This window comes from Affinundibacterium danionis (assembly GCF_042432465.1).
Lineage (GTDB): Bacteria > Pseudomonadota > Gammaproteobacteria > Burkholderiales > Burkholderiaceae_D > Undibacterium > Undibacterium danionis.
Genome location: NZ_JBHLXJ010000018.1, coordinates 288,357 through 346,027, shown reverse-complemented (window position 1 = coordinate 346,027; position 57,671 = coordinate 288,357). Strand labels below are relative to the sequence as shown.

The window sequence follows — 57,671 nt, the reverse complement described above, 5'->3', positions numbered from 1 at the left end:
AGCATAAGAAGAGTTTGCTTTTTGGAGTCGAATAGGAATGAATAGTAATGCCACGACAGGCTTGATACTAACTGGTGGCGGCGCCCGTGCCGCCTACCAAGTCGGTGTTCTCAAAGCTATCTCCGATATCTTGTTGGAGCAAGGCTGGGACCCTAAAAAAAATCCTTTTGGAATTGTTTGCGGCACCTCTGCTGGCGCCATTAATGCAACTGCGCTTGCTTCGCGTATTGATCATTTTAAAGAGTCGGTCGATAGCATCATGCACGTTTGGAGTAACTTTGAGGCGGCTCAAGTTTACCGGGCAGATTCTTTAGGCGTGATACGTTCTGGTGCGCGCTGGCTGTCAATTATGTCTTTTGGCTGGCTGTTGAATAAATGGCGTAAGTCGCCACCCACTTCCTTGCTAGATAATTCTCCACTAGCTGGTTTGCTACATCGTATGTTGGATATGGAACGCTTGGATAAAGCGTTTGAAACGGGCGACTTACAAGCTCTAGCCGTAACAGCATCATCCTACACCACTGGACACCACTTAACTTTTTATCAGACTTTACGTGATATAGAGCCATGGGTTCGTAGTCAGCGTTTATCACAACGTGATTTTATCGGCGTGCAACATTTGCTGGCCTCATCCGCCATTCCGTTTATTTTTCCGTCCATACCCTTAAACTGGGGCGGACATTTGGAATATTGCGGTGATGGTTCTATGCGTCAGCTGGCACCGATTTCTCCCGCGATTCATCTTGGTGCAAACAAGGTATTGATTGTTGGCGCAGGACGTTTGTCTGAACCGCCGCGTCAGAATTTTGATTTGGCCACTTATCCTAGTCTGGCTCAAATTGCTGGTCATGCGATGTCGAGTATTTTCTTAGATAGCTTGGCGGTTGATATTGAGCGCCTGACGCGTATCAATAAAACTTTATCGATGTTGCCGCCTGATTTGTTGGAAAAAACACCGTTGAAGCCAGTCGATTTGCTCGTCATCGCCCCGTCTGAGCGCTTAGATGAAATCGCCAGTCGCCATACCCAAAGTTTGCCCTTGCCAGTGCGTACGATGCTGGGAGGTATCGGCGCTACCGATGTTCGAGGTTCGGCACTAGCGTCCTACTTGCTATTCGAAGCGAGCTATACTCAGGAATTAATTGCCTTGGGTATAAAAGATACTTTGGCCATGAAAGGGGAGGTCTGTCGTTTTTTTCAGGCGCAAAACATGGCGAAGCATCCTGAGCCTGAAGAGGAAACGGTCTTGGCTTAAAACGCTATTTGACTGGCGAGTGCCAGACGTGCGATTATACTTTTTGATCTTAATTTCAAATTGCTTTTACTCTAGGCTGCTTGCTAAGCCAAAGTTAACTTCATGCGTATTTATTTCCGACAATTATTGCTAGTTTTCGCGCTGTATTTGAGCGTCAGTTTGTCCGCATTGGCGGGTAACGTGGGGCAGATCAGCACACGTGATCTACCTCCAGAAGCAAGGCAGACTTTGCGTTTAATTCAGCAGGGAGGTCCTTTCCCCTACGATAAAGACGGTTCTGTGTTTGGTAATTATGAGCGTCAATTACCCAAACGCGCCCGTGGTTATTACCATGAATACACAGTCAAAACACCGTACGCAAGAAATCGTGGTGCCAAACGTATTATTACCGGTGGCGAGCGCCCACCTTATTACGAGTATTACTATACCGATGATCATTACGCTAGTTTTAAGCTGATAAAAGATTAAAGTTAAGATTAAAACTAAGATTAAAATTCGGGTTTTCGGTATAAATTTGCAATTGCTATTGTTAATCACCTATTGAGGATGAAATGAGTTTGTTAAGCACGGTTAGCCCTAATGCAGTGCAGTCGATCAGAGCTTTTCGTAGTCCGGATTTGCAGGCGGAAGCGGTGGCTACAGGGCAGCATTTTTTGTATGCGTATTGTGCTCATACTTTGAATAAGCAAGAGGTGCTGAATACGATTGCCGACTCATTTGGTTTTCCTAGTCATTTTGGTCATAATTTCGATGCCCTGTATGACTGTTTGACTGATTCTGTCCATAAAGCGGGGGCGCAAAACGGCTTTGTTGTCGTTATCGAGCATCTGCCAAATACCGAACACTTCGATAAGGAGTTGCGAGAAACCTTGTTGGACGTGTTTCGTGATGCGGCCGATTATTGGGCCAAAAAGAAAATCCCATTTAGGGTATTTTATTCATTCGAATAATTAATTTAAATGCATTGAACAAGCCTGAATTTAGCCGAATTCAGGCTTTTTACTTGGGCTTAGACTGCTACAGAGGTACAATGCCGCAATGAAAAAAATCGTCATCCTTATTTCTGGACGCGGTAGCAATATGCAAGCCATCGTCCAAGCCTCACAATCCCAACAATGGCCAGCACAAATCGCCGCAGTGATCAGTAATAGACCTGATGCGGCTGGGTTGGCGTATGCCGCTAGTCAAGGTATTGCCACGATGGTGGTGGAAAGCAAAGCCTTCCCGAATCGAGAAAGTTTTGATACCGCATTACAGCAAGCTATAGATAGTTTTCAAGCTGATTTAGTAGTACTGGCTGGTTTCATGCGGATTTTGACGCCGCAGTTCGTTCAGCATTATGAAAACCGCATTATGAATATTCACCCATCCTTGTTGCCTAGCTTTGTTGGATTGCACACGCACCAGCAGGCTTTGGATGCCGGTGTCAAATTTCATGGCGCAACTGTGCATTTTGTGACGGCAGAACTAGATCATGGCCCGATTATTGATCAAGCGTGCGTCCGTATTGAGCAAGGTGACACTGAAGATAGTTTGGCGCAGAAACTACTCGTCAAAGAACATCAAATTTATCCACGCGCCGTGCGTTTATTCGTTGAAGGCAAATTAGTGGTTGAAGGCAATCGCGTGATTGTTAATGGATCTGAAGCAGATAGCTGCGCGATCTAATCGTATTTACAGAGGAAGAACATGAGATTACCACCAGCCATGATAGGCCACACCGAAGCCGTGTTGCGCGAAGTATTGCGTTTTACTGGTCCTGCCGACGGGACTTTGTCGCGTTATTTTAGAGAAAATCCCCGCCTTGGTGGACGCGAGCGTGGTGTGATAGCTGAAGCGATTTACGGCTTGTTGCGCAATAAAAGTGTGTACACCAGTTTTTCTGAATCTGGCACGGGTTCTGCAATGCGTCGTATTACCTTGCTTGGCTTGGCTGATGCGGTTGGTATCGACGCTTTAGGTGGCTTAAGCGAAGAAGAAGATGTTTGGTTGCGCCGCGTGATGGAAATTGATCGCAGTCATTTGCCATTGGTGTTGAAATCCAATATGCCTGAATGGTTGTGGCAAAAATTGTCGACTAAATTTGGCGATGACGAAGCGATGAAATTGGCGAGCGCGTTAAATACGCCAGCATCTTTGGATTTGCGTGTGAATGCCCTGAAATCGAATCGTGAAGACGTTATCGCGTCGTTGGCACAGGCACCGATTCTGGCCGAAGCGACACCTTATTCTGCGCAGGGTTTGCGTATCATCAAAAAACCATCTATACAAAATTTGCCTTTGTTTAAAGATGGCACGATAGAAGTACAAGATGAGGGCAGCCAAGTATTGGCGCAATTGCTCGGTGCTAAACGTGGTGAAATGGTGGCGGATTTCTGTGCGGGTGCTGGCGGTAAGACCTTAGCGCTTGGCGCTGCGATGCGTAATACTGGGCGTTTATATGCTTTCGATATTTCCGAAAAACGTTTAGCAAAATTAAAACCACGCTTGGCACGTAGTGGTTTGTCGAATGTGCATCCGGTGGTGATCGCGCATGAACGTGATGCCAAGATTAAACGCTTGGCGGGTAAATTGGATCGTGTTTTAGTGGATGCACCCTGTAGTGGTTTGGGCACTTTGCGTCGCAATCCGGATGTGAAATGGCGCCAGACGCAAGCAGGTGTTGCCGAGCTCAATGTCAAGCAGGCGTCTATTTTAGATAGCGCAGCGCGTCTGGTTAAGGCGGGTGGACGCTTGGTGTATGCGACTTGCAGTATTTTGGATGAAGAGAACGAAGGCATCGTCGAACAATTTTTGGCGACTCATCCCGACTTCACTTTACTGCCCGCGTCTCAAGTTTTGGAAGAGCAAAAAATCCAATTGGAGATGGGCGATTATTTGAAACTTTATCCGCATCTACATAATACGGATGGCTTCTTTGCTGCGGTGTTCCAACGTAATAAGTTGGCGGCAAAAACGGTCGTTGTTGCAGACGCAGATGTCGAAGCTGATGCGGACACCGATATTAAATAATTCTTTAGTTTTAGATTCAGACTCAGATTTAAATTTCAATTCAGGTTGCTCGTTTTGTTTAAAGTTTTAACGCAAGTCTCCTCAATGCAAATTATGGAAACACAATCGCTGACGCGTCTTATCGCCGAAATATCTGCCGACTTGGGTAATCCCAGTTTGCTGTTTCAATTATTGGCCTTATTGACCTGTTTTTCCTTAGCGTGGTTGATGTCGCGTAGTATTCAGCGGTTTTTTGCGACGGTGGATCATACGTCGGGCGTACTTAAAATTGGGGTGGAAAGTTTTTCTCGGGTGTTGTGGCCATTGTTGGCGCTAGTATTTTTATTTATCGCGAAGTTGGTGATCGGTAAATTTCAACACACAGGCTTATTGAAGCTATTCTTTCCTATCCTGAGCTCGTTTGCCTTAATACGCTTTAGTTTCTATGTATTCCGACGTGCTTTTGTACGCGATGGCACCGTTGGCAATGCCTTGTTGATTTTTGAGAAGGTGTTTGCAGGTTTAGTTTGGTTAGGATTGGTGCTGCACTTTACGGGCATGTGGGAAGAGATTTTTGTGGCCTTGGAAGAAGTTGTTCTGCCACTGGGAAAAAGCAAGGTCTCATTATTAGCGATTTTGCAAGGCATCGCGTCGGTCGCGTTGACTGTCGTGTTAGCCCTCTGGCTTAGTGCCATGATAGAAGCTAGATTGATGCTCATCCCAAGCATGCATTCCTCCTTAAAGGTGGTGTTATCCCGCCTGGGACGTGCGATTTTTATTTTGATCGCAATTTTAGTGAGTTTGTCCTTGGTTGGTATCGATCTAACCGTGTTATCCGTATTTGGTGGTGCGTTAGGGGTTGGCTTAGGTTTGGGCTTGCAAAGAATTACCAGCAGTTATGTGTCGGGATTTATCATCTTGTTTGATCGCAGTTTATCAATTGGCGATATGATTACCGTGGATAAATTCAGCGGCCGTGTCACACAAATTAACACTCGGTATACGGTTTTAAAAGGACTAGATGGCGTAGAGTCAATCATTCCGAACGAGATGCTAGTTTCCAATCCAGTACAAAATCTTTCGTTGACGGATCGCTCGGTGGTGGTGACGACCGATTTTACCGTTGCGTATGACACTGATCTGGATGGTTTGCTGCCAGCGCTGATTGAAGCGGTAAAACAAGTGCCACGGGTTTCTCCCACTATTACGCCATCTGCCTATCTGGTGCGTTTTGGTGCAGATGGGTTTGAAATACGTGTCGGGTTTTGGATTGATGATCCTGAGAATGGCCGTACTAATATTACCTCAGAAGTGAATCGTACTATTTGGTCTTTATTGCAAGAACGCGGTGTGCAGTTGCCTTTCCCACAGCGTGAAGTTCGTGTTTTTCAAGTCCCCGCAAAGCCATAAATGCTTAAATCGGCGTAGAATAATGATGTTCTTAGGAAATTTTTTTGCGAGCTCGTGTTAAATTTGCTTTCTGCTGTTTCGAGTTCGTTTTTATCTGGAGTGGTATATATTTTGAGTAACTTCATCGAGTTAGCTTTAGATTTTTTTAGCAATGGTGTAACGCATGCCAGTGGCTGGCAAGTATTTATTTTTACGATGGTGGTAACGCACATTACGATCGCCAGCGTGACCATTTTCTTGCATCGTTGTCAGGCACATCGAGCTTTGGAGTTGCATGCGATACCTAGTCATTTTTTCCGTTTTTGGTTGTGGTTGACGACCGGTCAAGTAACCAAGGAATGGGCTGCCGTTCATCGTAAGCATCATGCCAAATGCGAAACCGAGGAAGATCCGCATAGTCCTGTAACCCGCGGTATCAAGAAGGTCTTATTAGAAGGCGCCGAGTTATACCGTATTGAATCGAAGAATTTAGAAACGATTAGTAAATACGGCCACGGTACTCCAGATGACTGGATGGAGCGCAACATCTACACACGTTTTAGTTGGCAAGGTGTGGCGCTGATGTTGATCATCGACTTCATTTTGTTCGGTGTGATCGGCATCACGGTGTGGGCGGTACAGATGTTGTGGATTCCTATTACGGCGGCGGGCATTATCAATGGTATCGGTCACTATTGGGGTTATCGTAATTACGAATGCGCCGATGCAGCAACAAATATTATGCCTTGGGGTATTTTGATCGGTGGTGAAGAACTACACAATAATCACCATACTTTCGGTACTTCTGCGAAGCTGTCATCAAAATGGTATGAGTTTGACATAGGTTGGCTTTATATTCGTGTTCTCGAAACCGTTAAGTTAGCCAAGGTAAAGAAAGTCGCACCGCAACCTAAGTTTGATGCGGCCAAAATGGTGGTGGATGTAGAGACCTTGCAGGCAGTGATCGCGAATCGTTATGATGTGATGGCGAAATACGCTAAATCATTGAAAAAGACTTGGCGGACTGAGTTAGAACAACTGCGTGATCAAGCTAAGCTGGAAAAAAGTTTTCTGAAGGCAGTGAAGAAAAATTTACAGCGTGAGCCTGCTAAATTAGAAGCGCCACAACAACAGCAATTGGTTGAATTATTTAATCACAGTGCTGCGCTTAAAACTATGCACGATATGCGTTTGGAGTTGAATGCTATTTGGGAGCGCTCTAGCGCGACTCGTGAGCAGTTGGTAGCTCAACTGCAAGATTGGTGTCAACGCGCGGAAGCATCGGGTATTAAGACCTTACAGGAATTTTCTATGCGTTTAAGAAGTTATGCGTAGTCTTATTTGTGTTTAAAAAAATGGCGCTTAAAGCGCCATTTTTTATGCCTGAGTGATTTTGTATTCGAATTCGTTGGCATTGATAGGCGTCTTTTTGTACCGTTTTGAATTGATAAGTATTGCAGATTAGAATATAAGTCAGGTCGTAAGTCGGGCGTAAATAAGCCAAGGTAGCGGCTGCTGCATGCGAAAAAAAACCTGCGAGATTCGCAGGTTTTTTAGACATTCTATAAGAACAAATATTAAGTAATGATTACTTAATTTTGGTTTCTTTGTAGATAACGTGTTTACGTGCCTTTGGATCAAATTTCATGATCTCCATTTTTTCAGGCATCGTACGTTTGTTTTTTGATGTCGTGTAGAAGTGACCCGTGCCTGCAGTCGATTCTAATTTGATTTTGTCGCGACCAGTTTTAGCCATGATATTTTCCTAACAATGAGTTCTGTACTAAGCAGAATCTGCTTAAACTTTTTCGCCGCGAGCACGTAAGTCAACCAAAACAGCATCGATGCCGATTTTGTCAACTACACGCAAACCTGCGTTAGACAAACGCAAGGAAACCCAGCGATTCTCTGATTCTACGAAAAAGCGGCGATTTTGCAGGTTAGGCAAAAAACGACGTTTAGTTTTGTTGTTCGCATGGGAAACGTTGTTGCCAACCATTGGCCCCTTCCCAGTAACTTGGCATACACGCGCCATGTTTAGCTCCTTAATGATTTCCGAAATTGGAAAAAATGAGAGTATAGCCAAAAAACTTTGAAATATCAACGACTTGTGAAAAACAATTGTGTCTTTATTGAATTCGTAAATTTAACAATTTGAATTTCTCCTATGAAGCAAGCTGTGTCGCTTTAGATTTGCCCATGCTCTGCGAACGAATGTACTGAGTTACTGGCAACGATAAAATGATCTAAAACTCGGATATCAACCAGTGCGAGCGCTGATTTTAGGGTTTGTGTCAGACTTAAATCGGCTTGGCTAGGCTCTGGCGAGCCAGAAGGGTGATTGTGAGCCAGAATGATGCTGGCTGCATTCTGTGCTAATGCACTTTTAACCACCTCGCGAGGATATACGCTGGCATGGCTGAGGCTGCCACGGAATAATTCTTGTGCGGTGATCAAGCGATTTTTTACGTCAAGAAATAAGACTGTAAATGATTCATATTGTTTATTGCCGATTTGCAGTTGCAAATATTGTTTGACTGCTTGAGGCGAGGAAAGCGAGGAATTGGTTTCGAGTTCTTCTGAGATGGAGCGTTTTGCTAATTCTAGTACCGCTTGTAATTGTGCATATTTGGCGCTTCCAAGCCCGTGCACTTGGCCGAATTCTTTTAAGTTGGCGGCAAATAGAGCACGTAATGAGCCAAATTGCAGCAACATGTCACGTCCCAAATCGACGGCGCTTTTGCCTTTCACGCCAACCCGGAGAAAGACTGATAGTAATTCTGCGTCTGATAAAGCAGGGGCGCCATGTTTGATTAAACGCTCGCGCGGGCGTTGATCTTCTGGCCAATGATTGATTCCCATCGTATTTCTTCGCTTTTCAAAAAGGGGGGGGCGGAGATTTTCTAGTTCGACTGACTTACAATAGCGGCTTAGCGTTAAAACTAATCAAAACCAAGTTGAAACAGAGTCACAAAATAAGCTGAAAGTGAATTATGTCTGAAAAGTCTTTACTTGTCGTTAACAATGGTGCTTACTTAACTTTGCACTATCGCCTTGCAACACTCGATGGTGAGGATATTATTTCTACCTTCCATGAAAGTCCTGCGACCCTGTTGCTTGGTCAGGGGCAATTGTCTCCGGGCTTAGAAGCAGCTTTATTAGGATTGCAGGAGGGATCGCACACAACGCAAGAACTAGCACCCGAGCAGGCATTTGGATTACGTAATCCCGATCTGATTCAGCGCGTCTCCTTGAAAACCTTGCGTGAGAATTCGGCGTTCGGTGAAGAATTTAAAGTGGGAGATCTGATCGACTTTTCTGCGCCATCAGGCGGTAAATTTGCTGGCGTGATCCAAGAGTTGGATAAAGATTCTGCTTTGTTTGATTTTAATCATCCTTTGGCAGGGCAGCGGGTTTTGTTTGAAACCAAAATTATCGGCATATTGTGAGTGAGATTGTGAGTAAGATGATGAGTGACTTGAACCAAGAAATTTTACTAGCCCAGCCGCGTGGATTTTGTGCTGGAGTAGATCGCGCTATCGATATCGTAGAGCTCGCTCTGGCACAGTTTGGTGCACCGATTTATGTGCGGCATGAGATCGTCCACAATGCTTATGTGGTGAATGACCTACGTGAAAAGGGCGCTATTTTTATTGAAGAGCTTGATGATGTGCCAACCGGCAGTACTTTAATTTTCTCAGCACATGGCGTGTCTCAATTAATACGGGAAGAGGCGGATAAGCGTGGCTTAAAAATTTTTGATGCAACCTGCCCGCTAGTAACGAAAGTACACATCGAAGTATCAAAAATGCGCAAAGAGGGGCGCGAAATTATTATGATAGGTCATCAAGGCCACCCAGAAGTGGAAGGTACGATGGGACAGAGTGATGGTGGAATGTATCTGGTAGAGACGGTAGATGACGTGGCTAATTTGCAGGTTGCAGATCCTGCGTTGTTGGCTTATGTGTCGCAAACGACTTTATCAGTCGACGATACGGCAGACATTATTGCCGCGTTGAAGGAAAAGTTTCCTTTAATTGCAGAGCCCAAAAAAGGTGATATCTGCTACGCCACGACGAACCGTCAGGCTGCCGTGAAATTTATGGCACCACAAGTCGATTTGGTGATCGTGGTTGGTAGTAAAAATAGTTCGAACTCCAATCGCTTACGTGAAGTGGCGCAGAAGATGGGAACGGTTTCTTACATGGTCGATAAGGCGGCTGACATCGATCCTAAGTGGTTAGATAATTGCCGACGTGTAGGGGTTACTGCGGGGGCATCGGCACCGGAGATATTAGTTAATCAAGTGATTGATCAATTAAAATTATTGGGGGCAAAAAGTGTGCGTACCTTGGACGGAGAGGAAGAAAATGTGACTTTCCCTTTGCCTAAAGGTTTGGTAAATCCAGTTAAACAATGAATGCGGTATTGAACTATTAATGCAAACAAGAGGCCTCGGGATCAGCGTCACGAGGCCTCTTGCATTAAAAAGAAGCTTGCAGTGCGCTCTTCAGCTGTTGGTTGTCGCAGCGTGTAATCCTTACCTGAGGCGTTCGATGCCAGTCTGCAAATGCGTGAAAAGTTTTTGCTAAATCTTTGCTTAGCGCCTCACTAAATTTAATCCCATCTTCAAGGTGTAAAGCCTTAATTTCCATAACCCCTTCTTTTCTATGCGCTTTTGCATCGACTCGGCCTATGATTTTGCCGCGTCGTAAAATAGGTAAGGTGAAGTAGCCAAATTGACGTTTTGCCTCTGGCGTGTAGCACTCTATTCGATAGTCAAAATCAAAAAATTCTAAGGCGCGTTTCCTATCCCACACCACGGGATCGAATGGCGATAGCAAGCAGGTGTGGGTCGCACTTAATTTGCCGCTTAGCGCACTATCAATTAGTGCTTGTTGATCGGGATGAAAATAGGCCGCTTCTTGCCAGCCATCTACCTCAATTTTTTGCAATAGACCTTGTTGATATAAGGTTTCAGCTTGAATCGCTGGCGCTAGTTTTTTCATCCTGAAATAGTCAGCTATCCAGCTTGCTTTGCAAATACCTAAAGCTCTGACTGCATCTAAGACTTGATCGCGATGATCGTCTTGCACAGTACGTAAATCGCGTTGATCATCCCAGTTGGGGTGCACGCGTTCGGTTAGGTCATAGACTCGATGAAATTTTTGGCGACGCGCCACCATCACTTTGCCCGTTGTGAATAAAACCTCGAGGGCGCGTTTTTCAGGCTTCCATTCCCACCAGCCACCTGCTTTGCCATCCGTTCGCTCAAAATCAGCCGAACGACATGCGCCAAATTCCTTGATGTGTTTCAAGATCTTTTTGACTTGATTGGCGTTTTCTTGCAGCCAGGTTTGATTGAATTTCCAACCCATTGCCTCGGGATTAAGCATCTGGTGGCGGTAGCGGCCAAAACTTTCTATTGGGAGAAAGCAGGCCTCGTGCGACCAATATTCAAACAAACGGCCCTCTTCTAAATGCTGTTCTAGCCATTCAGCTTGGTAATCGCCAAGACGACTCCACAACACCAAATAAGGACTACGCGCGACCACACTAATGGTGTCAATTTGCAGCACACCCATGTTGCGAATAGCGGCAAGCACCGCGTCTTTATCGGCACGGCGTTTTGGTGCGGTCAACAAGCCTTGAGCTGCTAGATGAATATTGCGGGCGGCGGTTAGGCTAAGTGGCATATTGCAGTGTGGAGAAAAAATAAAATCATAAAACCTCTCAACACGGAGGCATTGAGACGAAGAGAAACAGAGAAAAGGCAGGCAAACTCACTTGCTAGCATCGCCATCTGTTTTTGAATTCTCCTGTTTTTCCTCTGCGCCTCTGTGTCTCTATGGTGAGTGGTTTTGTACTTCGCTATTAAATTTAAATCAAAAATGCTTCAAACCAATCGCTGCCTTCACCTCGTCATTGGTTTTGGCGGCCACTTCACGCGCACGATAGGTGCCTTCTTTGAGTAATTGCAAAACATGGCCGCGATCTTTTTCATATAGTTGGCGACGTTCACGAATCGGACGCAGCATGTCTTGTAACACAGCTTCTAAACGCGCTTTTACTTTGCTGTCTCCAAGGCCGCCACGCACATAATGGTCTTTCATCGCTTGCAGTGCTTCTTTATCGGTATCGAAGGCATCGAGATAGGTGAACGCGACGTTGCCTTCTAGATGGCCTGGATCTTCTACTTTTAAATGCAGTGGATCGGTGTAGACATTACGTACCGCTTGTTTGATTTCTGCTTCAGTAGCACCGAGGTTAATTACATTGCCTAAAGATTTACTCATCTTCGCTTTGCCATCGATACCCGGTAAGCGGCCGATTTCTGGTACCAAAGCTTCGCACTCAACCAAGATATCTTTTTTTGCTAAACGATTGAAGCGACGCACGATTTCATTGGTTTGTTCAATCATAGGAATTTGGTCGTCGCCGACTGGCACCAAGGTCGCTTTGAATGCGGTGATGTCAGCAGCTTGGCTGACCGGATAGGTGAAAAAGCCCGCCGGAATGTCGCGCTCAAAATTACGCAAGATGATTTCTTGTTTAATGGTGGGATTACGTTCCAAACGTGAAATTGTGACCAAGTTCATGTAGTAGAAAGTGAGCTCGGTCAACTCTGGGATTTGTGATTGAATGAAGATCGTCGATTTGCTGGGATCGATACCTACAGCCAAATAATCCAGAGCAACTTCGATGACGTTGTTATGGACTTTGGCAGGGTCATCCATATTGTCGGTCAAGGCTTGCGCATCGGCGATCATGATGTATTGTTTGTATTGATCTTGGTAAGTCACGCGATTGCGCAAACTACCGACGAAATGGCCTAAGTGCAAAGGACCTGTCGGACGATCACCCGTCAGAATTAAATGATGTTTGTTTGCGGAGGGTTGGGATGACGCGGAAGATTCGGTCGTGACTTCTGCTGGGTTTGCTACTTGCTCGCTCATGAGGTGTCCAAAAATGGTGGGAATAAGAATCTGTGTAAAAAAGAAATTGGAAAATAAAAAAGCCGCGCTTCTTATTTCAAGAAGGGCGGCATTGGTAATTTTGTATTTGTCGCAGTCGAAATCGGGCGCCGCCCTTAAGTTAAGGTGCTACGCCAATAGCCATTGCTGTATGTGAATGTCGATTTCATGCAGGCATAATGCCGTTTTTCACTGTTTTTTGTCAAGATTTGTCTATCTGCACATGGTAAAATCGCGCGCTTGACTTAATTGGGGTGAGAGTGTTTTCTTGCCTTTTTGAATAAAAAAATAGAAAGCCTTTGACGTGAACTCAGCGCCATCCAAACTTATCATCGCCTCTCGCGAAAGCCGCCTCGCTATGTGGCAGGCCGAACATGTTCGTGACCGTTTACAAGCTTTATACCCTAGTTGTGATGTGCAAATTTTGGGGATGACCACGCGCGGCGATCAGATTTTGGATAGGGCTTTGTCAAAAGTGGGCGGTAAAGGCTTGTTCGTCAAAGAGTTAGAAGTGGCAATGGAAGAAGGGCGTGCCGATCTGGCCGTGCATTCTTTGAAAGATGTGCCTATGGAATTACCCGAAGGTTTTTCATTGGCCGCTATCTTGGAGCGAGAGGATCCGCGCGACGCCTTTGTGTCGAATCAATATGCGTCTTTAGCCGAATTGCCTGTGGGAGCCGTGGTTGGTACTAGTAGTTTACGCCGTCAAGCCTTGATCTCAGCGCGTTTTCCACATTTAGTGATTAAACCTTTACGCGGCAATTTGGATACGCGTTTGCGTAAGCTAGACGAGGGCGAATATTCAGCGATTATTTTGGCGGCGGCAGGATTGAAGCGTTTAGGATTGCCTGAGCGTATTAAGGCATTCTTGGAACCTGTGGAAAGCTTACCTGCTGCAGGGCAGGGGGCAATGGCGATAGAGATTTTATCGACGCGTCTAGATTTGATGCAGGCTTTGGCACCACTTAATCATTTGATCAGTTCGCAAGCAGTATTGGCGGAACGCACGGTTTCTATGGCTTTTGGTGGTAGTTGCCAGATCCCTTTGGCGGCTTTTGCCGAAATCGATAACGGCACTATGCATTTACGTGCGATGGTGGCAACGCCTGATGGAACTCAGTCAGCCAAAGCAGAAGTGCATGGTCAAGCGGAAACTTATCAGGCATTAGGCATGCAGGTCGTGGCTGCCTTACGTGCGCAAAATGCGGACGCCATCTTGGCCGTGTGTCGTGAAACCGAACATCTTTGAATTGTGAGTCAGGTGCCGACTGTTATCATTACGCGCCCATCACACCAGGCGCAGAATTTAGCGCAAGGTTTGGCGCAGTTGGGTCGTCAGTCGCTCGTTTACCCTTTATTTGAGATTGAGGCAATACGCGATAATCCTGAGTTGGATTTGGCCCTGCAAAATCTAGCGGCGTTTGCCTTGGTGGTATTTGTAAGCCCTAATGCAATCGATGCGCTATTTACGCGTGCACCTACATTGGCATCGAACTGGCCTAGCGCGCTTACGATAGGCGTCGTGGGCGCTGCCAGCCGTCAAGCCTTGTTGAGGCACGGCGTTGATGCAAACAAAGTGAAGATTATCAGCCCCAGCCATGAGGAGCGTACTGATTCTGAGACTTTGTTGGTGGAGTTAGATCTGCCAGCATTGGCTGGGCGTAAGGCTTTAATTGTACGAGCTGATTCTGGCCGTGATTTTTTGACAGAGGCCTTACGTGCCGCGAATGTTGAGGTGCAAGCCGTGACCGCCTATAAACGTGTAACTCCGCCTTTTGATGAGAATAGACGGGCACAATTAATCGATTTTTTGCAAGGACAATATGATTGGGTCATTACCAGTTCGGCGGCGCTGAGAACCCTATTGGATTGGTGCTCTCAACTCGATAGAGAAAATGCAGTCGCCAAAATGCAACAACAACATCTGTTTGTCCCTCATTTTCGTATTGCTGAGGTGGCAGCAGAGCTAGGATTTAAACATGTTAGCCTAAGCGCTTCAGGCGACGAAAAGCTCTTACTCGCGTTACAATCACACCTATGACTGATCAAACTCCCTCTACTGAAGCTATGTCGACCAATAACACGACTGACTCGACGAATTCTGCCAATTCGGCAAACACGGCTGAAGCGAGCGCTACTACCGCGCTGGCGACGCCAGTGCTGGTGGCTACAGCTGCGCCTGATGACAGCAATAAGCCTCAACCGTCTTGGATGAACACACCTTATTTGATTTCTGGCGCTTTGGCGATCTTGCTTGCGGTACATTGGTATTCCTCGCAAAATCAAATGACAGCGCTACGCGAAGAAGTCGCACGTCGTTTGCAAAATGCGGATATCACCAATAGCGAAATTAAAGGTATAGCGAAAAACGTTCAGGATGCCTCGAAAGAAACGCAAGCCAAGGTCAGTATTTTGGAAGCCAGACAAACCGAAGCGCAGGGGCAGCAAGTGGCACTGGAACAGCTTTATCAAGATTTGTCTAAAAATCGCGATGAATGGGCTCTGGCAGAAATCGAGCAAGTGCTAGCAACGGCCAGTCAACAATTACAACTTGCTGGGAACGTGCAAGGTGCTTTGATTGCCTTGCAAAATTCCGATGCGCGTTTGGCAAAAGCCGAGAAAACGCAATTTATCTTGGTGCGTCGCGCTATCGCCAAAGACATAGAAAAATTAAAAGCCTTGCCGCAAATTGATTTGACTGGTTTGGTGTTGCGTTTGGACAGTGTGATTGCCCAAGTCGATAATATTCCTTTGTGGGCCGATGAGAAACCACCCGTCGTGGCCACCCCACCGAAAGCGCCGTTGCGTGTTTTGCCGCGCGGTGCAAAGGCCAATGCAGCGAAGCCAGACGCAGCAGAGGAAAGTACATTCACCTCACAATTGCAAGATCGCTGGCAGAGTTTTTCTAGTGAAATGTGGACGGAAGTAAAGCAACTGGTGCGCATTCGTAATGTGGAATCGCCAGACGCACTATTGTTGTCGCCGACTCAGGCTTACTTCGCCAAAGAGAATTTGAAATTACGCTTATTGAATGCACGTTTGGCTTTGTTATCGCGTAATGAAGGTGCGTTCCGCAGCGATATGATTTCCGCACAAGACTTAATCACTAAATATTTTGACGTGCGCTCTAAGCAAGCGCAAACCGCACAAGCCTTACTCAAGCAAATTCAAAGTAATAATTTGTCGATAGAGATGCCAGCGTTGACTGAAAGTCTGAACTCTGTTCGCAACTTCAAAATGAAACCCTAAGCATGCGTATTTTTATTCGAATCTTAATTTTATTTGCCTTGGCGGCAGGCTTGGCTATTGGTGGGCGTTTCAATACCGGTAACGTAGTCTTGTTCTATCCTCCCTTGCGCGTTGATGTTTCACTGAATTTCTTTTTGGTGCTCTTGGCTTTGCTGTTCTTTCTTGTCTACATCGTGGTCAGGACCATCGTAGCAACAGCCGAAATGCCACAAAAGGTGAGTGAGTATCGTCAAAGCAAGCGTGAGCGTGAAAGTAATCGTTCTTTACGCGAAGCCTTAAAAGCATTGTTTGAAGGACGTTTTGGCCATGCAGAAAAATCAGCGCTGAAAGCCTTAGATTTGCCTGAAAATAAAGCGATCGCAGCCTTAATTGGTGCGCGCGCGGCGCATCATATGAGCCAGTTTGAGCGTCGCAATGCTTGGTTTGCCCGGATTGAGGATGACAATGCTTTTAAAACTGCCCGCTTGGTGACGATGACGGAGTTGTACGTCGATCAGCATAAGGCTGAGCAAGCTTTGGATGCGGTACGCGAGTTAAATGCGCGTGGTAAACGTCATATACAAGTATTACGCTGGGCCTTAAAAGCGAATCAACAAGCCAAAAATTGGTCAGAAGTGGTGAAGTTGGTGCGTATTTTGGAAAAAAATCATGCGATTCACCCAGCCTTAGCAGGACGTTTGCGTGAAATGTCTTATGACGCACTATTGAAAGAGCATGGACACGATGCTGAATCTTTGCGTCGCGTGTGGAGTGAAGTGCCATCGGCTGAACGTAAAAATCGCTACATCGCGGTGAGTGCTGCCACCGCATTTACCAAATGCCAAGTGCTAGACGAAGCCAGAAGCATAGTAGAAAAATCCTTGAATGAAGAATGGGATAATCGTCTATTGCGTAGTTATCGCGAAGCAGCTGCGGCAGAAGGTTCGGTGGCCTTGCGTTCACAAATAGAAAATTGTGAAGCGTGGCTACAAAAGCAAGCCAAGAATCCCGAATTGGAACTGACCTTAGGTGTACTATGTTTTAATCAAAAATTGTGGGGTAAGGCTCAGGTGCACATGGAAGATGCCTTGGATCATGCGCAAGAGCCACGCACCATACGTGAAGCAAATTTGAGTTTGGCTAAATTACACGAGGCTATAGGCCAGACTGCAGAAGCGACTAAATATTATCGCCAGTGTGCTATCGCCACTACGCTGTAAATCATTTTGGCTCGCGAGGTTGCTGCTGAATTTGTGCTGCGTTGCACCAAATTACTTTAAAAATCGCTATAATCTATTAATTGTGTTTGATTTACTTTGAAAGTGTCATATGAGTTTAAATAAAGTAGCCGCTGGCCGTGATTTGCCTAACGATTTTAATGTCATCATCGAGATCCCTATGAATGCGGATCCGATCAAGTACGAAGTAGATAAAGAAAGTGGTGCAATTTTTGTAGATCGCTTTATGGGTACTTCGATGCACTATCCATGCAATTATGGTTATGTGCCAAACACGATTTCTGGTGATGGCGATCCAGTTGACGTATTAGTGATCACACCATTCCCATTGATCCCAGGTGTAGTGGTGCGTTGCCGTCCTATTGGTATCTTGAACATGCATGACGAAGCAGGCGCTGATGGTAAAGTATTGGCGGTACCGATCGATAAAATTCTGCCTATCTATCAACACTGGCAAAAACCAGAAGATTTAAACATCTTACGTTTAAATCAAATCCAGCATTTCTTTGAACATTACAAAGATTTAGAGCCAGGTAAATGGGTCAAGATCGATGGATGGGGCGGCACCGATGACGCTCGTGCAGAGATTTTGAATGGTGTGGAAAATTACAATAAGTCTTTGGCGTAAGCACTGATGAATCCATGAAAAATGGCCCACTCGTTTTACGGGTGGGCTATTTTTATTGTTTGATGAAAGTGTGATTGACAACTTGATCGAACTTATTTGCAATTTTGCCTTGGTGTCTGTTGAACTAGCATCGAAGCTAGTAGCGATCTAGTATTGAGTAAAACCGGCCTGTTTTATTTCGACGTAAATGCTAAAAAGGCCAATGCTCCTGCGATGAGGAAACTGGTCCAGCCTAGCCAGAATAAAGTGCCTTTTTCTTTCCACTCTATTGCGCCTCCACTTCTTGATGTATCGCCTTTGGCAGATTGGCGGCGGGCGCGTTTTTCGCCTGCTAAAAATTTGTTTAAGGCCAGCGCCATTTCAGCTGCGCTGTCGTAGCGACGATTGGTTTTTTTCTGCATCGCTTTCATCACGATGTGCGCTAATTTTTCTGGCACGTTGGGATTAATAAGCTCAGGTGACTTCGGTGTTTTATGCGTGATGTTATACAGTAGCTTGTCAAAATCCGAGGCAGAAAACGGTTTTTGTCCAGTCAATAATTCATATAAAACCGCACCTAAAGAATAGACATCAGTTAAGGGCGTAACAGGTAGACTTGATGCTTGTTCTGGGGACATGTAATTGGGCGTCCCCATGATGTTGCCTTTAAAGAGCGTCTGCGGTTGACCGCTTTCATCAAGTACTCGATTGGGAACGCGGGCGATACCAAAATCCACTACTTTAGGCTGATTATTTTCTACGATGAAAATATTAGCGGGTTTGATGTCTCGGTGGATCACACCTTGACTGTGCGCGAAGGCTAAGGCATTCGCGATTTTGTAGGCGATACCAGCCGCATCGATCACGTCAAAGCGTTTGCCGCCTGCCATTAGTTCTCGCAAGTCTTTTCCTTGCAAAAATTCCATCGCAATGAAGGTCGTTCCACCTTCAGTCGAGGCATCATAAATGGTGACGATATTGGGGTGGGATAGTCTGCCAGCCGCACGTGCTTCATTAATAAATTGTTGTTCGCGCTGCTTTTTGTCCGTGGCACCTACCGGATTATTCAAGATTTTAATGGCGACGGCTCGATCGATGATGGGATCGTGGCCCAATAAGACGTTACCGTTAGAGCCACTGCCGAGCTTGTCGGTCACAGTAAAACGGCCGATTCTACGCATAGGCATTTTGGTCGATGCGCTTGGGCTGTTTAAATGTGCGGTTTGATTCATACTCGTTACAACCTTGAATTAAATATTTTTAACCATCTGTTGATCATATAGGTGATGGATTTTTTTACATGCGCACATTCTAATTGATTTGACCACGATCAATGATAAACAGATGTGCATTCTGTGTAAATTTGTTGCAAATCCAGCGTCATTTATTTGCTGGTTTTCATATGTATTTTTTAATACCACTTTTTGTATTTCTTAATTTTTTAGACCACTTGCCTATTTAAATGGCGTATGTTCGTGAAGTTCATCGATGTAATTATCAATACCACCTTGTTCTCGTTGCAAAAAATGAGCAACCGCATCTGCGAACGCTGGTTCGTTCAAATAATGTGCTGAATAGGTTTTTTGTGGCAAAAAGCCTCGTGCCATTTTGTGCTCGCCTTGCGCACCACCTTCAAATACTTGAATTTTTTCTTCTATGCAAAATTCTAAAGCTTGGTAATAGGCAGTTTCAAAATGCAGGCAGGGCAGGTGTTGCAGACTACCCCAATAGCGACCATAGATAGTCGTTTTGTTATGAATAAACAGAGCCGCCGCGATTCTTTCATGATTTAAGATGGCGATAATCAGCAGAATATTCTCCGGCATGCTCGTACCTATGCGCTGGAAGAAATCCAGATTCAAATAGGGGCTGGAGTGATGCTCGGCATAGGTACGGTCATAGCATTGTTTAAAAAAATACCAGTCGGCTTCCTCGATGTCTTTTCCACGTAAGCGTAGAAACTGAACGCCAGCTTCTTGTACTTTGCGTCGCTCGGCACGTATGTTTTTTCGCTTCTTTTGTTCTAGGCTAGTTAAAAAATGCTCAAAGTCATGAAATCCTTGATTCTGCCAATGAAACTGCACCCCTTGTCGTTGCATAAATCCGTGTTGTTGCAGTGTCTGCATTTCGACTGTGGTGGGAAACAAAATATGACAAGACGAGTAGCGCTCGCTGCGGATTAAATTTCCCAAATGCGCCAATAAAACTTGCTTAGCCAAAGGCGTGCGACTGAGTAAACGATTACCTTGTACCGGGGTAAAGGGGATCGCCGAGAGTAATTTGGGGTAATAATGCAAGCCATGTTGCTGATAAGCATTGGCCCAAGCCCAATCAAACACGTATTCGCCATACGAGTGTAATTTTTCATACAAGGGCATGGCGGCGACCAAGGTGTCTTGATCCCAAATACTGATAAAGCGCGGAATCCAGCCGGTTTGTGCGGAAGCCGAGCCGGATTCATGCAAAGCATGTAAAAAGGCATAGGATAAGAAGGGGTTGGGGTTTTCTTGCGATTGCAGCAAACTGTCCCAATTCGCTTGCCCAATCTCCGATAGAGAATCGACCAAGCGCATGCGATAATGTGAAACTTCAGAATTCATAGCTAATTGCGTTAATCCATATGACTGTAAAAGTTGCTATTGCTCAGATGAACAGTGTGGTCGGTGATCTCGCTGGTAATGCTCAACAAATTCATGACTATGTCGCACGGGCGGCCGCTCAGGCTGCCGACATCGTGGTCACGCCCGAGCTTTCGCTGGTTGGTTATCCTCCCGAAGATCTATTACTGCGTGCTGCGTTTTATCAGCAAACCGACCATGCCTTGCAAAAACTGAGCGCCGATCTACGACAATTTAAAGACGTCCATGTTTTGGTAGGTTACCCTTTGGCGCGAGATGGACATCACTATAACGCGGTTTCGGTCTTGGTGAATGGCGATATCACTCACACCTATTTAAAACACGCGTTGCCAAATGACGCCGTGTTTGATGAAAAGCGTTATTTTGAGACCGGAAATGAGGCGGTGGTATTTGACGTTAAAGGTACAAAATTCGGCATCAATATCTGTGAAGATGTGTGGAATGGTGACGCCCCGCAACTAGCGCGTGCGGTTGGTGCGCAAGTGTTGTTGGCGCCCAATGCCTCACCATTTCACATGAACAAAAATGACTTTCGAATTGAAGTCATGCGCAAGAATATCAGTGCATTAGGCATGAGCTTGGTTTATGCGAATTTGTTGGGCGGTCAAGATGAATTGATTTTTGATGGCAATTCTTTTGTGCTTGATCACGCAGGACAAGTTTGCGCGCAGTTGAAACATTGTGAAGCCGACTTGCAGATCGTCGATTTTATTGATGGCGTACCGCAAGCGGGTCAGATTGTAGAGACTGTCTCAGTCGAAGCACAGATTTATCGCGCCTTGGTTTTAGGCGTGCGCGACTATGTGACTAAGAACGGTTTTCCTAGCGTTTTGATAGGCTTTTCGGGTGGAGTTGATTCCGCCTTGACTTTAGCCATTGCTGTGGACGCGCTAGGTGCTGATAAAGTACGCGCCGTGATGATGCCTTCACCGTATACCGCCGATATTTCCTGGTTAGATTCGCGTGATATGGTGAAACGTATAGGCGTGCGATATGACGAGATCTCGATCAACGACTGTTTTAGCGCCTTCAAAAACACCTTGAGCCAAGAATTCGCGGGTCTCAAAGAAGATACCACCGAAGAAAATATTCAAGCGCGTATCCGTGGCACCATCTTGATGGCGCTGTCGAATAAATATGGCTCTATCGTGCTCACCACTGGCAATAAGAGCGAAATGGCGGTGGGTTATTGCACGCTGTATGGCGATATGGCAGGTGGTTTTGCGGTGATCAAAGATGTGGCAAAAACCATGGTGTATCGTCTCTGTGCTTATAGAAATTCACTAAGTGACGTGATCCCAGAGCGTATTATTACGCGTCCACCTTCGGCTGAATTACGTCCCGATCAAAAGGATCAAGACTCTTTGCCGCCGTACGATATTCTCGACGGTATCATGCAGCGCTACATGGAAGAAAATCAGTCACGAGCTGACATCATTGCGGCTGGTTACAGCGAAGCCGATGTGGAGCGTATCACGCGCCTAATCAAAATTAATGAATACAAACGCCGTCAAGCGCCAGTAGGCATCCGCATCACGCACCGCGCTTTTGGTCGTGACTGGCGCTATCCGATTACCTCGAAATTCCGCGACTAGGTTATTGCCTAAGAATTTACGAATTTGAATTCTAATAAATCATTGAGGACAACATGAAACAAATTACCGCTATCATCAAACCATTCAAATTAGACGAAGTACGCGAAGGTCTTGCCGAGGTCGGCGTCACTGGTTTGACAGTCACCGAAGTCAAAGGCTTTGGTCGCCAAAAAGGCCACACTGAGCTGTATCGTGGTGCCGAATACGTGGTCGATTTTTTACCCAAGATTAAAGTCGAAGTCGTAGTCGATGACAAAGTCTGCGACAACGTCGTCGATGCGATTATTAAAGCTGCGCATACGGGCAAGATCGGTGATGGTAAGATTTTTGTGCAGAATGTGGAACAGGTTATTCGTATTCGTACGGGTGAGACTGGGCCTGAGGCGGTGTGATGCGTTAAATTCTACGATGCCCGCAACAACACAATCAAAGCCCCAGAGCCGCCGTCTGCTGCGGTGGCTTGGCTGAAGGCTATCACTTCATCTTTCTGTATCAGCCAATTACGCACCTTATTTTTTAGCACGGGTTCTTTGTTGATGGAACCCAAACCTTTACCGTGAATGATACGAACACAGCGAAATCCGCTGCGTATGCACTTACGTAAAAATTCGCCGAGATTATCGCGTGCTTGGTCGCGGCGCATACCGTGCAGGTCGAGTTGGGCTTGTATGACCCATGCGCCCTGCCGCAATTTTTTGGCTACGTCTATGCCAACGCCTGGACGTGTGTAACTGAGGTTTTCGTCTGACTCAAGTAAAGTGCCTGCATCAAATTCATCCGACAGCGATTCTTGCAAAGCCTTTTGTTCGTCTTCGATATGTTTAAAGGGGATTGGCTTTGGTTTTTGGGGTATTGGATGGAATTTTTCTTGTTGTTTTAAGATTTGAACATCGCCTATGCTGCTGCGAAAGATATTGGCTTCTATCGCCGCCTGTTTTTCACGTGCAATGCGTTCGGCCTCGGCTTTTTCGCGCTGGGCTTGTTGTTCTTTGAGTTGTTTGCCAACTTGTTGGAGGTCAGCAAAAGATTTCATTGATGAGGCCATGATGAGGTTTGCTGATGAGATGGGAAGCTAGGACGAAAAATCAAAAAAATACCGAAGAGGTGCAGAGATCGCAGAGTTTTTTTGAATGTCTCTGCGATCTCAGCAACTCTGCGGTTCACATTTTATTCTTCTAAAAAGCGTTGTGCATCTAAGGCAGCCATACAACCTGTACCTGCACTGGTAATCGCTTGACGATAGATATGATCTTGCACATCACCTGCAGCAAACACACCGGGAATATTGGTGGCAGTTGCCATGCCTTCATTACCCATCTTGGTGACGATGTAGCCATTTTTCATTTCTAACTGGCCTTCGAAAATACTGGTGTTAGGCTTGTGACCGATGGCGATGAAGACGCCATGTAGAGGAACCGAGCTGATTACGCCTTCTGCCGATTTAATATTGATACCGGTCACGCCAGAGTCGTCACCTGTGACTTCATCCAAAGTGTGATTCCATTTGACTTCGATCTTGCCTTCGGCGACTTTAGCCATTAAGCGGTCAATCAAAATTGCTTCTGCACGGAATTTGTCACGACGGTGAATGACGGTGACTTTGCTAGCGATATTTGACAGATATAAAGCTTCCTCTACTGCGGTATTGCCGCCGCCGACAACGGCGACTTCTTTGCCACGATAGAAAAAGCCGTCGCAAGTGGCGCAGGCAGAAACACCTTTGCCCATGAAGGATTCTTCAGAAGGCAGTCCTAAGTATTGGGCGGATGCGCCAGTTGCAATAATCAATGAGTCGCAAGTGTATTCGCCTTGATCACCGATCAGGCGGATAGGTTTTTCTGTCAGCTTGGCCGTATGTATATAATCAAAAATGATTTCAGTATTGAAGCGTTCTGCGTGTTCCAAAAAGCGCTGCATCAATTCTGGGCCTTGCACGCCGTTCGGATCAGCTGGCCAGTTTTCCACGTCGGTTGTCGTCATTAGCTGACCACCTTGTTCCACGCCAGTAATCAAGACAGGTTTGAGATTAGCGCGTGCCGCGTACACGGCAGCAGAGTAACCAGCTGGCCCAGAGCCGAGAATCAAAACATGGGCGTGTTTGGTTGATTTAGGTGTAGACATAGTGGTTCCGATGTAAAAGGTCGACGAAAATACGAATTGAAGGCAAATAGTGTTAAACGAATATTATTTTTGCTGCAAATCCATGTGCTGATCTGCGAAGTGGCACATTATCCCAGATTTGGGAGAACTTGACTTTATTCAAGTCAAGGAATGCTTATTTATCAAATGCATTGTGTTGATTTTAACTTTGTCTTAATTGTCGTTTTTTAAGTGCAGGTTTTTTAGTGCCATTTTATAAGGCAATGATTGTGTGACAGCAATGCTGAGCTGGAAAACTAAGAAATAATATGTAAAGAGAGCCTTGTATAGCCTACAGGTTGGCTTTTGCCCTACAATCATGTTTGCTTGTTTTCTCAAAGATTTATGACCAATTCTAACGAAGTTTATCAACGCAGTCGCAATGCGCCGCTCAGCGCGCCTTTGCCGAATCGCATGGTCGTTTTGTTGACCGAGGTTCGATGGTTGTTGTTTGCTGCGATCAGTGTTTATATGATGCTGATATTTGCAACGTATTCTCCACTCGATCCTGGTTGGTCACGCGCCACCGAGGTCAGTCGTTACCACAATTTAGGTGGTCGAGTTGGCGCCTATATTTCGGATTTGTTTTTCTTTATTTTTGGTTTTTCCGCTTGGTGGTTTTGCTTAGCGATTCTACGTATGGTGTGGGTAGATTATCGTAAGGTCAATAATAAGTTAGCCGAGCGAGAAACCGAAATCCCGCATAGTTTGGAAAAGATCATTCGATACTCAGGATTTGCGCTAATCTTAGTAGGCTGCATGGGTTTGGAATCGTTGCGCCTGTACTCGGTCAAATTGGCTTTGCCGGGCGTGCATGGCGGCGTGTTGGGCGAATTGATTGGGCGTTTGAGTTCATCGGCATTTGGATTCACGGGTGGAACGCTGCTGTTGCTGTTGCTGGTGGCTTTAGGTATTAGTTTGTATTTCCATATTTCATGGTGGCAAATTGCCGAAAATACGGGCACGGCGATTGAAACGACGTTTGAGTTTTTCCGTAAAAAATATACTGATCACGAAGATCGTAAAGTAGGCGAAACTGCTGCCGTGAAACGCGAAACGACAGTAGTGCAAGAACGCGCAAAAATTGTTGAAGCGCCGCCTATCCGTATTGAGCCACAGGTCATCGCTGTGCAAAAATCAGAGCGTATCGAAAAAGAACGCCAGGTATCTTTGTTCAACGATATGCCTGATACTAATCTACCGCCACTATCTCTATTGGACGAGCCACCTGTTACGCAAGAAACGGTGAGCATAGAAACCTTAGAGTTCACCAGTCGCCTGATTGAGAAAAAATTATCCGATTTTGGTGTGGATGCTAAAGTCATAGCGGCTTATCCAGGTCCGGTGATTACTCGTTATGAAATTGAACCTGCTACCGGTGTCAAAGGTAGCCAGATTGTTGGTTTGGCGCGCGATCTGGCGCGCTCGTTTGCGCTCACCTCTATCCGCGTTGTTGAAACCATTCCCGGTAAAAACTATATGGGTTTGGAATTACCCAATCCTAAGCGTCAGATTGTACGTTTGACTGAGATATTGAGCTCCAAAGTCTACAACGATAGTGCCTCCAATTTGACGGTCGCTTTGGGTAAGGATATCGCAGGTCATCCTGTGGTGGCTGATCTCGCTAAGATGCCGCATCTTTTAGTTGCGGGTACAACGGGTTCAGGTAAGTCAGTCGGTATTAATGCGACGATTTTATCCTTACTTTATAAGTCAGATCCGAATGACGTTAGGATGATTTTGATTGATCCTAAGATGTTGGAGATGTCGGTGTATGAAGGCATCCCACATTTGCTAGCGCCGGTTGTGACGGACATGCGCCAAGCTGGTCATGCCTTGAATTGGGCGGTGAATGAGATGGAACGCCGTTATAAATTAATGTCAAAATTGGGTGTGCGGAATCTGGCTGGCTACAATGCAAAAATCGCGGAAGCAAGTAAGCGTGAAGAGCATATTCCTAACCCATTTAGCTTGACACCCGACGCGCCAGAACCACTGGAAAAACTTCCTACTATCGTCATTATCATTGATGAATTGGCCGACTTGATGATGGTGGTGGGTAAGAAAGTCGAAGAGTTGATTGCACGTATTGCGCAGAAAGCGCGGGCTGCGGGTTTGCATCTGATCTTGGCGACACAACGTCCTTCTGTGGACGTGATTACGGGTTTGATCAAAGCGAATATTCCTACGCGTATCGCATTTCAGGTCAGCAGTAAAATTGACTCTCGCACGATTCTCGATCAGATGGGCGCTGAATCCTTGTTAGGTATGGGTGATATGTTGTATATGCCGCCAGGTACGGGTTTACCAGTGCGTGTGCATGGTGCCTTTGTGTCTGATGATGAAGTGCATCGTGTGGTGAAGTATTTGAAAGAACAAGGCGAACCGAATTACATAGAAGGTATTTTAGAAGGTGGCGTATTAGAAGAAGGCGGCGATGCGCTGGCACCTGGTGAAGGTGGTGGTGAAGCGGATGCTTTGTATGATCAGGCGGTTGCTATTGTATTGAAAAATCGTCGCGCGTCTATCTCTCTGGTTCAACGACATTTGCGTATTGGTTATAACCGCGCAGCCCGTCTCTTGGAGCAAATGGAAACCAGTGGCGTGGTCTCAACCATGCAATCAAACGGTAATCGCGAGATTTTGGTGCCTGCTGGGAATGCCGAGTAGACCTGATAACTCGCCAGTGCGTTAAGTAGTTAAGCATTCACGTGTATAAAACAGAATTGGACATATTTTGAAATCCCTAAATCATAGTATCCGTAGTATAAAAATAAGTGCGATTGCATTGGGCTTGATCTTGGTGGGCATGAGCACAGCACAAGCTTCTGCCATTGAGCAATTTAAAGCTTTCGTGACAAATACCAAGACCGCAAAAGGCGAGTTTTTACAAGTGCAAATGAAGTCGGCAAATGGCGTGTCGAAAGTGGGCAAGTCATCCACCGGTACATTTAAATTTGCGCGACCTGGTAAATTTATTTGGGCCTATTTGAAGCCCTACGAACAAGTACTGCAAGCGGATGGTGACAAGCTGTATTTATACGATAAAGATTTAAATCAAGTGACCGTGAAATCTTTGGGTAACGCCATTGCTTCCAGTCCTGCCGCTATTTTGTTTGGTAGCGTTGAATTAGACAAAAACTTTGAGATGAAAGACGTTGGTCTGAAACAAGGTGTTGAATGGTTGGAAGCAACCCCTAAAACGAAAGACAGTCAGTTCGATACGATTGCAATCGGTATGAAAGACGGTGTTCCTGTCGGCATGGAGTTACGCGATAGTTTTGGACAATTATCCTTGGTCACTTTGAAAAATTTTGAGAAAAATCCAAGTTTCTCTGCCGACCAATTTAAATTTATTGTGCCACTAGGCGCGGAAGTTTTGCGTCAATGATGGGACATTCGCAAGCCTCGCTGCATCAACCTTTAGCCGAACGGCTACGTCCAAATAATTTGACGGAAGTCATAGGCCAGCAACATTTATTAGGTGAAGGTAAACCTTTACGCGTTGCCTTCGAATCAGGCGAGCCGCACTCTATGTTGCTGTGGGGGCCGCCAGGTGTCGGTAAGACTACCTTGGCACGCTTGATGGCGCAGGCTTTTCAAGCTGAATTTATCGCTTTGTCGGCGGTTTTATCTGGCGTGAAAGACATCCGAGATGCGGTGGAACGCGCTGAATATGTAAGAGCAACATCGCAACGTCGCACCATCTTATTTGTGGACGAAGTTCATCGTTTTAATAAGAGTCAGCAAGATGCCTTTTTGCCGCATGTAGAAAGTGGCTTATTCACTTTCATCGGTGCGACGACTGAAAATCCTTCATTCGAAGTCAATAGTGCCTTACTGTCGCGCGCTGCTGTGTATGTACTCAAATCGCTGAGCGAAGATGATCTAACTTTGATGTTAGATAAAGCTTGTGCGCAGGAATTAGATGGCTTGCAATTTACGGTAGAGGCGAAACAAAGCTTAGTGGCGAGTGCCGATGGTGATGGTCGTAAGCTGCTGAATAATCTTGATATCACTGCACGCGCTGCGCAGGTCAAAGCATTGACAGAAGTGGATCGTGATTTTTTAGCAGAGTGTTTGGGTGATACGCTACGTCGCTTTGATAAAGGCGGTGATGCATTTTACGATCAGATTTCGGCATTGCATAAATCGGTGAGAGGATCTAATCCCGACGCTGCTTTGTATTGGTTGGTGCGCATGCTAGATGGTGGTACCGATCCACGTTATTTGGCACGCCGCATTATTCGTATGGCGAGTGAAGATATCGGTTTGGCAGATCCGCGTGCATTAAGAATTAGTTTGGATGCTGCCGAGGTGTATGAGCGCTTAGGTTCTCCCGAAGGTGAGTTAGCGTTAGCAGAAGCGGTGGTGTATCTGGCCTGCGCGGCCAAATCTAACGCGATTTATATGGCTTATAAACAGGCACGGTTCTTCATTGCCAAAGATAAATCGCGTGGCGTACCCGAGCACTTGCGCAATGCGCCAACTAAACTGATGAAAGAGCTAGGCTACGGCAAACTTTATCGTTATGCACACGATGAGCCAAACGCCTATGCGGCGGGTGAAACTTATATGCCCGAAGGTTTGGAAGACCTTCGCTGGTATGAACCCGTGCCACGCGGTATGGAAATTAAAATCGCTGAGAAATTAGCGTATCTCCGACAGCTTGATCAAGATGCTAGTTAATTTTTGAGGCTAGTGTCGAAAACCATTTACCAGTATTTTTAGCCCGATTTTAGCTTGATTGAGCAGTGATAAAAATCCGAACTCACGGCGATTGTTGAGAGAATCACTTCAGCCGAAATTAACTCAATTCGCATAGTAGCGACCAAATCGATTTTCGCAAAACGCATCTAAGCTCGCTTGTTCTTGGCGTACTAAGCCGTGTTGCGGTAATTTTCCAGCAAGTAGTAATTCCACCATGGCACAGATACCGGATGCCGTTGTGAGCTGAATCGCGGAGAGTAACTGCCCGTTGACGGTTTGGGCATAGATTTTCTTTGCGTAGGATTCTTGCTCCAGTCGGCCATTGCGTTGACCAATGACACTCACAAAGATTAACACCACATCTTGTTTGGTGGTGGGAATCGAGGTTTCAAGCATCTCTTTTAAAATTGGACGGCGATCTGGTTTACCTAGCTCCAGATCGCGTATCAATACTTTGACTATGTCGCGGTGACCCAGATAGCGCACTGTTTTGTAGTTTAGATTTTCCACTTTTCCTTGTAGCGACTCACATAGCGAACCTAAACCCCCTGAGGTGTTGAATGCTTCATAGGCGATTCCATCTAAGGAAAATTGTTCTATTTCCTCTAAGGCTGAGGTTTCGCGTTGACGTCCATCAACGATGGCTTCGCAGGGGTTGCAGTACTCGTTGATGAGACCGTCGGTGCTCCAAGTTAAGTTGTATTTCAACGCGTTACTAGGATAGGTGGGAAGTGCGCCGACTCGCAAACTGACATCGCGTAAGCTAGTAAATTTGCTCGCAATATCATGGGCAATAATAGAAATAAATCCAGGGGCTAAACCACATTGAGGAACAAAGGCGCTGCTGGCATTTAACGCAAGTTGTTTGACCACTCGGGTACTTGCCACGTCTTCCGTTAAGTCAAAATAATGAGATTGGTTTTCTTTCGCGGCTTTGGCAATGATAGGTGTCAAAAAATAAGGACAGGCCGATAGTGCGACTTGCTGATCACGTAGTAGCGCCGTTACGGTCACTTGGTCACTAAGATTTGCGTGACGTATTTTGACACCAGGGAATTGCGCCAGTTCGATTCTTCGTAGTTGCTCTTGATCGTGATCTGCGACGGTAATGTCGTAGTCCCCTGTATGTGAGAGTAAATTTAAAATAGCATCGCCAATTTTGCCGGCGCCGAGAAGCATTAATTTTGTTTTCATTTGGTACTCCTGACTATTTGATGGAACTTCACCGTATCCTCTTCTTTATTTTTCTAGTGTAGTTGCTATCAGTGTCAGATAATAGAGATGAAATTGATGTCATATTGCTCAATATCGATACAATATGACGAACTAATGAAGCAAGATGTCTCTTTAAGTTTTGCTTGTGAATTGATGTAAGGCGATCGGAGTTAAAGTGAAACCAGTTTTGGATCAGATTGATAATAAAATTTTGGCCTTGCTAATGGATAACGCGCGAGTACCGGTGACAACGATTGCCCGGCAAATTGGTATCGCGCGTACGACGGTGATCGCCCGAATTCAGGGCTTGGAGAAACGTGAAGTGATCGCTGGCTATGGTGTGAAACTTAATCCAGTGATGTATCAGCCCATGGTCCGAGCGTATGTTGGTTTGTCGGTGGAGGCGCGCAATGCCGGTAGCTTGATCGCATTTTTAGAGCAAATACCGGAGGTGGAAAGTTTATGCGCTGTGAGCGGGTCGATTGATTATATGTTGACCTTGCGTTGTGCCAACACTGAGGTCTTGGATAGGCTGCTCGATCAAATCGGAAATCGTGACGGTGTGCGTCGAACCTCGACATCGATTATTTTGAGTAAACGTATAGACCGTTCTTCGATTTAAATTGGTTTGTGATGCAGGAATAAAAAATGGCCTAAAACTAGGCCATTGATTTTTGTACTGCGAGTTATTTTAATCGTCAATCAGGAATTGCTTTGAGCCTTGCTAGAGGGCTTTTTATCGTCGTTATTTTTCTTCGAATTGGCTGGTTCGCTAAATTTTTGCGAACTTTGCTGTAGAACTTGTAAATGCACTGAGGCCTTATCCATGCCGCTGCGATCAATCTGCAATGCAGCCTGACCACCATTTGCGCCGTCTGCTGGACAATTTTCCTGACACGCTGGCTGATTATTCATCTGAGACTGAGAAACCACAAATTCTTGGCTATAAGCAAAGCTAGCAAAGGCTGCCAGAGTAATACCGAGAGAAATTTTTTTCGTATTCATGATAGTCAGAACTCCAAATGAATCGCGTCGAAGCGATGAGTGTAAATCAAATTGCTTAATCTACGTCAAACTAATTGTAATAGATTTGTATCAAAAAAATATTCTTTTAATAATTTATTTGATGGGGCGGGTATTTATACTTAGCCAAACTGACATTTCGTGTTTTTTTTAAACATAAATCCAAATAATTACTGGAAAATGGGTCAGATTAGAATATTTTCTGCATTGATTTTTGAACCATCCTCACTTTAGCTGAGCGATTCCTTTGTTGATGTTTGTTGTTTTTCGTGCGCTTTATTAAATGGAGATTTATCGGTAGCGCTGAGTCGTTTTGCCGAAATGGTGACGGTTTGCATGCTGCTGTTGTTTTGGGTCGTATCGTAATCAGCTTTTTGTTTAGCATTTAAACGCTTGGCCGCGATGACGACCGTTTGTATGCTGGACTTTGTCGTAGGTACAGGCGACGCTGGTGTTGATGCGCTGACTGGATAAGAATTGTTTGCAAAACTCGTGGCGCAAAAAACGCCATTGATGATAAATGCGCTACATAGTGCGACTAGTTTTTGTATTTTGCTCGACATAGTAATTACTCCTTCGATGTGCTTGTTTGCGTTGATGTTGTGCTGATGTTGTTACTCTAAAGCCGAGCTGCGTCGTGTGCCAGCGGGATGCGATGAAATGCAGAATTGACGGTATCAACGCCCGATTCCTTGATGTAAATCGTATTTGCTTTTATGTTTATTTTTCTGTTTGCAGGTGTTTTGCTGCGGGCGCTGGCTCTGCTTCTATGGCGTTTTTCAAGCAGGCTATGCTGTGGCGATTTACTTCAGGTTTTACCGTAGTTACTTATCCGCTCTGTCTGCATAATCCGTTCACCCCACGAGTCGAGCACTTCATACCGTTAAAATTAAAGTTGGTCGGATACGGTAAGCAAATTTGCCTGCGATGTTTTACAGTGGATTTGCTTTTACAGTTTCTATATCGAGGATACATCATGAAAAATTCCACTAAACAGTATTTATACTCAGTATTGCGTCAAGCGTGGCAAGAGTTGCGTGCGCTTGGTAATAGAGCCGCCCAAGTATTGATGCAAACACCGTTGCCACGTTTATTAATGCTGTGCATAGGCATCGCATTATTGATTACTATCGTGCCTCTGATATTGACGCTGTTTGTGATATTCATGTTAGTGAAGCTCTTTTTGCTGTTGGTCGTTATGAATGTCCGTAGTCAAAAAGCGGCAGACAAACCACAGTGGTCTTACAAAGAAAGTGAAGATGCGCAATTGATACGCGTCGAGCAAATTACTTACCGTCACGACCAGAAATAAAACTTGGAAAATCTGTGCAGGTTTTGTTCGTGAAAATGCCCTCAATGTGAGGGCATTTTTTTGGTTGAATTATGAAAGATCTACTATTGATCCGCCATCGATCCGCTATTGGTTAAATCGATTTGCTCTGGGTATTGGGTAGATTTCTTTTTGGCGACCATCAATGTAGCGTACTTTCGTTCCATCAAAGTACGCGTCTTCTTCCAGCATGATGCGAATATCTTTTTTCCATTCGGGAATAGTGCTGGTCGCATTGAGTTCTATGGAATAGGCTGTGTTGGCGCGTAGCGCCTGATCACCCGTCCCGATAACATTGTTCTGGTTGTCCCACATACCGATTGCGGGACCTGCCGCATGACCATGGTAACCGATCGGATGCGAATAAATGCTTGCCGCGATATTTTCTTTTTTTGCTTGTGATAAGGCGTCTGTCAAAATTTGATTGCCGGTTTTGCCCTCTTTAAACTGTGAGGTCAAAATATCCTGTAAACGATTGGCTTTGGCGAAAGCTAGTCGTATGCTTTCGGGTACAGCGGTTTCACCCGGTTTTAAAATGTAGGCGTGCTGCTGAATGTCGGTATTGAGACGTAGATACGTGATGCCTATATCGACATGTATTAAATCACCAGGAAGAATAATATTATTCTTGGGACGCGACGCAAAACTACGTTGCGCTTGGTCATGATTATCCATACGTTGTATATCTACCGTAGGATGAAACCAAGTGTCATAGCCTGAATCTCGTATTTTTTGACGGAACCACCACACTACATCATCGCTGGTGGTGATGCCTGGTGTAATCACCAATTCAGAAAATCCTTCTTCAATAATTTTGTGTGTGGCGTTGATTAATTGAGGATAAAACTGCATCTCTCTAGCGGTACGAGTTTCTAACCAGCGTATCGCCAGCGGTTCGGCCGAGACGAGTTTGGCTTTTAAATTGCTAGGCAATCTTTGCGTGAATTCTTGATATTCCGTCTGATCTAAACCGTCAGCGTGGGCAAAATGCTGTGAAGTGTTAATCCCAATTTTTTGAGGATTACGCTGACTGATAAGATTGATAAGTGCGTCCCATTGTTCAGGGTATTTTTGCGTATCCCATGCCGCTTTAATATTGTCGCCAAAGTCATAGCGGGCGACGGCTAATTTTTCCAATTTTTTGCTTTGTAAATCGCGATAAAACACCAGTATGGTGCGGCGGCGCGCGCTCAACCATTCGGCTGGCAGCATGGTCTTTAACACTGGATCTTCATTGTACTCACGCCCTATGATGACCCACATATCGATCCCAGTTTGCGCCATCATTTCTGGCAATAAGTGCTCAAAGCGTTCTGCTAAGTTTTCGTTGATGATGCGTGCTTGTTCGCGAACCGGTAAAACTTGAGCCTGACTTAATGGTGTATAGCACATCGCTGCGATACCAAGTAGTTTTAGCGAGAGTAATAATTTTTTCATGAAAGATCCTTTTTGATCGAGACAAAGGGATGCAGATGGTAGCTGGGCGATACGAAAGATATTAGGCGAAAACTTATAAAAATCAGTTTATACGGCATTCGATAGATATCGTAAAGATTGACTATTTCGACCTTCATAAGTTCATCATTTTCTAGCCCGTTCTGGGATTTTTTTGATTGTCGATTATTGGTGGACTATTAAGTGACGATCGATCAACCTGATACGAGTTTTGCCTAACTAATGTTTGTTATTTTAAATTTTCTATAAAGCCTAATTTATTGACAATTTTGAGTTTGCTAATGATACTTGCCGCTCGTGATGTGCCTGATAAAAATAATAAGCCTAGACATTTTTTACCTGAACCGTATTCTTTAGAGTAAGCAAGGAATTCACTAATATGATTGCACTACAAAATATCCGTAAGACTTACCTACAAGGAGGGAATGAGATACGGGCTTTGGACGGCATTGATTTGTCTATCGCCAAAGGTGAATTTGTCGCCATCATGGGGCCTTCGGGTTCTGGTAAGTCGACTCTGCTCAATGTTCTTGGTGCGCTCGATAAGCCCGATAGTGGCACTTATCACTTAGACGCTGATGAAATTGCGAGTATGGATGATGATGCATCATCGGATTTGCGTAATCGACGGATAGGTTTTGTTTTCCAATCGTTTCACCTCTTGCCACGTTTGACGGTGTTAGAAAATGTCTTGTTGCCACAGCGTTATGCGGCCGTCCTTGATCCCAGTGCAGAGCAACGCGCACGTAGCTTGCTAACTCGTATCGGCCTAGGCCAGCGCATGACGCATCTGCCAGGAGAGCTGTCGGGGGGGCAATTGCAAAGAGCTGCCATTGCCCGTGCATTATTGAATCAACCTGCCTTATTGTTAGCAGACGAACCTACCGGTAATCTCGACTCGAAAAGTGCGGTCGATGTGCTGGAATTATTAGCCGAGTTACATGCTAATGGGCAGACTATGGTGTTGGTGACGCACGATCCTAATATCGCAGCAAAAGCACAGCGCACGATACATTTAAAAGATGGCAAAGTGGATGAGGTGCAGGTATGAAGTTGAGCAAAAATTTAACACGAAGCTTGCTTAGTTGGGGCAGTCTTTTATTTTTCTCATTGTCTCTCGTAGATACTCCTCTGTTAGCGGCAACGCTCAGTAAGCCAACTACTTTGCCCTTGAGTGGTACGCAAAATAAGACGCAAAATCAGGCGAAAAATAGATTAACCGCGTATCAGCGCCCTGTATTGATAACAGGTGAAGTACAAGCGATTGATTCGTGGCCTATTTTAGTTCCAGCAGCAAATGTATCTCCAGTGACGCTCAGATATTTTGTTCCCGAAGGGGCAAGTGTGAAGGCTGGCGAAGTTATTTTAAGAGTCGATTCGCAAGGTGATTCTGAGTTGGAGCGACTAGAGCTTGAGTTCGTGCAAACTCGTGAACGAGGGTTGAAAGAGATTGCAGAATTAGAGGTAAAAACGGTGGAAGCTGAGCGTGCATTAGTCACTGCTCAAAGTGCGCTAGCAAAAGCGAAAATTGATGCGGCTTTGCCGAAGGCGCAAATATCTGCATTGGACTTCGATAAATATCAGGGGGAACTTGGCAGAGCGACGAGCGATTTGCAGGTAAAGCTAAAGGCTTCAGATAACGCACGTGATGCGGTAAAAAGGAAACTGGAAGATAGTGAATTGGCTGTCAAGCGTTTGCAAATACAAATCGCTTACGCCAAGGTGAAGCAAGCGCAAAGTGAAGTCCGTGCGGGTCGTGATGGGATTGTTATTCACGGCTATGATATTTGGAATGGCAAGCGTTTGGATGAGGGCGGTTCAGCCCACATAGGTTCGATGGCGGGGCAAATTGTAGGCGCAGGGAAATTGAAAGTAGCTGCTTGGGTCTTGGAAGCGGATCGTCCGTTTTTAAAAGAAGGTCAGACGGTTGTATTGCGTTTTGATGCCATACCAGGTTCGTTGAGCAAGGGGCGAATCGAACACATTGCCAGTGCCACTGAAGCTAAGGCGATTTGGGGTAATGGTCGCTACTTTAAGACTGATATTACGCTAGCTGATGAGTCGGGGTTGTCGTTACAGCAGGGTATGAGTGTATCGATAGAAGTTGGCACTGAATCGGCTAATAATTTGGCAGATGATGCAAAAAATCAGCGTAAGTCTGATGCGCCGAGCAATCTCGATACGGCCTCAACGAAGGGAAATAAACTTAAAGTAAGCCAGAATACTGCGGACGTAGGCGCTAAGGATAAGCATGAAGAATTGAGTATAGAAGGCGAAGTTTTATCGCGGCTTTCGTACTCGATTGCACCGCCGAATATACAGCAGGTCTGGGAATATACTTTAGTGATGTTAGCGCCAGAAGGGAGTCAGTTGAAGGCAGGAGAGATGGCGGCGGTATTCGAGGCCAACGAAGTAAAAACTAGACTGGAAACTAACCTAAGTTCTCTCAAAGAAAAACAGCGCACATTAGAAAAATTGGTATTGGATCATGCTGAGTTAGCGAAGGCTGCTGACTTGGCCGTGAGTGAAGCCAAGAGCAATGCGGAGAAAGCCCAACGCAAAGCATCATTACCTAAAGAGTTGGTGAAACGAATTGAATACGATAAGTTGGTGATAGAACGCGATTTGTTTAATCAATTGGCGCTATTGTCGGAACGTCAGCGTGATGCGCAACAGCGTGCCAGAAGTGCCGAGTTCCGTGGATTAAAAACTGAAATAGCGCAATTGCAGCAAAGCATAAATGGATTGCAAAAGGGACAGAAGGACTTAACTGTTTTGGCAAAAAAAGCAGGGACGATGGTGCATAACAGTGGCTTTGACGGGGAAAAGTTTGCCGTAGGTAGCCGCGTATTTATGGGAAGTATGGTTGCCAATTTAGCAGATCCAGAAAAATTATATGTGGCTGCCAAGCTGCCTGAAGCTCAGGTCTCGCTGGTTAAATTAGGACAAACCGTTAAGATTGTGGCGCCCGGCGCAAATGCGCATCTTGCAGCGAAAATCATTGCACTTGGTCCAGTGTTTCATGGCAAATCCAAGAATCAACCTATCATAGTCAGAGATGTTGAAATCGAATTTGACGCCTTACCAAAAAATTTGAAACCAGGTACGGCGGTGCAAGTCAAATTAGTCAATCCTGTTTTGCCTGGAGTAAGACCTACTTCAACTTCAGTACCAACTTCAATGTCATCAACATCTAGATCGGCATCCACAGTAGGAGCATATAAATGAAAAAAATGGCTTTGATACTAATGGTGTCTGTACTTTGTAGTTGTAGTGACGAAAGTGATGCGGACAAACAGGCGATAGAGACCGTGACGGCGAAACCGTGGCAGGAAGCTTTAGTTGCGGAAGGTGAGATTAAAGCGGCAGCTAGCACGCCATTAAGCGTGCCGGGATCGGGCTGGGATAGCCGTAATTTGATATCGATGGTGCCAAGTGGGAGCTTGGTAGAAAAGGGGCAAGTCATCGCAAAATTTGATGCGGAACAAGCGCGTGTCAAATTATCTCAGGCCGAAATTGATTTGCTGCGTAAAGAATTGTTGGAAGTGGGTGTGCAGGCGACCGCTGAATTGGGACGTACGGAGTTGAAATCAGATAGTGCGAAGGTTGATGCGGATCTGTCCTTGAGTAAGCGTTATGCCAATGCGGACTTACAAATTTTTGCACAGAATAAGATCCTCGATACACTGGCCGACATTGGCTTTTTAAATCATAAGCAAAATTATTTGCAGTGGAAAAATACCCAAATTGGCGCTCGCAGTCAGGCCGAACAAGCAGTTATTACTTCGCAAAAAGATAGCGTGACTCTAACTATTGATCAGCAACGCAAGAGCTTATCGGCTTTGGAGTTAGTGGCGCCGCACCAAGGTGTCTTTTTATTGAAGGCTCGTTGGGATGGAACTTTTCCTCAGGTCGGTGGAAAATTGTGGGCGGGTGATGAATTTGGCTCTCTGCCCGATCTTGATCAGCAAGTTGCACGTTTTAGTATCGCTGAAGGTGCCGCATTTGGTTTAAAAGAAGGGCAGCCGATTAAGGTGCGTTTGTCCGGCACAGGTACAGAATTAGATCTGAAAGTGACGAAAGTTGGAAAAACAGCGAGCACTAAATCGCGAGAATCACCCGTTAAATATTCTGAGTTTGAAGCGACAATTGATAGTGCTCTGGTCAAAAAATTTGCCTTGAAGCCAGGACAGGCAATTACTGGTGAAGTAAGCTTATTAAGTGCGGCAAAAGTTATGACCGTACCGAATATTTCTCTGGTTCAGGAGGGCAGTGATTATTTTGTCTATTTGATGGAAAAATCAAAAATGCAAAAGCAAAAAGTGGAGCTGGGAATGCGTGGGCAAGTGCGCAGTGAGATTAAGTCAGGTCTTAGTGAAGGCGCTCAATTAGTTTTGATTCCGCTGAAGAAGGGTGTGAATTCATGAATCGTGCATTATTGATAGAAGCGGTGGTTGAATTAAAACGTCGTAAATTGCGTACAGGTTTGACTTTACTTGGGATGATCTTTGGGGTGGCGGCGATTGTGGCAATGTTGGCCGTTGGTGAGGGAAGTAAGCGCGAAGCTCTGCGTTTAGTTGCAGAGTTGGGATTGAATAATGTGCTATTAGAAAGCAAACAAATTGCCGCTGAAAAATTAAAAGATATACGGACTCGTTCTCTAGGATTGTCGGCAGCAGATGCCAATGCGGCGATGGCAGTCGTACCTGGAGCGCAGTCCGTTGCATTGAGAAAAGAAATTAAAGTAGATCAATTGGTGTATGGCATCAATATTGTTGCCGCCCGTGCTTTTGCGATATCGCGCAGCTATGCCGAACATGGTGGCCTATTAGTGTCTAATGGCCGTTGGTTTGTTCAAGAAGATAGCGACACTCTGGCACCTGTGTGTGTGTTAGGCGCTAGGCTCGCCAAGAGCTTATTTGGCGATAAAGATCCGGTAGGTGAGAGAATCAAGTTGAATCATACTTGGTTAGAAGTGGTTGGTGTCCTAACCGATCGTTCGGCTGGCAAAGCAGAATTTGAAGGGGTTAAATTAGGCTTAGATGACGAACGTTTATTCGTACCTTGGGAAAGCGGTCGTGCTCGATTTTTATTTACGCAGATTGAAGACGAGGTTGATGGTATTAGCTTACGCTTGGATGGGAAAAATTCACCAGACATTGCTGCCAAGGTACTGCAAACTTTAATAGAACAACGTCATGCCAATGCGGATGACACCAATCTGATTGTGCCTATGGGTTTGTATCGTCAGAATCAACAGACACAGCGTATTTTTACCATCGTTATGAGCTCGATTGCTGCGGTATCCCTGTTGGTTGGCGGTATCGGTATTATGAATATCATGCTGGCGAACGTTTTGGAACGACGTCGTGAAATCGGCTTGAAGCGAGCTTTGGGGGCACGTCGTCGTGATGTGGTGGAACAGTTTTTGGCAGAGGCTTTAGTGATCGCTGTCACTGGTGCTTTAATGGGCGTTGTGCTGGGCGCTATTGCTGCCTACAGCATCGCCACCTTGGCTGGGTGGTCGGTTGCATGGTCACCGATTAGTCTGTTTATCGCCGTGTCGATGTGTATTGCAGTTGGCTTGACATTCGGCGTATTTCCCGCTAAGCAGGCATCGCGTTTAGACCCGATTGCCGCTTTGCGTAGTGATGGATAGATGGACAATTAGCTGACTTTATATACCAAGGGCGCTTAAATTTAGGCGCCCTTGCTGTATAGGTGGGCACCAAAAGTAGGCGTTATTGAGCGGCTTAGAAAATTGAAATAAGGCGTCACTGATGTGATCTTCCAAACCCAACATTTTACGAAATTGTGCCTCGAATGCATCAAAAGAATGTCCGAATGCGACGAAGTATAAGCCAGCTTGATCATCGCGCATCCACGGCATAGAGCGGCGTACCACAAAGGCTTCTGGTTCGAAATTTTCTTGTGCTGTTCGTTTGACGTGCGCGCTTTCGGGGGCGTCTTCTAACTCTTCATTGTCGAGGCGACGGCGGCCTATCATATGATCTTGTGCATGCGATGACATGCTATTAAATTGCGCGAAATTATGTTGCCATTGTTGGATGGCGACGAAACTAGAGCCATGTAATTGTGGATTGTCGCTGCTCAGAATCGCAGCACTAATGGCAGCTGCATCTTGTGGATTTTCAGTGCCATCTTCGTAGCCAGTAAGATCGCGACCAGATTGATATTGGAAGGCATCGACTTGTAGGCTGAGCTTAAAGACTGGACTTAATAGCGTTTGTATTTGCTGCAATGCCTGCACCAATTCACCACGCTCTGCTACACGTAGCCAACACCAAAGATCATAGTTTGGTCTGACGATTTCTACCACTTGATTGCTCAATTCGGGAAAAGCACGTAAACCGGGAATGGATACCCCCAATCGTTCTAGAAGCAAGCTGGCAAGACCGACGACGATATCGTGTTGGCTAGTAAATGAACTTAATTGCGATAGCGTTTGTTTGATTTGTTGTTCTGTACTTGAGGGCAGACAATAAAAATGAAGATACATCGCATGAGAGGGAATCGGCGCGAGTAGGCCAGTTTGAAAATGAGTCATGATTGTTCTCGGTGGTTTTTGGTGTTTTTTATTTAGCGAATATTTTTTCAAGCTCGCCATTTTTTCTGGCATGAGCGATGGCTTTGTTGATTTTTTCCAGCCAACTTTGGTCGGCTTTGGGACTGATGGCAAAATAGGCGTCAATCACCGAAACTGGTTTGGTGGCGATACAAAATACATCGCTCTTTTTCTTCTTATATTCTTCTAGATCGTATGCATAAATTTGATTAAATTCAGACTGAATTTGTTTGATATTGGTGCGTGGTTCATACAGTAAGAAGGCATCCATGCGCTTTTGATACAGCTTGGAAAATCGCCCCGCCAAACTGCTGGTGTTGTATTCCGCTTTAAATAATTGATTAACTTGACTATCAAATTCATCACCGGCGCTGGAGCCTTGAACTATGCCTATGGTTTTACCTTTGAGGTCGGCGACGCTGTTGAAGGTAAAACTATCTTCGCAGCGATAAACCAGCCAAATTTTGTCTGAATAAACAGGTTCTGAAAAAATATAAATTTGCAGGCGCTCGGGGGTTTTGTAAATTCCAAAAACCAAGCCTTCGCCATTTGTTGCGTTATGCAATACGCGACGCCAAGGGTAGCGTCTGACATCCAGTTTTAACTTACCGGTTTGTTCTATGTAATTAAATAATTGCAGTACATTTTTTGTTAAGGGCAGAGCCTGATCGCGGTCACCTTTTTGCTCCGCCATGAGAATCGGAATGGTAGTAACGGGAGGGGCTGCAGGCAATGTGGCGGGAGTTTGCGACGACTTCACGCCGGCGCTGCTATGGCAGGACAGTATGCTTAATACAAGTGCAATCGACAGGTGATAGGCTAGGGAGTTCAACTTCAAGCTTGCATGATTTGAGTAATGTTCGCGCCGTAATGATGGAGCCGTAAAGTGAGCCGCAATAGTGAGTCGTAAAGTGAGCCTATTGTGAAAGCGTAATAGTCGGCCATGGTAAGGCTGCAACCGACTAGTAGCTGGGTATGTAATGTCTTTGATGACTCTCCCAGCTACTTTATTTTAGCTGAATTTTTGCCGAGTAGCTTGGTTTACATCATCCTTGATTTAGCGCGAACTTAGCACTGGGCTAGTTCTGAATCAATACTCAAGTTGATATTGAGGCTGGTATGAACATCGAGCGCACTAGGGCACGTTGACTGGCTGATTGGTACTGATTTTTTTGCCATCGGCAAGTTGTCCTTCCAGATTTCTTCCCCATGACCATAGACTGCCATCGCTGCGAATGCCTAAAGTATGAAATTGTCCGGCGAAGATGTTTTTCCAAATCTTTAGCTCCCCGACTTGGTTAGGGCTGGGTTGAGATTGATAATTCCCTAGACCGAGTTGACCTTCTTTATTGTCGCCCCAGATCCATAAACTACCGTCAGTTTTTAATGCAACACTATGTTTGCCACCAGCGGCAATTGAAGCCCAAGTGTTTGTGGTACCGATTTGAACTGGACTAAGTTTGTCTGAAAATGACCCTATCCCGAGTTGTCCTTCATCATTGGCTCCCCAAGAGAATAGGGTGCCATCGGCACGGATCGCTAGACTGTGGCTGCCACCTGCCGCAATAGAGACCCAAGTTGCAATACCAATCTGAGTCGGTGTTAGCACTGAGGTGCTGGTGCCTGCGCCAACCTGTCCATTACTATTGTAGCCCCAACCCCAGATCGTGCCGTCTGAGCGCCTTGCTATGGTGTGGACGGCACCTGCGGTGACGCTAGTCCAGGTTTTGAGCGTGCCAATTTGTGTAGGCTCTACTTTATCGACTACGCTACCATCGCCAAGCTGGCCATAAAAATTCCTACCCCAGGCCCATAGGGTTCCGTCTTTTTTAATTCCGACAGAATGTGATTTACCAGTGGCGATCGCAATCCAGCTTGCGGTACCGATTTTTGTTGGGATCATTTTGTCTACAAAGCTACCATCACCCAGTTGTCCATTTTGATTAAAACCCCAAGCCCAGAGTGAACCGTCTTTACGGATGGCTAGCGTGTGGAATTCGCCAGCACTGATAATGCTCCAGGTGTTATCAGTGCCTATTGCAGTAAATTCGGCACGGTCATTTGAGCTACCATCTCCTAATTGCCCCGTGCGATTAAGGCCGCTCCCATAGAGATTACCATTGGCTTTTAAGGCGATAGAGTGATTACCACCCGCTGCGGCATTGACATAAGGTCCCTGAACAATCAGTTTTGTCGTGCCGCTGATTTTGCCCACCGTTGCAGTAATGGTGTCGGTACCAACGGCTTTGCTGCTCGCTAAGCCACTAGTTTGTAAGATGCTGGACGCGTCGCCGCTAGTGGTCCAGCTAATGTCTTTAGTGATTGCAGCGCTACTACCATCCGAATAGCTGCCTGTTGCCACAAACTGTTGGCTTAATCCAAGTGGGATAATGGGATTGGCTGGTGTAATAGCAATAGAAACCAAACTAGGTGTTGTGGTGGTAGGTGTCGTACTGGTGGTTGCCGCTTTATCACCTCCGCCACATCCACTTAATCCACTAAGGCAGAAAATTGTGAAGGCTGTTATCCATGTCAGCAATATTTTTATGGGTTTCATAGTGGGGTAATGGTTCTAAATTGGCGGTTGTTTGTGCAGTAGTCGTTTGAGCGTGACTATTTTCTGAAGTGTAGGAGATAAATGTCAAAATTGATCGTTGGATTAAAGCGCATTTTCGATATCTATTTTTCCTATCAAGCTTGTGCGCTTATTATGTCTGAGTGATTGTCTTAATGACTGTCTGATTAATTTAAGGTTGGTAGTCAGTTATGTGAATTCTGTGTCAGTTAATTTTAATCTTCCGTCATCCAGAAAAAAACTGTAGTCAGTCGTTTTTCTCGTAGTTCTTTGCCGAAGTAGCCAGTAGCGCAATGTACTAAGTTTGCTTTGTATAAAATCATACGATTGAATACATTTTCTACTCTCAAGTCTTCATACCATGCTTGTATTGGCAGTGCCCGAACTTTTAATGCATCGACCAGATTATTGTGCGGCGCTAGTACGATGTTTCCACCGATGGCACCGTTGGGATAGCGCAGCCGACAAAAGCTGGTGCCTGAATTGGGTGCTGGATTGGGGCTGAGATAGATGACGCAGGCGTAACGACATAAATTACGGCTATCGGTATGAGGATGTGAGCTGCTTTCGCTAGCACCAACCAATTGAGCGACATTGCAATCGAGGCGCAATCCTCCAGGTGGCTGTTCCATCCATAACTTATCTTTCCCTATTAAACGTTTTACCGTAGCTTCGATATGGCTTAATTCGTCGTTCGTCAGTGCACCGTGAAAACGCATGCCGGGCCAGCTTTCTGGCTGATAGGGCGCACCATATTCCCAGGTGGAGTGATTGAAACAACGCTCTGCGACTTCTTTGGCATTCGGTAGCACATCATCGACTATCCAATAATTCTTTCCCTGTTCTAGCTTCTCATAGGCAAGTTTGGGAGCGACATCGGGGATGCTGCTAAGAATAGTCCCTGGGGCAGGTAAGGGAAGCATAAAAAAATTGAGATTGTTTTTGTTAATGGATTATTTAAAAAATCAGAGTGAAAAATGATCACTCTGATTTTTATTTATAGCTTTATGAAGACTTATTTGGTATCAGGTTTTTTGTAGACGACACCATCTTTCATGACGAAGTCGATTTTTTCTAAGAGGGTGATATCTGTTAATGGATCACCTTTTACCGCAACGATATCAGCCGCGTAGCTCGGTTCTACTGAGCCCAGTCGTTTGGATTGATTTAATAATTCCGCAGCGCCCAAGGTCGCGCTTCGTATCGCGGCTATAGGCGACATGCCAGCCTCGACCATATAGCGGAATTCTTTCGCGTTCTCGCCATTAGGGAAAACGCCTGCATCAGTGCCAAATGCGATGTTGACTCCTGCTTTTACTGCTCGCGCAAAGGTGCCTTGAATGAGCGGACCTATGGCTGCGGCTTTAGGTTGTACCACAGGTGAGAAATAATTCGGGATCTTGGCTTTTTCAGCGACAAATTTTCCTGCTGAAATAGTGGGAACATACCAAGCTCCCATTTTTTTGAATAAGGCAATGGCTTCGTCGTCCATGTAAGTACCATGTTCGATAGAATCGATACCAGCGCGTAATGCCCGTTTGATACCTTCGTTACCGTGTGCATGAGCAGCTACTCGAAACCCGTAGTCTTTCGCGGTGCTGACAATCGCACGTAATTCTTCATCAGTGAATTGACTGTTTTGACCACTGGCCGCTTGACTCAGTACCCCACCTGTCGCAGTAATTTTGATCAGATCGGCACCTTCTTGATAGCGACTGCGAACTGCTTCTCGCGCAGTATCGGCGCTATTGATTACGCCATTTTCTGGTCCCGGCTTTCCTTTGGCGCGGCGCATTGCCATAGATAGACCATTGGATGGATCCGCATGACCGCCAGTAGTACCTATGGCTTTACCAGCGGTAAACATACGTGGACCGGGGATGGAGCCATTTTCAATCGCACGTTTCATGGCGACGTTTAATCCGTCCGCGGCACCTAAGTCGCGTACCGTGGTAAAACCCGCCATCAGAGTGCGTTCTGCTAATTTGGTCGAACTATAAGCGTAATCAATCGCATCTAAACTTAAGGCATTTCTAAATTGTTCAACTTGCGGCTTAGGATCATCCGACAGATGCACGTGCATATCCATCAACCCAGGCAAACAAGCGTAATTGCTCAAGTCGATATGGGAAGGGTCTGATTGCATTGCCGTGATCGATTTCACACTATTATTTTCTATGGTGATGCTGACACGCTCACGCCAGACGCCCGCTTTGACATCTAATAGTTTTCCGCAATTAATCACGGTAGTGCCTGCGATGGCATGGGACGCTCCAGCGCTGCTAAGTGTTGCGGTGATGGCGGTGGCGATCAGAAAGGTGAGTCGAGTTAGTTTAGGCATCTTTGGTCTCTTTTAGAATAGGTAGTGTCAGAATGCAAAATATACGGAATAGGAATAATGCGGTCTTTTTGGTCATGGCGGAAGCAGAGATGTGCTTTGACCAGTATTTTTTTAAGAAAAACCGATATCGCTGTTGTAAATTTCTGAAAAATGCGCAAACAAGAATAGGTGTAAGTCCCTATTCTTGTTTTTCTTAGGCGCTGACGGGAAGCTCTAGAAAGAAATTCGCACCACCACGTCGGTCTCTTTCAAAGTCTAGGCTGCCATTCATCGCCTCCATCAATTCTCGGCTGATGGCTAAACCCAAACCAGTACCACCTAGTTTTCGGGTATCGGACGAATCTGCCTGAACAAATTTTTGGAACAAGCTATCTTGAAATTCCGGTGGAACCCCAGGGCCTTGGTCGATGACAGAGACCCGAACTTGCTGTGCATGTGGTTTAGCGTTCTGTTGATTGTCGATCAGTTGGACTTTAATCGAAACATTGCCATGATTAGGGGAATACTTAATGGCATTCGAAATCAGATTAGACATCACTTGTAGAAAACGATTTTGATCTATCGTGACCATCAACTCTTGGTAGGGATTATCTGTGGTGATGGAAATCATTCTTTCTATGCCTGCTGCTAGATTGCTCTCCGAGGCGATTCTTAGTGTGTTGCCGAGTTCAACTCTTTGCATATGAAATTGCATTTTACCTGCGCTTAATTTTTCCATATCCAACAAGTCATTGATCAGATAGCTCAAACGCTGGCTATTTTTATGCGCGATATGCAGCATGGCTTTAATTTTTTCTGGTAGCTCACCTATCACGCCACCAACGATGAGACCAAGCGCGCCAGAGATGGAAGTGAGTGGCGTGCGTAATTCATGGCTGACGGTGGAGATAAATTCGCTCTTCATCGTTTCTATCCGTTTGCGTTCACTAATGTCTTGAATTGTGCCGTACAGACGCTCACAACGACCTTCATTAAAGTGGGTGAGTCCTAATACCCTAACCCAACGTTCGTGGCCTTGCATGGTGATGATTCGTAGCTCACTATCAAAACTCTCACCAGTGGTCATCGCACGCTGAATTTTTTCTTGTATCGTGTCGCGGTCTATTCCTTCTTTGTAGAATAATACGGCTTGCTCTTGGGTGCAGGAGTAACCTGCGGGCACTTGATGGATTTGCTCGGTGAGTCGACTCCATTTGGCATACGATTTATTTAAATCTACTTCCCAAGTACCAATGCGTGCCGCATTATTCGATTGCTCCAAAAGCTCAACGGTATGCGCTAGTTGGGCTTCAGCAGTCTTTTGTTTTGAAATGTCAGCATGACTGCCGGACATGAGTAGTGGCTTGCCATCCTCGGTTCGGCTGACTAGGCAACCACGATCTAATATCCACACCCAGTGCCCATCTTTATGGCGCATACGGCTTGCAAGTTCATAGTAATCAAGTACGCCATCGAAATGCTGTTGGAGTAAGAATTCGGATTGTTTTTGATCATCCGGATGTATTAATTTATTCCAGGTCTCTATGCTGACTGGCGCTAATTCTTCTAAGGTGTAACCCGCAATATTGGCCCAACGCTCGTTGAAAGTTGCCGCGCCTGTTTGTACATTCCATTCCCAAGTGCCGATATTGGTGCCTTTAATAATATCGGCCAAGCGGCGTTCACTATCCAAGTGACTGGCGCGAACTCTGGCTGCCTGAATCAATTGAGCAATAGTGAGAAGAATCGGCTGTAGGAAACTCACTAGATCTTGCTTATACCCGAAGGGACGATTGGCTATTCCTATGGTCGCAATGATGGCTTCATTGTAGTAAATCGGTAAGCCGAGAAAATTATGTATGCCTGGATGTATCGACGTGCCCAACATTCTTTCATCGGTCAGCTCATTTAAGATCACCACGGATTTGGTGCGAATGGCCGCACCGAACAAGTCGTCGAGCTCAGTCAGTTTTAGATACTGTATCCTACAGTCGTCATAGGCCGAGTGAGAGGCTCTTTTCTTTGCCGTTTGGTTAATGGTAAATATTTTGAGATGCGTTTCCGTTTGTTGATCTTGAAATACTTCTCCGATGAAGCCGTAGCTGCTTCCTGTCAGTTCCAATATGTCATGCAGCAGGCTTTTAAATCCATCGCTTTGCTCTTGGCTATGAATAAATTTTGCTTGGGCATTAGAAATCACTTGTGCCAAGCTTTGTTGTAATTTTAACGAGCTGGCGAGTTCCCATTCGTAGATCGTATTGTTAACCCATTCTGAAAATAACTTGATAAATTCAATTTCAATCTGGCTGAAATAAGCAGGTTTTCGTGCAAGCACGTCGGAAAATGCTAGGGTGCCAAAGCGAGTGTTATGGGGATTAATAGGAACGCCTATATAACAGCCAAATACTAATAAGGAGTTCTTTGCTAGCTCTGCATATGGGCTGGTCTCAACTTGCGGCAGCAGCGTCATTTCGTTGGTTTGCATGCTGATAGAACATAGGGTCTGGTCCAAGGATAAGACCGAGCCTTCGCACGGAAAGTCAGGATTCCACTGCACGACCACTTCACAATCATTGCTGCGGTTGCGATTAATCATGCCGTTTGACATGTTCAAGAAGCGGCAAGCAATTTCCAAAGCTTGTCTTAACAAGTCGGCATAATCCGTGTTATTCAAGGAGGAAATTTTGGTTAGTGCGAGTAGGGCGTTGTGTTGCTGATTTTGCTGAAATTGTTTGATTTCTTGTTCGACACAATCTGCTAGATCTCGCAGTGAACGTAGCTCTGCGATGCTTAATGTGCGTGGTTGACTATCGATAATGCATAGTGTGCCAATATTGTTTTTGCCATCGGGACGTAACGGTGCTCCCGCGTAGAAACGAATGTTCGGTGCATCAGTTACCAGGGGATTATCGGCAAAGCGGGGATCTTCAAGTGCGTTGGGAATGTGGAATATATTTTGCTCTAAAATCGCATGACCACAAAAGGAAATATCCCTGCCAGTCTCGCAGACGCTCAGTCCTTGTTTGGACTTAAACCATTGACGATTCGAATCGATTAGTGAAACTAAGGCGATTTCAACACCAAATAATTGTTTTGCTAAACGCGTTAGCCGATCAAATCGCTCTTCGGCGATGGTGTCAAGAATATTTAAATCGATCAAGGCCTGAATGCGCGTGTTTTCATTCAGCGGCATGTCGGGCAATTTCATGCACTTCACTCCCATGATAAAGATGACAAGCAGACCACGAATTATTAGTAGTCACGGCGACTTAGTGGGTTTGGGAGCTCGCTGCTGAATCTCATACCGACATTTTTCATAAAACAACAGCAAAGATCGTCCACCTGGATACTTAGATTAACAGTCAAATTAATTTGGCTACTGCGAGTATCTAGTAAGAAATTCTTCTAGGCAAGTTAAACTGAGTTTTAGTGATGATTTATTGCTAGTTTTGATTAGCTTGTGGGTAGTTGCTAGTAAATTGATGGCCGTTCATTTAAGCCAGATTTTTCAGTGAAAATGGTGTTTAGCATAGTGGAGAATGGTAGTCTAAGTAATGTGTTACATGGCTACCATACTAATATTGCATTTGAATAATGAGTAGCATTACGTCGCACGTATGCAGTCCAAAAACTGAAAAATTTATTGTCGAACGATTTGTTGCTTGTGTGCGATTAAAGTATCTAGTGCTAAAAAGCAGGCTTGATTACGTCCTTGTTGTTTAGCTTTGTACAACGCGGTGTCCGCTGCATCGACTAAAGCAGAGACTTCACGATGTTGATTCGGATCGTAAGTACTCAAACCTATACTGATGCTGATGACTTGATTACTTTTTGATTTTAAGTGGGGAAGTTGTAAATCGGTAATGGCTGCGATCAATTTATTCGCAAATTGCAAGCCGTGTTCAGCCGTCATATTTGGCAACACCAAGACGAATTCTTCGCCACCATAACGTGCCAACATATCAGAGGAACGCGAGATTTGTGCTTTCAAAGTCGCAGCTACTTTGATCAAAATTTTATCGCCAGCGGGATGCCCGTAGTAGTCATTGTATTGTTTGAAGTAATCAATATCTACCATGAAGATAGATAAAAGATGCTTTTGACGTATGGCTTGTCCTAGGGCGATTTTGTAATGTTCATCGAAGAAGCGGCGGTTGTGTAGGCCAGTTAAACTATCTGTAGTAGCATCTTTTTTAAGCACTTCTGAATGAGAGCGTAACATCTTTTCTCTGCGTATAGACGTACTAGAGTCAGTGACTTGGATGAGATAGCAAGATGCTTGGTTACCCGCTGTCAGTGTGGTAATTGTAATTGATTGGTGAATAGGAATTTGTTGATGACCACTTTCATCTTCAGTGAAAAGTGGCAGTGGTGAACGGTGCAAAGCATTGGACAATATCGCAGGCAAGCCGTAGGTAATCGAATTTTTGAGTGCATTGATAAAAGCGATGCTTGGTGCGGTCGGAAACACACTATCGATACGTTGTTGCAAGGCCGTAGCAGCGGATATGCCGGAATGTTTTTCCATCCATGAATTCCACATCATGATGTGGCAATCAGCATCAACGACGATCAACCCCATATTAATACTATTTAAAATTTCGCTTTGATAAGACTCTACAGAGCTCATTCTATATTCCCTAAAAAGTGCTCTAAATGTGCTACTAAACTGTGTAATGACATTGAGCTAAGCAAAAAAATCAAATGCCCCTCTGAATGGCGTTTTTCAATTGATAAGTCAATGTGCAGAACTAATACGTAAGGTTGATCTTCTGAGCTATGAAGACTCTTGAAGATTTCTTCGGTCGTTGCAATTTTGTAATCTGGTAGCGAACTGTTTAAGGATATGTGCAACATATCTGCTATAGCAGACAGGCAAGCATTCAAAATGATATTGCCCAATTCGCACATCGCCTCTTGTTCAAATTCCGCAAGTTCTTCAATACTCATTTGCGAACCCATCATGTCCCTGACAATTTCCAAGGCATGACTTTCGGTAAATAAGAGTAATGCTTGCGCATCAAAAGGGCCGGAGAAATTCTGGCTAACAACACCGAATTTGGGACTGCTAAAGTCCATTGCCGCAGCATTAATTTCTGAAGTTCTTTTGACTTCGATGGAGGGTACCGAGAGTTTAACCTCGTCTCCAACGATCTCACTCAAACTCGCGGCTGCGCGACCAGCACCGACATTAAATACCTCGGCAAGCGCGTCTAGATGTAGTTCGCTCAGACTTTCCACATTTATCCTAAAAAATAATGTAAGGCTTCGGCAATCGATTTCTCCGTGATAGGTTTTGCAACGAAGATGATGCCCATAGCATTGGTTCGCTCACGAAAGCTTTCTTGAATATTCGCAGAGAAAATTACGACACGACAATGAGGCATTTCTTTTAAAAGAATCTCGGCTGCATCAGTCCCTAAGATGCCGGGCATATTAATATCCATAGTGCAAAAGTCGGGACGTTGCTCAAGTGCTAAAGCGATACCGTCAGTGCCATTGCTAGCTTCTATAATTTCCCAATTGGGATGAACATCCAAGATTCTGGCGCGGATGATCATCCGAGATACTTTACTATCGTCAACAATCATCAGCTATTTTACTGGCATGTCAGTTGTCATCGTGCTGTCCGTGGTAGGTCGGTAAAAAATATCGATGTCTAGGTAATCACTTTTTCGCTTAACGGTATTTTACCTGAAGCGCTGGCAATCACCTTTGTTATGCATGTGTGTCGGTGTAAATAAAAAGTAAGTTTCTGTTAAATTTTGTTTCTTTTTGGATCCCTTAATTTACGCCATAAGGTCGTTCTGCTTATTCCTAAGTGCTTAGCGACATCATCTCGTTTATTCTTGAACTTATGCATCAGAAAATCAAGTGTTTCTTCAGAAGTGGTGGTTTTTTCAAACTGGATCGTGGTGTCAGTTGTGCTATTAGTGTCATTAGGGGGACGGCTAGTGATATTCTCTGCCAAATGTTTGACTGGGTTGACGGGAAATGTATCTAGACTATTACTTTGATTCTCTTGCGCTAATTCAGGAAAAAGTTTCAATATAAAATTGGGCGTAATCGCCTGTAACGGCATAGCGGAAAGATGTAGGGCCAAGCGCTCCATGAGGTTGCGTAGCTCCCTGACATTGCCTGGCCAGCTATAGGCTTGTAACAAGCTTGCACAACGACTGATCTCAGCATGCAAATTAGGTGGTGGTCGGTTTCCAATAGCGGCACAAGCTTGTTTTAAACTCCATTGTGCGAGTGGAACTAAGTCCTCGGTGCGTGCGCGTAAGGGCGGCAGGCGCAAACGCAAAACAGCTAAACGATAAAACAAGTCTGCTCTGAAACGACCTTCATGTATTCTTTGTTCCAGATCACAATGGGTGGCGCTGATAATGCGGACATCAACTGGGATAGGCCGAATACCGCCAACTCGCACCACTTCTCTTTCTTCTAATACACGTAATAAACGGGTTTGCAAGCTCAGTGGCATTTCGCCAATCTCATCGAGAAATAAAGTGCCACGATGTGCTGCTTCAAACAATCCTGCGTGACCACCACGGCGTGATCCAGTAAACGCACCTTCTTCATAGCCAAATAGCTCGGATTCTAATAAGGATTCTGCGATCGCCCCACAATTCACAGCAACAAAATGTTGGCGCGCGCGGGCGCTTTCCTTGTGTATGGCTTGGGCGGCTAATTCTTTACCAGTTCCAGTCTCGCCTTGTATTAGCACCGTTGCAGGCGAACGCGCATATAACATGATCGCTTGTCGTGCTTCTTGCATGACACTGGAGTCGCCACGTAGATCGTTGATGCTATGTCGTGCTCTCAATTCCCCAACTGCTTGCTGTCGACCTTTGTTTGCTTCTAGGCGTGTTAAGCGAGAAATCTCGATTGCATCGTCAAAGGCTTGGCGGATAGAGCCTGCGGAATACATGAAAATCCCAGTCAATCCGGCTTCTTCGGCTAAATCCGTGATTAAACCAGCACCGACAATGGCTTGTATTCCCATAGCCTTTAATTCACTGATTTGACTCTTGGCATCCTCTTCCGTTACGTAGGTTCTTTGTTCTACTTGAAAGCCGAAGGTCGCTTTAAACTCAGCTAATTCCGGCATGGTTTCCTGATAGGTGACAATCGCAATCTGACGCGAAACCTTGCGTGCGCGCGCCAAGGCTTGCATCACATCAAAACCACTGGCTTTGGCAATGACGACCGGGATAGGTAGGCGATTTTTAAGATAAGCACCATTGGAGCCGGCCGCGATCACTGCATCGCAACGCTCTGTTTGCAGACGTTCACGTAAAACTTGTGCAGCCTCTTCAAAGCCGAGGTGGATAGGCTCAATGTCGGCGCTAGCGTCGTACTCCACCATGATGTCGCGGAATAAATCGAACAGGCGTGAAATCGAGACTGTCCAAATAATCGGCTTATCTTGGGGATCACGCGGGATAGGAGGACGACGGCTCATGGTTTGATGACGTAATTTAAGTGGTGTTTCATTGTGCGTTTCAAAATGCGTTTCAATTATGTTTCAAATGTGTTTCGCTTGCAACGTGTTTTAGCTTTATTGCCTAGTGATTTAGTCGGGATTGCTTCCAGAATTGATTACTTAAGTCTTTGATTTTTAATGTATCTCCATGTGTCAACTTGCATGCGTCCTGATACTGGCACGCGCTTTGCAATAGCAGCAGCATCCAAACAAAAGGAAAAGAACATGTCCCAATATTCCGCAGGTGCCGCCTTCCGTAAGGCGATGCAAGAAGAGTCTCCACTACAAGTGGTTGGCGCAATCAACGCAAATCACGCTTTGTTAGCGAAACGCGCTGGATTTAAAGCGATTTATTTGTCAGGCGGCGGAGTTGCCGCTGGCTCGCTCGGTTTGCCAGATTTGGGTATCTCCAATTTGGACGACGTGTTAACCGATGTGCGTCGTATTACCGATGTCTGCGATCTGCCTTTGTTGGTCGACGTCGATACCGGCTTTGGTTCATCGGCATTCAATGTGGCGCGCACGGTGAAATCGATGATCAAGTTTGGCGCAGCAGCGATGCACATTGAAGATCAAGTCGGTGCCAAGCGTTGCGGTCATCGCCCAGGTAAAGAAATCGTCAGCAAACAAGAAATGGTCGATCGTGTGAAAGCGGCGGTTGATGCGCGTACCGATGAAAATTTCGTGATCATGGCACGTACCGATGCGCTTGCCGTCGAAGGTTTGGAAGCCGCAATTGATCGCGCTTTGGCGTGCGTTGAAGCCGGTGCGGACATGATCTTCCCAGAAGCGATTACGCAACTCGATATGTACAAACAATTCGCCAACGCGATGAAAGTACCTATCCTCGCCAACATCACCGAATTTGGTTCTACACCTTTGTACACAGTAGAAGAGTTGGCCTCAGCCGATGTCGGTTTAGTGCTCTACCCATTGAGTGCTTTCCGCGCCATGAATAAAGCCGCAGAAAATGTTTATACAGCGATTCGTCGCGATGGGACACAAAAGAATGTGGTCGACACCATGCAAACGCGTATGGAGCTCTACGAGCGCATCAACTACCACGATTTTGAACAGAAGTTAGATGCTTTGTTTGCGCAGCAAAAGAATAAGTAAATTGGATTGAAAATCAAAACCCTTCAACGCTGAGACGCAGAGGCGCTGAAGAGCGCAGAGAAAGCGTGATTAGCTCCTCCCCATTGAAGGGGAGGGAGTAAGTCTGAAGCGCCTCGGCGTTGAGGGGTTTAAAAACTGAATCGAATAAATTTTCGGAGAATCAAAATGACCACACAAGAAAACCCAACATTTAAACCAAAAAAATCCGTTGCTTTGTCTGGTGTTGCTGCAGGCAATACAGCACTGTGCAGCGTCGGTAAAACTGGTAACGACTTGCATTACCGTGGTTACGATATTTTGGACGTGGCAGACAATTGCGAGTTCGAAGAAATCGCGCATTTGTTAGTGCATGGTAAATTGCCAAACGTGGCAGAACTCGCTGCTTATAAAGCAAAATTGAAAGCCTTGCGCGGCTTACCAGCGAATTTGAAAACAGCTTTAGAGGCCTTGCCAGCGTCTTCCCATCCTATGGACGTGATGCGTACTGGTGTCTCGGTTTTGGGTTGTACTTTGCCAGAGAAGGATGATCACAATGTGCCAGGCGCACGTGATATCGCTGATCGCTTGATGGCGTCTTTCGGTTCTATGCTCTTGTACTGGTACCACTTCAGCCACAACGGTAAACGTATTGATGTCGAAACGGATGATGATTCTATTGGTGGCCATTTCCTGCATCTCTTGCATGGCGAAAAACCAAAAGCATCATGGGTACGTGCAATGCATACGTCCTTGATTTTGTACGCAGAACATGAATTTAATGCGTCGACATTTACCAGCCGCGTGATCGCTGGTACGGGTTCTGATATTCATTCCGCCATCACGGGTGCGATCGGTGCTTTGCGTGGCCCAAAACATGGCGGTGCCAACGAAGTTGCGTTTGAAATCCAAAAACGTTATGACAATCCAGACGAAGCAGAAGCCGATATCAAACGTCGTGTGGAAAACAAAGAAGTGGTGATTGGTTTCGGTCACCCTGTCTACACCGTGTCAGACCCACGCAATAAAGTCATCAAAGAAGTGGCACGTACTTTGTCGGTGGAAGCGGGCTCGACCAAGATGTATGACATCGCCGAGCGTTTGGAAACAGTGATGTGGGACATCAAAAAAATGTTCCCGAACTTGGATTGGTTCTCTGCCGTGTCCTACCACGTGATGGGCGTACCAACAGCGATGTTCACTCCCTTGTTCGTGATCGCGCGTACATCCGGCTGGTCGGCACACATCATCGAACAACGTATCGACAACAAGATCATTCGTCCGAGTGCGAATTATGTGGGACCTGAGGATCTCGCATTTGTACCGTTAAAAGATCGCAAATAAATTTGGATCATTTCTAAAACCCGTATTCGGGCGCATCGCGTTGTTGGCAATACTCGCAATATCGACATATTGCTCCGTTTGCCGCCTAGCGCTGCATCCCGACTACGGATTTTCTAAACGATCCGTTCCAGCTCAGCGGTCATGATCTAGACTCTGCCGAGCTAGTAATAACAAAAAAAGGAACAATGAATGAACACACAATTCCGCAAAAATCTCCCCGGTACTTCACTCGACTATTTCGATGCACGTGAAGCGGTGGAAGCGATCGAGGCGGGGGCTTATGCCAAACTGCCTTACACCTCGCGTGTCTTGGCTGAGAACTTGGTGCGTCGTTGCGATCCTGCGACTTTGACGGACTCCTTAAAGCAGTTGATCGAACGTAAGCGTGAGCTCGATTTTCCGTGGTTCCCAGCGCGCGTGGTGTGTCACGATATTTTGGGTCAAACGGCGCTGGTTGATTTGGCGGGCTTGCGTGATGCGATTGCCGATCAAGGTGGCGATCCTGCGCAAGTGAATCCTGTTGTGCCAGTGCAGCTCATCGTTGATCACTCCTTGGCGGTCGAATGCGGTGGTTTTGATCCGCAAGCGTTTGAGAAGAATCGTGCGATTGAAGATCGTCGAAACGAAGATCGCTTCCATTTCATCAATTGGACAAAATTGGCGTTCAAAAACGTCGACGTGATCCCGCCAGGCAACGGCATCATGCATCAGATTAACTTGGAACGTATGTCGCCCGTGGTGCATAACCAAAATGGCGTAGCGTTCCCAGATACTTTGGTCGGTACAGACAGCCATACGCCACACGTCGATGCACTTGGTGTGATCGCGATTGGTGTCGGTGGTTTGGAAGCTGAAAACGTTATGCTCGGTCGTGCTTCGTGGATGCGTTTGCCGGACATCATTGGCGTTGAATTGACGGGCAAACCGCAGCCTGGTATCACAGCAACCGATATCGTCTTAGCACTCACTGAATTCTTGCGTAAGTCCAAAGTGGTTGGCGCGTATCTCGAATTCTACGGCAGCGGTGCAGCAGCCTTGACACTCGGTGATCGTGCCACGATTTCGAATATGGCACCGGAATATGGTGCAACAGCAGCGATGTTCAGTATCGATCAACAAACCATCGATTACTTGAAATTGACTGGCCGTGAAGATGCACAGGTCGCTTTGGTTGAAACCTATGCCAAGGTCGCGGGTTTGTGGTCTGATTCCTTAGTGCACGCCGAATACGAACGCGTACTGCAGTTTGATTTGTCCGGCGTGGTGCGCAATATGGCGGGCCCATCAAATCCGCATGCCCGTGTTGCAACGACGGATTTAGCTGCAAAAGGTATCGCAGCGGCCTGGGACAATGTGCCAGGTCAAATGCCAGATGGCGCCGTGATTATCGCGGCGATTACCAGCTGCACCAACACTTCAAATCCACGTAACGTGATTGCTGCGGGCTTGTTGGCACGTAATGCTAATCGCCTAGGCTTAACACGCAAACCTTGGGTCAAATCTTCCTTAGCGCCTGGCTCCAAAGCGGTCACGCTGTACTTGGAAGAAGCCGGCTTGATGCAAGACTTGGAAGCACTGGGCTTTGGCGTAGTGGCGTATGCATGTACCTCGTGTAACGGCATGTCCGGTGCATTGGATCCAGTAATCCAACAAGAAATTATTGACCGCGATTTGTACGCGACGGCTGTCTTGTCTGGCAATCGTAATTTCGATGGCCGTATTCATCCATATGCGAAGCAAGCTTTCTTGGCTTCGCCTCCATTGGTGGTTGCGTATGCGATCGCTGGCACGATCCGTTTTGATATCGAAAAAGACGTGTTGACCGTGGTTGATGGCAAAGAAATCCGCTTGAAAGACATCTGGCCTAGTGATGAAGAAATCGACGCGATTGTGAAGTCGAGCGTCAAGCCAGATATGTTCCGCAAAGTGTACGAGCCAATGTTTGCGATTTCGACAGAACAAGCAGCGAGTGTGCCGCCACTCTACGATTGGCGTCCACAATCGACCTACATCCGCCGTCCACCGTACTGGGAAGGTGCATTGGCAGGTGAACGCACGATGAAAGGCATGCGTCCTTTGGCAGTCTTGGGTGACAACATCACGACCGATCATTTGTCTCCATCGAACGCGATTATGCTCGACAGCGCTGCTGGTGAGTACCTCGCAAAAATGGGTTTGCCGGAAGAGGATTTCAATTCCTATGCAACGCATCGCGGTGATCATTTAACCGCACAACGTGCCACCTTCGCGAATCCGACCTTGAAGAACGAAATGGTGCGTGATGCTGAAGGCAAAATCAAAGCCGGATCCTTAGCGCGCATTGAGCCAGAGGGTAAAGTCACGCGCATGTGGGAAGCGATCGAAACCTATATGGAACGTAAGCAGCCTTTGATCATTATCGCTGGCGCGGATTATGGTCAAGGTTCTTCACGCGATTGGGCCGCCAAAGGTGTTCGTTTGGCCGGCGTCGAAGTCATCGT

50 protein-coding genes and 1 pseudogene (1 of these 51 only partly in view) are annotated in these 57,671 nt (G+C 45.7%); 28 read left to right on the top strand and 23 right to left on the bottom strand.

Features of this window, described 5'->3' with window-relative positions:
• Positions 1–37: 37 nt before the first annotated feature.
• The 7 genes and pseudogenes from ACFFJH_RS17605 to ACFFJH_RS17575 all read left to right on the top strand — a co-directional run bounded on the left by ACFFJH_RS17605 (position 38) and on the right by ACFFJH_RS17575 (position 6,970).
• Complete coding sequence (locus ACFFJH_RS17605) at positions 38–1,255, top strand: patatin-like phospholipase family protein (RefSeq protein WP_390214260.1); 1,218 nt, start codon at positions 38–40, stop codon at positions 1,253–1,255.
• A gap of 102 nt (positions 1,256–1,357) precedes the next feature.
• A complete protein-coding gene (locus tag ACFFJH_RS17600) occupies positions 1,358–1,723 on the top strand; it encodes a guanyl-specific ribonuclease (RefSeq protein ID WP_390214257.1) in 366 nt (121 codons plus the stop codon).
• Between the two features lie 65 nt (positions 1,724–1,788).
• Positions 1,789–2,205: pseudogene (locus ACFFJH_RS17595) on the top strand (barstar family protein); the annotation flags it as partial.
• Positions 2,206–2,293: 88 nt separating this feature from the next.
• Entirely contained in the window at positions 2,294–2,923 is a 630-nt protein-coding gene (gene purN / locus ACFFJH_RS17590; protein WP_390214255.1) for a phosphoribosylglycinamide formyltransferase, read from the top strand.
• A 21-nt stretch (positions 2,924–2,944) separates the two neighbouring features.
• Positions 2,945–4,267: an RsmB/NOP family class I SAM-dependent RNA methyltransferase gene (locus tag ACFFJH_RS17585; protein ID WP_390214254.1), complete on the top strand. Its 1,323-nt coding sequence runs from the start codon at positions 2,945–2,947 to the stop codon at positions 4,265–4,267.
• Between the two features lie 93 nt (positions 4,268–4,360).
• Entirely contained in the window at positions 4,361–5,656 is a 1,296-nt protein-coding gene (locus tag ACFFJH_RS17580) for a mechanosensitive ion channel family protein (protein ID WP_390214253.1), read from the top strand.
• 111 nt (positions 5,657–5,767) lie between these two features.
• Positions 5,768–6,970 carry a DesA family fatty acid desaturase gene (locus ACFFJH_RS17575; protein WP_390214252.1) on the top strand — a complete coding sequence of 401 codons (1,203 nt, stop codon included), beginning with the start codon at positions 5,768–5,770 and terminating at the stop codon, positions 6,968–6,970.
• Positions 6,971–7,223: 253 nt separating this feature from the next.
• On the opposite strand, the gene rpmG is transcribed toward ACFFJH_RS17575, so the two are convergent.
• From rpmG to radC, 3 genes are all read right to left on the bottom strand, one after another.
• Positions 7,224–7,391: a 50S ribosomal protein L33 gene (gene rpmG / locus ACFFJH_RS17570; protein WP_189344774.1), complete on the bottom strand. Its 168-nt coding sequence runs from the start codon at positions 7,389–7,391 to the stop codon at positions 7,224–7,226.
• Between the two features lie 42 nt (positions 7,392–7,433).
• A complete protein-coding gene (gene rpmB, locus ACFFJH_RS17565; protein WP_189344773.1) occupies positions 7,434–7,670 on the bottom strand; it encodes a 50S ribosomal protein L28 in 237 nt (78 codons plus the stop codon).
• Positions 7,671–7,822: 152 nt separating this feature from the next.
• Positions 7,823–8,497, bottom strand: a complete 675-nt coding sequence (gene radC / locus ACFFJH_RS17560; RefSeq protein WP_390214250.1) for a RadC family protein — start codon at positions 8,495–8,497, stop codon at positions 7,823–7,825.
• A 131-nt stretch (positions 8,498–8,628) separates the two neighbouring features.
• On the opposite strand from radC, the gene ACFFJH_RS17555 reads away from it, so the two are divergent.
• Both ACFFJH_RS17555 and ispH read left to right on the top strand, forming a co-directional pair.
• The gene (locus ACFFJH_RS17555; protein WP_390214248.1) at positions 8,629–9,084 is read left to right on the top strand and encodes an FKBP-type peptidyl-prolyl cis-trans isomerase; all 456 of its coding nucleotides are present in this window, start codon (positions 8,629–8,631) and stop codon (positions 9,082–9,084) included.
• A 17-nt stretch (positions 9,085–9,101) separates the two neighbouring features.
• On the top strand, positions 9,102–10,055 hold the full coding sequence (gene ispH, locus ACFFJH_RS17550; protein ID WP_390214355.1) for a 4-hydroxy-3-methylbut-2-enyl diphosphate reductase: 954 nt from the start codon (positions 9,102–9,104) through the stop codon (positions 10,053–10,055).
• A gap of 64 nt (positions 10,056–10,119) precedes the next feature.
• Here the strand turns inward: ispH and ACFFJH_RS17545 are convergent, their stop codons facing one another.
• Together ACFFJH_RS17545 and trpS are read right to left on the bottom strand one after the other, a co-directional pair.
• Positions 10,120–11,331 carry a winged helix-turn-helix domain-containing protein gene (locus tag ACFFJH_RS17545; RefSeq protein ID WP_390214246.1) on the bottom strand — a complete coding sequence of 404 codons (1,212 nt, stop codon included), beginning with the start codon at positions 11,329–11,331 and terminating at the stop codon, positions 10,120–10,122.
• Between the two features lie 189 nt (positions 11,332–11,520).
• Positions 11,521–12,591 (bottom strand): tryptophan--tRNA ligase, encoded by a 1,071-nt coding sequence (gene trpS, locus ACFFJH_RS17540; protein ID WP_390214245.1) that lies wholly within the window; start codon positions 12,589–12,591, stop codon positions 11,521–11,523.
• 322 nt (positions 12,592–12,913) lie between these two features.
• Between trpS and hemC the strand changes: the two genes are divergently transcribed.
• The 5 genes from hemC to ppa all read left to right on the top strand — a co-directional run bounded on the left by hemC (position 12,914) and on the right by ppa (position 17,703).
• Positions 12,914–13,858, top strand: coding sequence for a hydroxymethylbilane synthase (gene hemC, locus ACFFJH_RS17535; protein ID WP_390214243.1), 945 nt, complete (start codon positions 12,914–12,916; stop codon positions 13,856–13,858).
• 12 nt (positions 13,859–13,870) lie between these two features.
• Positions 13,871–14,650 carry a uroporphyrinogen-III synthase gene (locus ACFFJH_RS17530; protein WP_390214242.1) on the top strand — a complete coding sequence of 260 codons (780 nt, stop codon included), beginning with the start codon at positions 13,871–13,873 and terminating at the stop codon, positions 14,648–14,650.
• Positions 14,647–15,858, top strand: coding sequence for a uroporphyrinogen-III C-methyltransferase (locus ACFFJH_RS17525; protein ID WP_390214240.1), 1,212 nt, complete (start codon positions 14,647–14,649; stop codon positions 15,856–15,858). Before ACFFJH_RS17530 ends, ACFFJH_RS17525 begins: the two co-directional genes overlap by 4 nt.
• A 2-nt stretch (positions 15,859–15,860) precedes the next feature.
• On the top strand, positions 15,861–17,057 hold the full coding sequence (locus tag ACFFJH_RS17520) for a heme biosynthesis HemY N-terminal domain-containing protein (protein ID WP_390214239.1): 1,197 nt from the start codon (positions 15,861–15,863) through the stop codon (positions 17,055–17,057).
• 109 nt (positions 17,058–17,166) lie between these two features.
• The gene (gene ppa / locus ACFFJH_RS17515) at positions 17,167–17,703 is read left to right on the top strand and encodes an inorganic diphosphatase (protein WP_390214238.1); all 537 of its coding nucleotides are present in this window, start codon (positions 17,167–17,169) and stop codon (positions 17,701–17,703) included.
• 173 nt (positions 17,704–17,876) lie between these two features.
• On the opposite strand, the gene ACFFJH_RS17510 is transcribed toward ppa, so the two are convergent.
• Together ACFFJH_RS17510 and ACFFJH_RS17505 are read right to left on the bottom strand one after the other, a co-directional pair.
• A complete protein-coding gene (locus ACFFJH_RS17510; RefSeq protein ID WP_390214237.1) occupies positions 17,877–18,914 on the bottom strand; it encodes a serine/threonine protein kinase in 1,038 nt (345 codons plus the stop codon).
• A gap of 222 nt (positions 18,915–19,136) precedes the next feature.
• Positions 19,137–20,282: a GNAT family N-acetyltransferase gene (locus ACFFJH_RS17505; protein WP_390214236.1), complete on the bottom strand. Its 1,146-nt coding sequence runs from the start codon at positions 20,280–20,282 to the stop codon at positions 19,137–19,139.
• Between the two features lie 20 nt (positions 20,283–20,302).
• On the opposite strand from ACFFJH_RS17505, the gene ACFFJH_RS17500 reads away from it, so the two are divergent.
• Together ACFFJH_RS17500 and ACFFJH_RS17495 are read left to right on the top strand one after the other, a co-directional pair.
• Positions 20,303–21,916, top strand: coding sequence for an NAD+ synthase (locus ACFFJH_RS17500; RefSeq protein ID WP_390214235.1), 1,614 nt, complete (start codon positions 20,303–20,305; stop codon positions 21,914–21,916).
• 53 nt (positions 21,917–21,969) lie between these two features.
• On the top strand, positions 21,970–22,308 hold the full coding sequence (locus tag ACFFJH_RS17495) for a P-II family nitrogen regulator (protein ID WP_390214234.1): 339 nt from the start codon (positions 21,970–21,972) through the stop codon (positions 22,306–22,308).
• An 11-nt stretch (positions 22,309–22,319) separates the two neighbouring features.
• Here the strand turns inward: ACFFJH_RS17495 and ACFFJH_RS17490 are convergent, their stop codons facing one another.
• Entirely contained in the window at positions 22,320–22,961 is a 642-nt protein-coding gene (locus tag ACFFJH_RS17490; RefSeq protein ID WP_390214233.1) for a Smr/MutS family protein, read from the bottom strand.
• Between the two features lie 122 nt (positions 22,962–23,083).
• Positions 23,084–24,037, bottom strand: coding sequence for a thioredoxin-disulfide reductase (gene trxB / locus ACFFJH_RS17485; protein ID WP_390214232.1), 954 nt, complete (start codon positions 24,035–24,037; stop codon positions 23,084–23,086).
• 363 nt (positions 24,038–24,400) lie between these two features.
• On the opposite strand from trxB, the gene ACFFJH_RS17480 reads away from it, so the two are divergent.
• From ACFFJH_RS17480 to ACFFJH_RS17470, 3 genes are all read left to right on the top strand, one after another.
• Positions 24,401–26,725, top strand: coding sequence for a DNA translocase FtsK (locus ACFFJH_RS17480; protein ID WP_390214231.1), 2,325 nt, complete (start codon positions 24,401–24,403; stop codon positions 26,723–26,725).
• A 67-nt stretch (positions 26,726–26,792) separates the two neighbouring features.
• Complete coding sequence (gene lolA / locus ACFFJH_RS17475; RefSeq protein ID WP_390214230.1) at positions 26,793–27,446, top strand: outer membrane lipoprotein chaperone LolA; 654 nt, start codon at positions 26,793–26,795, stop codon at positions 27,444–27,446.
• Entirely contained in the window at positions 27,443–28,744 is a 1,302-nt protein-coding gene (locus ACFFJH_RS17470; RefSeq protein WP_390214229.1) for a replication-associated recombination protein A, read from the top strand. Before lolA ends, ACFFJH_RS17470 begins: the two co-directional genes overlap by 4 nt.
• Positions 28,745–28,867: 123 nt before the next feature.
• Here ACFFJH_RS17470 and ACFFJH_RS17465 read toward each other — a convergent pair whose 3' ends face one another.
• A complete protein-coding gene (locus ACFFJH_RS17465; protein WP_390214227.1) occupies positions 28,868–29,959 on the bottom strand; it encodes a saccharopine dehydrogenase family protein in 1,092 nt (363 codons plus the stop codon).
• A gap of 196 nt (positions 29,960–30,155) precedes the next feature.
• Here ACFFJH_RS17465 and ACFFJH_RS17460 point away from each other — a divergent pair, with 196 nt between their 5' ends.
• Positions 30,156–30,602 (top strand): Lrp/AsnC family transcriptional regulator, encoded by a 447-nt coding sequence (locus ACFFJH_RS17460; protein ID WP_390214225.1) that lies wholly within the window; start codon positions 30,156–30,158, stop codon positions 30,600–30,602.
• 80 nt (positions 30,603–30,682) lie between these two features.
• Here the strand turns inward: ACFFJH_RS17460 and ACFFJH_RS17455 are convergent, their stop codons facing one another.
• Positions 30,683–30,985, bottom strand: coding sequence for a hypothetical protein (locus ACFFJH_RS17455; protein ID WP_390214224.1), 303 nt, complete (start codon positions 30,983–30,985; stop codon positions 30,683–30,685).
• Positions 30,986–31,233: 248 nt separating this feature from the next.
• Positions 31,234–31,566, bottom strand: coding sequence for a hypothetical protein (locus ACFFJH_RS17450; protein WP_390214223.1), 333 nt, complete (start codon positions 31,564–31,566; stop codon positions 31,234–31,236).
• A 413-nt stretch (positions 31,567–31,979) separates the two neighbouring features.
• Here ACFFJH_RS17450 and ACFFJH_RS17445 point away from each other — a divergent pair, with 413 nt between their 5' ends.
• Positions 31,980–32,315 (top strand): hypothetical protein, encoded by a 336-nt coding sequence (locus ACFFJH_RS17445; RefSeq protein WP_390214222.1) that lies wholly within the window; start codon positions 31,980–31,982, stop codon positions 32,313–32,315.
• A gap of 105 nt (positions 32,316–32,420) precedes the next feature.
• On the opposite strand, the gene ACFFJH_RS17440 is transcribed toward ACFFJH_RS17445, so the two are convergent.
• Entirely contained in the window at positions 32,421–33,770 is a 1,350-nt protein-coding gene (locus ACFFJH_RS17440; protein ID WP_390214221.1) for a M24 family metallopeptidase, read from the bottom strand.
• 397 nt (positions 33,771–34,167) lie between these two features.
• Here ACFFJH_RS17440 and ACFFJH_RS17435 point away from each other — a divergent pair, with 397 nt between their 5' ends.
• From ACFFJH_RS17435 to ACFFJH_RS17420, 4 genes are read left to right on the top strand one after another with little or no spacing between them, the layout of a single operon-like run.
• Positions 34,168–34,839 carry an ABC transporter ATP-binding protein gene (locus tag ACFFJH_RS17435; protein WP_390214220.1) on the top strand — a complete coding sequence of 224 codons (672 nt, stop codon included), beginning with the start codon at positions 34,168–34,170 and terminating at the stop codon, positions 34,837–34,839.
• Entirely contained in the window at positions 34,836–37,016 is a 2,181-nt protein-coding gene (locus ACFFJH_RS17430) for an HlyD family secretion protein (RefSeq protein ID WP_390214219.1), read from the top strand. The genes ACFFJH_RS17435 and ACFFJH_RS17430 overlap by 4 nt, the downstream gene beginning before the upstream one ends.
• Positions 37,013–38,215 (top strand): efflux RND transporter periplasmic adaptor subunit, encoded by a 1,203-nt coding sequence (locus ACFFJH_RS17425; protein WP_390214218.1) that lies wholly within the window; start codon positions 37,013–37,015, stop codon positions 38,213–38,215. Before ACFFJH_RS17430 ends, ACFFJH_RS17425 begins: the two co-directional genes overlap by 4 nt.
• Positions 38,212–39,447: an ABC transporter permease gene (locus tag ACFFJH_RS17420; RefSeq protein ID WP_390214217.1), complete on the top strand. Its 1,236-nt coding sequence runs from the start codon at positions 38,212–38,214 to the stop codon at positions 39,445–39,447. The genes ACFFJH_RS17425 and ACFFJH_RS17420 overlap by 4 nt, the downstream gene beginning before the upstream one ends.
• Before the next feature lie 18 nt (positions 39,448–39,465).
• Here ACFFJH_RS17420 and ACFFJH_RS17415 read toward each other — a convergent pair whose 3' ends face one another.
• From ACFFJH_RS17415 to prpR, 10 genes are all read right to left on the bottom strand, one after another.
• Positions 39,466–40,356 carry a Dyp-type peroxidase gene (locus ACFFJH_RS17415; RefSeq protein WP_390214216.1) on the bottom strand — a complete coding sequence of 297 codons (891 nt, stop codon included), beginning with the start codon at positions 40,354–40,356 and terminating at the stop codon, positions 39,466–39,468.
• A gap of 28 nt (positions 40,357–40,384) precedes the next feature.
• Entirely contained in the window at positions 40,385–41,206 is an 822-nt protein-coding gene (locus tag ACFFJH_RS17410) for a substrate-binding periplasmic protein (RefSeq protein ID WP_390214215.1), read from the bottom strand.
• 303 nt (positions 41,207–41,509) lie between these two features.
• Complete coding sequence (locus tag ACFFJH_RS17405) at positions 41,510–42,931, bottom strand: RCC1 domain-containing protein (protein ID WP_390214214.1); 1,422 nt, start codon at positions 42,929–42,931, stop codon at positions 41,510–41,512.
• Between the two features lie 233 nt (positions 42,932–43,164).
• Positions 43,165–43,872: a DUF6445 family protein gene (locus tag ACFFJH_RS17400; RefSeq protein ID WP_390214212.1), complete on the bottom strand. Its 708-nt coding sequence runs from the start codon at positions 43,870–43,872 to the stop codon at positions 43,165–43,167.
• 92 nt (positions 43,873–43,964) lie between these two features.
• Entirely contained in the window at positions 43,965–45,290 is a 1,326-nt protein-coding gene (locus tag ACFFJH_RS17395) for a metal-dependent hydrolase family protein (protein ID WP_390214211.1), read from the bottom strand.
• A 193-nt stretch (positions 45,291–45,483) separates the two neighbouring features.
• Positions 45,484–48,477, bottom strand: a complete 2,994-nt coding sequence (locus tag ACFFJH_RS17390) for a GAF domain-containing protein (RefSeq protein ID WP_390214210.1) — start codon at positions 48,475–48,477, stop codon at positions 45,484–45,486.
• Between the two features lie 432 nt (positions 48,478–48,909).
• A complete protein-coding gene (locus ACFFJH_RS17385) occupies positions 48,910–49,899 on the bottom strand; it encodes a sensor domain-containing diguanylate cyclase (RefSeq protein ID WP_390214209.1) in 990 nt (329 codons plus the stop codon).
• Positions 49,896–50,510 carry a chemotaxis protein CheC gene (locus ACFFJH_RS17380; RefSeq protein WP_390214208.1) on the bottom strand — a complete coding sequence of 205 codons (615 nt, stop codon included), beginning with the start codon at positions 50,508–50,510 and terminating at the stop codon, positions 49,896–49,898. The genes ACFFJH_RS17385 and ACFFJH_RS17380 overlap by 4 nt, the downstream gene beginning before the upstream one ends.
• 2 nt (positions 50,511–50,512) lie before the next feature.
• Positions 50,513–50,860: a response regulator transcription factor gene (locus ACFFJH_RS17375; protein ID WP_390214207.1), complete on the bottom strand. Its 348-nt coding sequence runs from the start codon at positions 50,858–50,860 to the stop codon at positions 50,513–50,515.
• Positions 50,861–51,027: 167 nt separating this feature from the next.
• Positions 51,028–52,734: a propionate catabolism operon regulatory protein PrpR gene (gene prpR / locus ACFFJH_RS17370; RefSeq protein WP_390214206.1), complete on the bottom strand. Its 1,707-nt coding sequence runs from the start codon at positions 52,732–52,734 to the stop codon at positions 51,028–51,030.
• 246 nt (positions 52,735–52,980) lie between these two features.
• Here prpR and prpB point away from each other — a divergent pair, with 246 nt between their 5' ends.
• The 3 genes from prpB to acnD all read left to right on the top strand — a co-directional run.
• Complete coding sequence (gene prpB, locus ACFFJH_RS17365) at positions 52,981–53,871, top strand: methylisocitrate lyase (RefSeq protein ID WP_390214205.1); 891 nt, start codon at positions 52,981–52,983, stop codon at positions 53,869–53,871.
• 165 nt (positions 53,872–54,036) lie between these two features.
• Positions 54,037–55,191, top strand: a complete 1,155-nt coding sequence (gene prpC, locus ACFFJH_RS17360; RefSeq protein WP_390214204.1) for a bifunctional 2-methylcitrate synthase/citrate synthase — start codon at positions 54,037–54,039, stop codon at positions 55,189–55,191.
• A 189-nt stretch (positions 55,192–55,380) separates the two neighbouring features.
• Positions 55,381–57,671: the 5' portion of a Fe/S-dependent 2-methylisocitrate dehydratase AcnD gene (acnD, locus tag ACFFJH_RS17355; RefSeq protein ID WP_390214203.1), read on the top strand. It continues 304 nt past the right edge of the window; the window shows 2,291 of its 2,595 coding nt (coding positions 1–2,291); its start codon is at positions 55,381–55,383; the stop codon falls past the right edge of the window.

What these genes read in the sequence shown, in the direction of transcription:
- ACFFJH_RS17605 (WP_390214260.1), top strand. Translation starts at nt 38, where the DNA reads ATGAATAGTAATGCCACGACAGGCTTGATACTAACTGGTGGCGGCGCC.
- ACFFJH_RS17600 (WP_390214257.1), top strand. Translation starts at nt 1,358, where the DNA reads ATGCGTATTTATTTCCGACAATTATTGCTAGTTTTCGCGCTGTATTTG.
- purN (WP_390214255.1), top strand. Translation starts at nt 2,294, where the DNA reads ATGAAAAAAATCGTCATCCTTATTTCTGGACGCGGTAGCAATATGCAA.
- ACFFJH_RS17585 (WP_390214254.1), top strand. Translation starts at nt 2,945, where the DNA reads ATGAGATTACCACCAGCCATGATAGGCCACACCGAAGCCGTGTTGCGC.
- ACFFJH_RS17580 (WP_390214253.1), top strand. Translation starts at nt 4,361, where the DNA reads ATGGAAACACAATCGCTGACGCGTCTTATCGCCGAAATATCTGCCGAC.
- rpmG (WP_189344774.1), bottom strand. Translation starts at nt 7,391, where the DNA reads ATGGCTAAAACTGGTCGCGACAAAATCAAATTAGAATCGACTGCAGGC.
- rpmB (WP_189344773.1), bottom strand. Translation starts at nt 7,670, where the DNA reads ATGGCGCGTGTATGCCAAGTTACTGGGAAGGGGCCAATGGTTGGCAAC.
- radC (WP_390214250.1), bottom strand. Translation starts at nt 8,497, where the DNA reads ATGGGAATCAATCATTGGCCAGAAGATCAACGCCCGCGCGAGCGTTTA.
- ACFFJH_RS17555 (WP_390214248.1), top strand. Translation starts at nt 8,629, where the DNA reads ATGTCTGAAAAGTCTTTACTTGTCGTTAACAATGGTGCTTACTTAACT.
- ispH (WP_390214355.1), top strand. Translation starts at nt 9,102, where the DNA reads ATGATGAGTGACTTGAACCAAGAAATTTTACTAGCCCAGCCGCGTGGA.
- ACFFJH_RS17545 (WP_390214246.1), bottom strand. Translation starts at nt 11,331, where the DNA reads ATGCCACTTAGCCTAACCGCCGCCCGCAATATTCATCTAGCAGCTCAA.
- trpS (WP_390214245.1), bottom strand. Translation starts at nt 12,591, where the DNA reads ATGAGCGAGCAAGTAGCAAACCCAGCAGAAGTCACGACCGAATCTTCC.
- ACFFJH_RS17525 (WP_390214240.1), top strand. Translation starts at nt 14,647, where the DNA reads ATGACTGATCAAACTCCCTCTACTGAAGCTATGTCGACCAATAACACG.
- ACFFJH_RS17520 (WP_390214239.1), top strand. Translation starts at nt 15,861, where the DNA reads ATGCGTATTTTTATTCGAATCTTAATTTTATTTGCCTTGGCGGCAGGC.
- ppa (WP_390214238.1), top strand. Translation starts at nt 17,167, where the DNA reads ATGAGTTTAAATAAAGTAGCCGCTGGCCGTGATTTGCCTAACGATTTT.
- ACFFJH_RS17510 (WP_390214237.1), bottom strand. Translation starts at nt 18,914, where the DNA reads ATGAATCAAACCGCACATTTAAACAGCCCAAGCGCATCGACCAAAATG.
- ACFFJH_RS17505 (WP_390214236.1), bottom strand. Translation starts at nt 20,282, where the DNA reads ATGAATTCTGAAGTTTCACATTATCGCATGCGCTTGGTCGATTCTCTA.
- ACFFJH_RS17500 (WP_390214235.1), top strand. Translation starts at nt 20,303, where the DNA reads ATGACTGTAAAAGTTGCTATTGCTCAGATGAACAGTGTGGTCGGTGAT.
- ACFFJH_RS17495 (WP_390214234.1), top strand. Translation starts at nt 21,970, where the DNA reads ATGAAACAAATTACCGCTATCATCAAACCATTCAAATTAGACGAAGTA.
- ACFFJH_RS17490 (WP_390214233.1), bottom strand. Translation starts at nt 22,961, where the DNA reads ATGGCCTCATCAATGAAATCTTTTGCTGACCTCCAACAAGTTGGCAAA.
- trxB (WP_390214232.1), bottom strand. Translation starts at nt 24,037, where the DNA reads ATGTCTACACCTAAATCAACCAAACACGCCCATGTTTTGATTCTCGGC.
- ACFFJH_RS17480 (WP_390214231.1), top strand. Translation starts at nt 24,401, where the DNA reads ATGACCAATTCTAACGAAGTTTATCAACGCAGTCGCAATGCGCCGCTC.
- ACFFJH_RS17470 (WP_390214229.1), top strand. Translation starts at nt 27,443, where the DNA reads ATGATGGGACATTCGCAAGCCTCGCTGCATCAACCTTTAGCCGAACGG.
- ACFFJH_RS17465 (WP_390214227.1), bottom strand. Translation starts at nt 29,959, where the DNA reads ATGAAAACAAAATTAATGCTTCTCGGCGCCGGCAAAATTGGCGATGCT.
- ACFFJH_RS17455 (WP_390214224.1), bottom strand. Translation starts at nt 30,985, where the DNA reads ATGAATACGAAAAAAATTTCTCTCGGTATTACTCTGGCAGCCTTTGCT.
- ACFFJH_RS17450 (WP_390214223.1), bottom strand. Translation starts at nt 31,566, where the DNA reads ATGTCGAGCAAAATACAAAAACTAGTCGCACTATGTAGCGCATTTATC.
- ACFFJH_RS17445 (WP_390214222.1), top strand. Translation starts at nt 31,980, where the DNA reads ATGAAAAATTCCACTAAACAGTATTTATACTCAGTATTGCGTCAAGCG.
- ACFFJH_RS17440 (WP_390214221.1), bottom strand. Translation starts at nt 33,770, where the DNA reads ATGAAAAAATTATTACTCTCGCTAAAACTACTTGGTATCGCAGCGATG.
- ACFFJH_RS17435 (WP_390214220.1), top strand. Translation starts at nt 34,168, where the DNA reads ATGATTGCACTACAAAATATCCGTAAGACTTACCTACAAGGAGGGAAT.
- ACFFJH_RS17430 (WP_390214219.1), top strand. Translation starts at nt 34,836, where the DNA reads ATGAAGTTGAGCAAAAATTTAACACGAAGCTTGCTTAGTTGGGGCAGT.
- ACFFJH_RS17425 (WP_390214218.1), top strand. Translation starts at nt 37,013, where the DNA reads ATGAAAAAAATGGCTTTGATACTAATGGTGTCTGTACTTTGTAGTTGT.
- ACFFJH_RS17420 (WP_390214217.1), top strand. Translation starts at nt 38,212, where the DNA reads ATGAATCGTGCATTATTGATAGAAGCGGTGGTTGAATTAAAACGTCGT.
- ACFFJH_RS17415 (WP_390214216.1), bottom strand. Translation starts at nt 40,356, where the DNA reads ATGACTCATTTTCAAACTGGCCTACTCGCGCCGATTCCCTCTCATGCG.
- ACFFJH_RS17405 (WP_390214214.1), bottom strand. Translation starts at nt 42,931, where the DNA reads ATGAAACCCATAAAAATATTGCTGACATGGATAACAGCCTTCACAATT.
- ACFFJH_RS17400 (WP_390214212.1), bottom strand. Translation starts at nt 43,872, where the DNA reads ATGCTTCCCTTACCTGCCCCAGGGACTATTCTTAGCAGCATCCCCGAT.
- ACFFJH_RS17395 (WP_390214211.1), bottom strand. Translation starts at nt 45,290, where the DNA reads ATGCCTAAACTAACTCGACTCACCTTTCTGATCGCCACCGCCATCACC.
- ACFFJH_RS17390 (WP_390214210.1), bottom strand. Translation starts at nt 48,477, where the DNA reads ATGAAATTGCCCGACATGCCGCTGAATGAAAACACGCGCATTCAGGCC.
- ACFFJH_RS17385 (WP_390214209.1), bottom strand. Translation starts at nt 49,899, where the DNA reads ATGAGCTCTGTAGAGTCTTATCAAAGCGAAATTTTAAATAGTATTAAT.
- ACFFJH_RS17375 (WP_390214207.1), bottom strand. Translation starts at nt 50,860, where the DNA reads ATGATTGTTGACGATAGTAAAGTATCTCGGATGATCATCCGCGCCAGA.
- prpR (WP_390214206.1), bottom strand. Translation starts at nt 52,734, where the DNA reads ATGAGCCGTCGTCCTCCTATCCCGCGTGATCCCCAAGATAAGCCGATT.
- prpB (WP_390214205.1), top strand. Translation starts at nt 52,981, where the DNA reads ATGTCCCAATATTCCGCAGGTGCCGCCTTCCGTAAGGCGATGCAAGAA.
- prpC (WP_390214204.1), top strand. Translation starts at nt 54,037, where the DNA reads ATGACCACACAAGAAAACCCAACATTTAAACCAAAAAAATCCGTTGCT.